The organism is Neorhizobium huautlense (genome assembly GCF_002968575.1).
In the GTDB taxonomy this organism is placed as follows: domain Bacteria; phylum Pseudomonadota; class Alphaproteobacteria; order Rhizobiales; family Rhizobiaceae; genus Neorhizobium; species Neorhizobium huautlense.
Map to the genome: position 1 here is coordinate 115,343 of NZ_PVBM01000009.1, position 57,035 is coordinate 172,377.

The 57,035-nt window shown below is 60.7% G+C and carries 51 protein-coding genes (2 of these 51 running past the window's edge); 14 read left to right on the plus strand and 37 right to left on the minus strand.

Annotated elements, in window-relative coordinates; all coding sequences use genetic code 11:
* The 4 genes from C5L12_RS12470 to C5L12_RS12485 form a co-directional block, all read right to left on the minus strand.
* Positions 1-1,592, minus strand: the 5' portion of a protein-coding gene (locus C5L12_RS12470; protein WP_105372366.1) for a PAS-domain containing protein. Its footprint begins 601 nt before the window's first position; the window shows 1,592 of its 2,193 coding nt (coding positions 1-1,592); the start codon lies at positions 1,590-1,592; its stop codon lies off the left edge, out of view.
* Positions 1,589-2,740, minus strand: a complete 1,152-nt coding sequence (locus tag C5L12_RS12475; protein WP_245422877.1) for an FIST N-terminal domain-containing protein — start codon at positions 2,738-2,740, stop codon at positions 1,589-1,591. The genes C5L12_RS12470 and C5L12_RS12475 overlap by 4 nt, the downstream gene beginning before the upstream one ends.
* Before the next feature lie 95 nt (positions 2,741-2,835).
* Positions 2,836-3,522 carry a response regulator gene (locus C5L12_RS12480; protein ID WP_245422878.1) on the minus strand — a complete coding sequence of 229 codons (687 nt, stop codon included), beginning with the start codon at positions 3,520-3,522 and terminating at the stop codon, positions 2,836-2,838.
* Between the two features lie 111 nt (positions 3,523-3,633).
* A complete protein-coding gene (locus tag C5L12_RS12485; protein WP_105372369.1) occupies positions 3,634-5,400 on the minus strand; it encodes a PQQ-dependent methanol/ethanol family dehydrogenase in 1,767 nt (588 codons plus the stop codon).
* A gap of 190 nt (positions 5,401-5,590) precedes the next feature.
* On the opposite strand from C5L12_RS12485, the gene C5L12_RS12490 reads away from it, so the two are divergent.
* Positions 5,591-6,565, plus strand: a complete 975-nt coding sequence (locus C5L12_RS12490; RefSeq protein WP_105372370.1) for an ABC transporter substrate-binding protein — start codon at positions 5,591-5,593, stop codon at positions 6,563-6,565.
* Entirely contained in the window at positions 6,537-7,217 is a 681-nt protein-coding gene (locus C5L12_RS12495; protein ID WP_105372371.1) for an ABC transporter ATP-binding protein, read from the plus strand. The genes C5L12_RS12490 and C5L12_RS12495 overlap by 29 nt, the downstream gene beginning before the upstream one ends.
* A 75-nt stretch (positions 7,218-7,292) precedes the next feature.
* On the opposite strand, the gene C5L12_RS12500 is transcribed toward C5L12_RS12495, so the two are convergent.
* Genes C5L12_RS12500 through C5L12_RS12520 form a run of 5 tightly spaced genes read right to left on the minus strand, consistent with a single transcriptional unit; the run spans position 7,293 to position 11,481 of the window.
* Positions 7,293-8,135 carry an ABC transporter permease gene (locus tag C5L12_RS12500; protein ID WP_105372372.1) on the minus strand — a complete coding sequence of 281 codons (843 nt, stop codon included), beginning with the start codon at positions 8,133-8,135 and terminating at the stop codon, positions 7,293-7,295.
* Positions 8,132-8,845 carry an ABC transporter ATP-binding protein gene (locus tag C5L12_RS12505; RefSeq protein ID WP_105372373.1) on the minus strand — a complete coding sequence of 238 codons (714 nt, stop codon included), beginning with the start codon at positions 8,843-8,845 and terminating at the stop codon, positions 8,132-8,134. The genes C5L12_RS12500 and C5L12_RS12505 overlap by 4 nt, the downstream gene beginning before the upstream one ends.
* Before the next feature lie 7 nt (positions 8,846-8,852).
* Complete coding sequence (locus tag C5L12_RS12510) at positions 8,853-9,311, minus strand: cupredoxin domain-containing protein (RefSeq protein ID WP_105372434.1); 459 nt, start codon at positions 9,309-9,311, stop codon at positions 8,853-8,855.
* An 18-nt stretch (positions 9,312-9,329) separates the two neighbouring features.
* A complete protein-coding gene (locus C5L12_RS12515) occupies positions 9,330-10,295 on the minus strand; it encodes a YVTN family beta-propeller repeat protein (protein WP_105372374.1) in 966 nt (321 codons plus the stop codon).
* A gap of 1 nt (position 10,296) precedes the next feature.
* Positions 10,297-11,481: an ABC transporter substrate-binding protein gene (locus C5L12_RS12520; protein WP_105372375.1), complete on the minus strand. Its 1,185-nt coding sequence runs from the start codon at positions 11,479-11,481 to the stop codon at positions 10,297-10,299.
* Positions 11,482-11,630: 149 nt separating this feature from the next.
* On the opposite strand from C5L12_RS12520, the gene pedF reads away from it, so the two are divergent.
* On the plus strand, positions 11,631-12,317 hold the full coding sequence (pedF, locus tag C5L12_RS12525) for a cytochrome c-550 PedF (RefSeq protein WP_105372376.1): 687 nt from the start codon (positions 11,631-11,633) through the stop codon (positions 12,315-12,317).
* A 5-nt stretch (positions 12,318-12,322) separates the two neighbouring features.
* On the plus strand, positions 12,323-13,219 hold the full coding sequence (locus C5L12_RS12530; RefSeq protein ID WP_205839338.1) for a transporter substrate-binding domain-containing protein: 897 nt from the start codon (positions 12,323-12,325) through the stop codon (positions 13,217-13,219).
* A 2-nt stretch (positions 13,220-13,221) separates the two neighbouring features.
* Here C5L12_RS12530 and C5L12_RS12535 read toward each other — a convergent pair whose 3' ends face one another.
* Together C5L12_RS12535 and C5L12_RS12540 are read right to left on the minus strand one after the other, a co-directional pair.
* A complete protein-coding gene (locus C5L12_RS12535; RefSeq protein ID WP_105372377.1) occupies positions 13,222-14,097 on the minus strand; it encodes an FAD:protein FMN transferase in 876 nt (291 codons plus the stop codon).
* A complete protein-coding gene (locus tag C5L12_RS12540; protein ID WP_105372378.1) occupies positions 14,094-16,184 on the minus strand; it encodes a 4Fe-4S binding protein in 2,091 nt (696 codons plus the stop codon). Before C5L12_RS12540 ends, C5L12_RS12535 begins: the two co-directional genes overlap by 4 nt.
* A gap of 111 nt (positions 16,185-16,295) precedes the next feature.
* Here C5L12_RS12540 and C5L12_RS12545 point away from each other — a divergent pair, with 111 nt between their 5' ends.
* Complete coding sequence (locus C5L12_RS12545; RefSeq protein WP_105372379.1) at positions 16,296-17,063, plus strand: ABC transporter permease; 768 nt, start codon at positions 16,296-16,298, stop codon at positions 17,061-17,063.
* A gap of 30 nt (positions 17,064-17,093) precedes the next feature.
* Here the strand turns inward: C5L12_RS12545 and C5L12_RS12550 are convergent, their stop codons facing one another.
* From C5L12_RS12550 to C5L12_RS12565, 4 genes are all read right to left on the minus strand, one after another.
* Positions 17,094-18,587 carry a HAMP domain-containing sensor histidine kinase gene (locus C5L12_RS12550; protein ID WP_105372380.1) on the minus strand — a complete coding sequence of 498 codons (1,494 nt, stop codon included), beginning with the start codon at positions 18,585-18,587 and terminating at the stop codon, positions 17,094-17,096.
* On the minus strand, positions 18,584-19,306 hold the full coding sequence (locus tag C5L12_RS12555) for a response regulator (protein WP_105372436.1): 723 nt from the start codon (positions 19,304-19,306) through the stop codon (positions 18,584-18,586). The genes C5L12_RS12550 and C5L12_RS12555 overlap by 4 nt, the downstream gene beginning before the upstream one ends.
* Before the next feature lie 210 nt (positions 19,307-19,516).
* Entirely contained in the window at positions 19,517-19,786 is a 270-nt protein-coding gene (locus tag C5L12_RS12560; protein ID WP_105372381.1) for a hypothetical protein, read from the minus strand.
* A 78-nt stretch (positions 19,787-19,864) separates the two neighbouring features.
* Positions 19,865-20,095, minus strand: coding sequence for a hypothetical protein (locus tag C5L12_RS12565; RefSeq protein ID WP_105372382.1), 231 nt, complete (start codon positions 20,093-20,095; stop codon positions 19,865-19,867).
* 347 nt (positions 20,096-20,442) lie between these two features.
* Between C5L12_RS12565 and C5L12_RS12570 the strand changes: the two genes are divergently transcribed.
* Complete coding sequence (locus C5L12_RS12570; RefSeq protein ID WP_245422885.1) at positions 20,443-20,679, plus strand: DUF6074 family protein; 237 nt, start codon at positions 20,443-20,445, stop codon at positions 20,677-20,679.
* A 59-nt stretch (positions 20,680-20,738) separates the two neighbouring features.
* On the opposite strand, the gene C5L12_RS12575 is transcribed toward C5L12_RS12570, so the two are convergent.
* On the minus strand, positions 20,739-21,365 hold the full coding sequence (locus C5L12_RS12575) for a TetR/AcrR family transcriptional regulator (protein WP_105372384.1): 627 nt from the start codon (positions 21,363-21,365) through the stop codon (positions 20,739-20,741).
* Between the two features lie 143 nt (positions 21,366-21,508).
* Here C5L12_RS12575 and C5L12_RS12580 point away from each other — a divergent pair, with 143 nt between their 5' ends.
* Positions 21,509-23,545 carry an NADH:flavin oxidoreductase gene (locus C5L12_RS12580; RefSeq protein ID WP_105372385.1) on the plus strand — a complete coding sequence of 679 codons (2,037 nt, stop codon included), beginning with the start codon at positions 21,509-21,511 and terminating at the stop codon, positions 23,543-23,545.
* Between the two features lie 104 nt (positions 23,546-23,649).
* On the opposite strand, the gene C5L12_RS12585 is transcribed toward C5L12_RS12580, so the two are convergent.
* The 14 genes from C5L12_RS12585 to C5L12_RS12650 all read right to left on the minus strand — a co-directional run bounded on the left by C5L12_RS12585 (position 23,650) and on the right by C5L12_RS12650 (position 40,152).
* Positions 23,650-24,408 (minus strand): iron ABC transporter ATP-binding protein, encoded by a 759-nt coding sequence (locus C5L12_RS12585; protein ID WP_105372386.1) that lies wholly within the window; start codon positions 24,406-24,408, stop codon positions 23,650-23,652.
* Positions 24,405-25,346, minus strand: a complete 942-nt coding sequence (locus tag C5L12_RS12590) for an iron chelate uptake ABC transporter family permease subunit (protein WP_105372387.1) — start codon at positions 25,344-25,346, stop codon at positions 24,405-24,407. Before C5L12_RS12590 ends, C5L12_RS12585 begins: the two co-directional genes overlap by 4 nt.
* Positions 25,339-26,316: an ABC transporter permease gene (locus C5L12_RS12595; protein WP_105372388.1), complete on the minus strand. Its 978-nt coding sequence runs from the start codon at positions 26,314-26,316 to the stop codon at positions 25,339-25,341. The genes C5L12_RS12590 and C5L12_RS12595 overlap by 8 nt, the downstream gene beginning before the upstream one ends.
* The gene (locus tag C5L12_RS12600; protein WP_105372389.1) at positions 26,313-27,212 is read right to left on the minus strand and encodes a siderophore ABC transporter substrate-binding protein; all 900 of its coding nucleotides are present in this window, start codon (positions 27,210-27,212) and stop codon (positions 26,313-26,315) included. The genes C5L12_RS12595 and C5L12_RS12600 overlap by 4 nt, the downstream gene beginning before the upstream one ends.
* A 32-nt stretch (positions 27,213-27,244) precedes the next feature.
* Positions 27,245-27,541: a DUF2218 domain-containing protein gene (locus tag C5L12_RS12605; protein ID WP_105372390.1), complete on the minus strand. Its 297-nt coding sequence runs from the start codon at positions 27,539-27,541 to the stop codon at positions 27,245-27,247.
* Positions 27,542-27,645: 104 nt separating this feature from the next.
* A complete protein-coding gene (locus C5L12_RS12610) occupies positions 27,646-29,916 on the minus strand; it encodes a TonB-dependent receptor (RefSeq protein WP_105372391.1) in 2,271 nt (756 codons plus the stop codon).
* A 186-nt stretch (positions 29,917-30,102) separates the two neighbouring features.
* Positions 30,103-31,074 (minus strand): FecR family protein, encoded by a 972-nt coding sequence (locus tag C5L12_RS12615; protein WP_245422879.1) that lies wholly within the window; start codon positions 31,072-31,074, stop codon positions 30,103-30,105.
* A gap of 97 nt (positions 31,075-31,171) precedes the next feature.
* Positions 31,172-31,687, minus strand: a complete 516-nt coding sequence (locus C5L12_RS12620; RefSeq protein WP_105372393.1) for a sigma-70 family RNA polymerase sigma factor — start codon at positions 31,685-31,687, stop codon at positions 31,172-31,174.
* Positions 31,688-31,871: 184 nt separating this feature from the next.
* Positions 31,872-32,741: a sugar phosphate isomerase/epimerase family protein gene (locus tag C5L12_RS12625; RefSeq protein ID WP_105372394.1), complete on the minus strand. Its 870-nt coding sequence runs from the start codon at positions 32,739-32,741 to the stop codon at positions 31,872-31,874.
* Positions 32,738-34,039: a DUF6005 family protein gene (locus C5L12_RS12630; protein WP_105372395.1), complete on the minus strand. Its 1,302-nt coding sequence runs from the start codon at positions 34,037-34,039 to the stop codon at positions 32,738-32,740. The genes C5L12_RS12625 and C5L12_RS12630 overlap by 4 nt, the downstream gene beginning before the upstream one ends.
* Complete coding sequence (locus C5L12_RS28410) at positions 34,036-35,316, minus strand: AMP-binding protein (protein ID WP_170109088.1); 1,281 nt, start codon at positions 35,314-35,316, stop codon at positions 34,036-34,038. The genes C5L12_RS12630 and C5L12_RS28410 overlap by 4 nt, the downstream gene beginning before the upstream one ends.
* On the minus strand, positions 35,313-37,049 hold the full coding sequence (locus tag C5L12_RS28415) for an IucA/IucC family protein (protein WP_170109089.1): 1,737 nt from the start codon (positions 37,047-37,049) through the stop codon (positions 35,313-35,315). Before C5L12_RS28415 ends, C5L12_RS28410 begins: the two co-directional genes overlap by 4 nt.
* Positions 37,033-38,817, minus strand: coding sequence for an IucA/IucC family protein (locus C5L12_RS12640; RefSeq protein ID WP_105372396.1), 1,785 nt, complete (start codon positions 38,815-38,817; stop codon positions 37,033-37,035). The genes C5L12_RS28415 and C5L12_RS12640 overlap by 17 nt, the downstream gene beginning before the upstream one ends.
* A 435-nt stretch (positions 38,818-39,252) precedes the next feature.
* A complete protein-coding gene (locus C5L12_RS12650; RefSeq protein WP_105372398.1) occupies positions 39,253-40,152 on the minus strand; it encodes a LysR family transcriptional regulator in 900 nt (299 codons plus the stop codon).
* A gap of 114 nt (positions 40,153-40,266) precedes the next feature.
* Between C5L12_RS12650 and C5L12_RS12655 the strand changes: the two genes are divergently transcribed.
* Genes C5L12_RS12655 through C5L12_RS12670 form a run of 4 tightly spaced genes read left to right on the plus strand, consistent with a single transcriptional unit; the run spans position 40,267 to position 43,996 of the window.
* Complete coding sequence (locus tag C5L12_RS12655) at positions 40,267-41,349, plus strand: 4-oxalomesaconate tautomerase (protein ID WP_105372399.1); 1,083 nt, start codon at positions 40,267-40,269, stop codon at positions 41,347-41,349.
* Positions 41,350-41,394: 45 nt separating this feature from the next.
* Positions 41,395-42,396 (plus strand): ABC transporter substrate-binding protein, encoded by a 1,002-nt coding sequence (locus C5L12_RS12660; protein WP_105372400.1) that lies wholly within the window; start codon positions 41,395-41,397, stop codon positions 42,394-42,396.
* 12 nt (positions 42,397-42,408) lie between these two features.
* Entirely contained in the window at positions 42,409-43,239 is an 831-nt protein-coding gene (locus tag C5L12_RS12665) for an ABC transporter ATP-binding protein (protein ID WP_105372401.1), read from the plus strand.
* Positions 43,223-43,996, plus strand: a complete 774-nt coding sequence (locus C5L12_RS12670; RefSeq protein ID WP_105372402.1) for an ABC transporter permease — start codon at positions 43,223-43,225, stop codon at positions 43,994-43,996. Before C5L12_RS12665 ends, C5L12_RS12670 begins: the two co-directional genes overlap by 17 nt.
* A gap of 122 nt (positions 43,997-44,118) precedes the next feature.
* On the opposite strand, the gene melA (C5L12_RS12675) is transcribed toward C5L12_RS12670, so the two are convergent.
* The 6 genes from melA (C5L12_RS12675) to melA (C5L12_RS12700) all read right to left on the minus strand — a co-directional run bounded on the left by melA (C5L12_RS12675) (position 44,119) and on the right by melA (C5L12_RS12700) (position 53,116).
* Positions 44,119-45,489 (minus strand): alpha-glucosidase/alpha-galactosidase, encoded by a 1,371-nt coding sequence (gene melA, locus C5L12_RS12675; RefSeq protein ID WP_105372403.1) that lies wholly within the window; start codon positions 45,487-45,489, stop codon positions 44,119-44,121.
* A gap of 22 nt (positions 45,490-45,511) precedes the next feature.
* Positions 45,512-47,179, minus strand: coding sequence for an ABC transporter ATP-binding protein (locus C5L12_RS12680; RefSeq protein ID WP_105372404.1), 1,668 nt, complete (start codon positions 47,177-47,179; stop codon positions 45,512-45,514).
* 10 nt (positions 47,180-47,189) lie between these two features.
* Positions 47,190-48,323 (minus strand): ABC transporter permease, encoded by a 1,134-nt coding sequence (locus tag C5L12_RS12685; RefSeq protein ID WP_105372405.1) that lies wholly within the window; start codon positions 48,321-48,323, stop codon positions 47,190-47,192.
* A 1-nt stretch (position 48,324) separates the two neighbouring features.
* Positions 48,325-49,332: an ABC transporter permease gene (locus tag C5L12_RS12690; RefSeq protein ID WP_105372406.1), complete on the minus strand. Its 1,008-nt coding sequence runs from the start codon at positions 49,330-49,332 to the stop codon at positions 48,325-48,327.
* Between the two features lie 105 nt (positions 49,333-49,437).
* Entirely contained in the window at positions 49,438-51,525 is a 2,088-nt protein-coding gene (locus C5L12_RS12695; RefSeq protein WP_105372437.1) for an ABC transporter substrate-binding protein, read from the minus strand.
* Positions 51,526-51,649: 124 nt separating this feature from the next.
* Positions 51,650-53,116, minus strand: a complete 1,467-nt coding sequence (gene melA / locus C5L12_RS12700) for an alpha-glucosidase/alpha-galactosidase (protein WP_105372407.1) — start codon at positions 53,114-53,116, stop codon at positions 51,650-51,652.
* 245 nt (positions 53,117-53,361) lie between these two features.
* Between melA (C5L12_RS12700) and C5L12_RS12705 the strand changes: the two genes are divergently transcribed.
* A complete protein-coding gene (locus C5L12_RS12705) occupies positions 53,362-54,204 on the plus strand; it encodes an AraC family transcriptional regulator (RefSeq protein ID WP_245422880.1) in 843 nt (280 codons plus the stop codon).
* Positions 54,205-54,236: 32 nt separating this feature from the next.
* Here the strand turns inward: C5L12_RS12705 and C5L12_RS12710 are convergent, their stop codons facing one another.
* Positions 54,237-55,148 carry a helix-turn-helix domain-containing protein gene (locus C5L12_RS12710; protein ID WP_105372409.1) on the minus strand — a complete coding sequence of 304 codons (912 nt, stop codon included), beginning with the start codon at positions 55,146-55,148 and terminating at the stop codon, positions 54,237-54,239.
* An 85-nt stretch (positions 55,149-55,233) separates the two neighbouring features.
* Between C5L12_RS12710 and C5L12_RS12715 the strand changes: the two genes are divergently transcribed.
* Both C5L12_RS12715 and C5L12_RS12720 read left to right on the plus strand, forming a co-directional pair.
* Entirely contained in the window at positions 55,234-56,508 is a 1,275-nt protein-coding gene (locus C5L12_RS12715) for an ABC transporter substrate-binding protein (RefSeq protein WP_105372410.1), read from the plus strand.
* 64 nt (positions 56,509-56,572) lie between these two features.
* Positions 56,573-57,035, plus strand: partial view of a carbohydrate ABC transporter permease gene (locus tag C5L12_RS12720; RefSeq protein ID WP_105372411.1) — the 5' portion only. 398 nt of this gene lie beyond the right edge of the window; the window shows 463 of its 861 coding nt (coding positions 1-463); it begins with the start codon at positions 56,573-56,575; its stop codon lies beyond the right edge, outside the window.

The window sequence follows — 57,035 nt, forward strand, 5'->3', positions numbered from 1 at the left end:
TGCTGATCCGCAGCGATGCCAGGTCCGGTATCGTGGACTTCGATGCGCACATGACCTTTCGTCCGGCGAGGCCCGACGAGAACGCGACCGCTGCTCGTATAGCGGATGGCATTGCTGATCAGGTTCTGCAGGATGCGGCGCAGATAGGTCGGGTCGCTCGATACGGTCAGACTGCAGGGCAGGATGTCAAGTCTCAGCCCCTTTCGGGCGGCAATGGGAGCAAATTCGTCGGTAAGCTGTTTCAGCAGGACCGAAAGAGGAACCGGCCCGACGTCCACTGCAGCGCCGCCGGCCTCAAGTCGTGAGATGTCGAGCAAGGCTCCGAGTATCCCTTCCACGCTGACAAGCGCATTGTGCGCTTTTTCCAGGGTGCCGCGCATCGGCGTCGCTTCCGCATCGTCCCGTGCCGCCGCGACGAACAGTTTTGCGGCGGAAAGCGGCTGCAGCAGATCGTGGCTCGCCGCCGCGACAAAGCGGACACGGGCCGAATTGGCCCGCTCGGCCTCGGCGAGCGCCGCCGCCAAGTCTCCAGTGCGGGACGCCACGCGCGCTTCGAGCGTGGCATTGGCGCGGATCATGGCCTGTATCGCGTGACGCTCGCGCGTGACATCGGCGAACGACATGACAAATCCTCGCCCGGGCATCTCCTGCGCAAACACATCCAGTATGATTCCCGAGGAATGCTGGAGTTCGAAGGAAAGCGGCCCGCGCGGCAGCGTGCCATCAACCCAGCGAGCCAGGATGTCGGCGGGAAAGCCGTCGCCGAGGGTCGCGGTACGGGCGATGCGGTCAGCCAGCAATTTGAAGGGCGTTCCCCGCCGCAACAGCCGCAGGGGAATGTCTAGAAGCTGGGCGAACCGGCTGTTCCATCCAGCTAATCGGCGGTTGGCGTCGAAGATGCCCACGCCCTGGTTGATGTGCTCCAGCGTGGCGCGGATCATGCGCGCCTGATCGTCCAGCAGCTTGCCGCGTTCGGAACGTTCCATGCGAATGATGTCGGTGATGTCGGTCTGAAGGACGACCGTGCCGCCGTCCGCAGTGCGCTGTTCGCTGACTTGGAGCCAGCGGTCGCCGCTCAAGCCGACGTTGAAAACCTGCCGGGCCCGGTGCAACCGCATGCGTTCTGCCGCCCATGCATTCGGTGTTACGCCCTCGGGAAGAGCCAGGAGGGCTGAACGGCTGACGGCCTGGACATAATCGGCAAAGGCTATTCCGGGAGCGAGTTTCAGGCGCACGTCGCCAAGATCGCGGCAGAAGCGCGAGTTGCAAAGAACGAGCACCTCGGCGGAATCGAAAAGGGCAAAGCCTTCTTCGATCGCCTCGATCGCCTGCGAGAGATCGCGTCTTGCCCGCTCGGTGGCGCTGTTGGCGTCGTTGAGCTGCTTCAGCGTCGCTTCCAGGTCGCGCGTGCGTTGGCGGACCCGCTCCTCGAGTATGGCCGCACGGCGAAACTGCTCGAAGGCGGCTCCCCTGTCTCCGGAGCTCTGCTCGACATGGCGCATCAGGGCGTCCGCGATGTCGAGCATCTTTTCGAGATTGCGCGCCTCGCCATCTGCGGGATCGAGCAGACCATCGGAGATGCGTTTGTTCATGGGGCGCTTTCCGAGACGACCCTGCCGGGCGGATAGAAGGCGAGCCCGGTCATCGTGTGGTTGATATGCATGGGGCCGATCTGCTCGCCATAGGTCGAGAAGCCAATGACGCCATGTTCCCGCAACAGCGCTGAAACCTGCCCCGTCATTTGCTTTTCCTGAGCTTCGACACGCCGCAGAACGCAATCGAAAGCGAGAACGGCGACCGGATCGCCCGGTTTCTTGAGAGCTTGCAGTTCGCTTGCCAGGTGACCGACGAGATCCTGTGGCTCTGCGATCGTCAGAACCATGCCTTCATCGATTGCGGAAAAAAACAGAAGTTCTCCCGAGGGCAGGACGCGCTGAATCGCGCGGACATGGTGGCGTTCACCCATGCAGACGGTAAGGGGGTGGATTGCGAAGGTGAGTGTATTGACGCTCTCCGGCTGCATACCGATGAGGCGGGCATATTCGCGCACGGCGGGCTCGGCATTGATACGCCGCACGATACGGGCGGCCGGATCCGCCTCAGTCACCACCATCCGGCGTTCCGTCGGCTTGATATGATCCATCTTGAAAGCGCGCAGCGGACAGGCGCCACGCATGACGGATATCACGGCGGCGTTTGCAAGAAGCCGTTTGCCGTCGAAGACGAAGGTCTCGCGGAAGCACGCGCCATCGCCCGCCGATCCGCCAATCAGCGGCATTGCCCCTGTGCCCGCAGCAAGCGCCGAGGCCAGTTCGTCCTCTCGGGTCGAGAGGCCGTCGACCAGAAGCAAGGCGAATTCTTCCGGAAAGTGCCCGTGGTCACGAGCAAGCGTTTGGCGAAGATGAAGCAGCGCATCGGAAAGCTCGCTCGCCACAAGCTTCGAGAGATCCGGGACGAGCAGCGTCTCGGCGGCAAAATAGCGAGAATGGAACCCGACCGCCACGATGCTCGCCTCATCATAGCCCGCACCGGAAATCTCTCCGGCCGTAGTGCAGCCGGCGATCCGTGCGCCTGGCCAGGCTTGTGCCGCATCGGAAACGATGGCTGGCACATCGGCCTCGGGCGAGACGAAGATCAGGACGAGTGAAAACGGGCCAGGGCCAAGGCTTTCCGCCAGGCGCTCGACCGGACAGGTGTCGTGCGCTGAAACGAGCGCACGCGCGACGAACTGCTCATCCACGGGCGATGGCCTCCTCCGCCTTTCCCCCGTCATCAAGTTTAAAGCATCCGCCGAGACTATGCGCCAGCGCGAAGTTCAGCTTGGCCAGACTGTTTTCAGACGTCGCTTACCATCGTGCTGAAACTCGCCTCCTGCGCGAAGAGTACGGCTTGCATGCGCGTCTGTACGCCGAGCTTTCGCATGATGGCGGTGATATGCGCCTTCACCGTGGTTTCGGCGATGGAAAGCTCATAGGCGATGTGCTTGTTCATCCGGCCGGCGCAGACGAGCTGCAGGATACGCGCCTGCTGGCGCGTCAGCAGTGCCAGCCGCTTCACCGCTTCTTCGGACGGCGTCGGCGCCGAGGCTTCGAGTGCCATTCGGCTCGCGTGGATTTCACCTCGCGCGATGACGGCGAAGGCCTCGCGGAACTCTTCGCGCGAGGCATGCTTCGGTACGAAGGCGTTCACGCCGGCTTTCAGCGCGGCCCGCACCACCCGGATCTCATCGAGCGACGAGACCACGACGATCGGCGTTTCCGACACGGCGCGGCGAAGGCGCACCACCCCATCGAGCCCGTTGACATCGGGCAGGTTGAGGTCGAGCACCACGACGTCAGGCAAGGGCCCTGTTTCCAATCGGGTGAGCGCCGCCTCCAAAGTGCCGACGGCCTCGACGTCGGGAATGCCGACCGGGCCTGTCAGGGTCATCGCCAGCGCATCGCAGAACAGCGGGTGATCGTCGACGATCAGCGCCGATTTCAGCGTGCGCACGGGTTTCTCGAGTACTGGAACTGGCATCATGCGAAATTCCCGAAAGGGCTGGCGATAGCTTAACATGGATTTGGTCCGTCTTCATCGGCCTTGTCCGGCCCGGGTGAAAAGGATGAAGCCGGGCGTTTCCGCCCGGCTCCTTCAGTTCAGCGATGCGAGCTGTTTGGGCAGACGGAAGGTCCAGATCATGCCACCCTGATTGAGGTAGTTGACCTTCTTGGCCACTTCGCCGCCCCAGAGCGGCACAGCTCCGCCCCAGCCCGAAATCACCGAGACATATTGCTCGCCGTCCTGTTCCCAGGTGACCGGCTGTCCGACGATCCCGGAACCGGTCTGGAATTTCCAGAGCTCCTCGCCGGTCTGGTTGTCGAGAGCGATGAAATCGCCTTCAGGCGTTCCGAAGAAAACGAGACCGCCGGCGGTAGCCATCGCTCCACCCCAGAGCGGAGCGCCGTTTTTATACTCCCACTTGATCTCGCCGGTGTTGGGATCGATCGCCTTCAGGCTGCCGATATGGTCTTCGAAGAGCGGCTTGATGGTAAAGCCGGCACCGAGGTAGGCGGCACCCTTCTTGTAGCTGATCGGCTCGTTCCAGATGTCCATGCCCCATTCGTTCGAGGGAACATAGAACAGGCCGGTCTTCGGGCTGTAGGCCATCGGCATCCAGTTTTTGCCGCCGAGGAACGAGGGAACGGCGAAGACCTGCTGGCCCTTCGAGCCATTGGCCGCCGCTGCGGCATCGCCTGGGCGGTTGTCCTCGTTGTAGATCGGACGGCCCGTTTTATCGATACCCTTCGCCCAGGTGATGTTCTTCACGAAAGGATGGGCGGAGACGAATTTGCCGTCTTCACGGTTCAGCACATAGAAGAAACCGTTGCGGTCGGCCGTCGCAAAGCGCTTTTTGCCGTCCTTGTCGACGAAAGGCACAACCTCATTGACGCCGTCGAAGTCCCAGCCCTCACGCGGCGTGGTCTGGAAGTGCCACTTGATCTCGCCGTTCTGCGGATCGATCCCGAGACGGGAGGCGGCATAAAGGTTGTCGCCCTTGTTGCCCTCCACGGGTTTGCCGGCGTTGCGAAGATGGCTGTTCCACGGAGCGGGGTTGCCGGCGCCGAAGACGAGCGTTTTCGTGTCTTCGTCATAGGAGCCGCCGAGCCAGGTCGCCCCGCCCCCGGTCTTCCACAAGTCGCCAGGCCAGGTCGCATTGAGCGTCCCGGTCATCGTGCTTTCCTTGCCCTTGAAGGTTCCCATGTGGCCTTCGATCACCGGCCGGGTCCAGACAAGTTCGCCGGTCTCCGCATTGCGCGCCTGTACTTCGCCGACAACGCCGAATTCGCCGCCGGAATTGCCCGTGACGACGAGGCCGTTCACGATCAGCGGCGCGGCGGTATAGCTGTAACCTTCCTTGTAGTCTGCAATCTTCTTGTTCCAGACGACATCGCCGGTCTTGCGGTTCAATGCCACGAGACGAGCATCGAGCGTGCCGAAATAGATGTTGTCGCCGAAGATCGCCGCGCCGCGGTTGACTACGTCGCAACAGGGCAGAATGCCTTCCGGAAGGCGCGCATCATATTGCCAGACTTCCTTGCCGGTCTTGATGTTGATGGCATAGAGGCGGCTGTAGGAGCCAGTGATGTACATGATGCCGTCGTAGACGATCGGCTGGCTTTCCTGGCCGCGCTGCTTTTCGCCGCCGAGCGAGAATGCCCAGGCCGGCACCAGGTTCTTGACGTTCTTGGTGTTCAGCGTTTCCATCGGCGAAAAGCGCTGCAAGCCGCGCCCCATGCCATTGGTCAAGACGTCGCCGACGGTTTCGGCGTCCTTTGCAAGATCCTCTTCTGTTACGCCGGCCTGCACGGCACTTGCGCAGGCGATGGCCGCAACCGCGGCCAGAACGAAACTCCTCATGACATCCTCCCTCCATGCCCACAAAGGATGCGGGCTCCACAGCGCGGATCATCTGCCTACTCGCCAAAGCGATGAATTGGACCTTGGTCGTAATGTCGGTGTTCCCGGCCCCAATCGCCCCCCCCAATAGGTCGTATATCGAGGGGAATGGGCGGAGGCTACCATTCGCCTAGTCAAGGGGAGGAGAGCCATGACATTCCTGAAATCACTTGCCGGCGCCGCAGTCGCCGCGCTTCTTTCCAGCATGCCGGCATTTGCCGAAACGCCCGTGGTGAGGGCGGCACTTCAGCTTTCGGGCACCGTGAACTGGGAAGCCGCCACCATCCGTCACTACGGTTTCGACAAGGCGAACGGGTTCTCGATGGAAGTCACCGATATCGCCGGCGCCCCCGCGGCCCAGATCGCGCTCATCGGCGGCGAGGTGGACATGATTGTTTCCGACTGGCTCTGGGTGGCGCGCGAGCGGGCCGCCGGCCGCGATTTTGTCTTCATTCCCTATTCGCGCGCCGTTGGCGGGCTGATGGTGCCGGCTGACAGCCAGGCCAAGAGCCTTGCCGACCTGAAAGGGCAGAAGATTGGCGTCGCCGGCGGCCCGGTCGACAAAAGCTGGCTCATCCTGCGCGCCTATGCGCAGAAAGTGGAGCACTTCGACCTTGCCGGCACCACCGAGCAGGTCTTCGGTGCTCCGCCGCTCGTCTACAAGGCGGCGCTCGACGGCGAGGTGCAGGGCGCCCTGAACTTCTGGAATTTCGGCGCCCGGATGCAGGCGGCGGGCATGCGCACGCTGCTTGGGGTAAATGAGGCCGCCGTGGCTCTCGGCCTCGATCCCGAAACGCCGCTCGTCGGTTATGTGGTGCGTGGCGAGGTCCTGAAGGCTCATCCCAAACTCGGCGAGGCGATTGCGGCCGCCTCACGCCAGGCAAAAGAGAAGCTTGCTACCGATCCGGCGGCATGGGACCGCATCCGGCCAATGATGCGGGCGGAGACCGATGCGGAGTTCGAGGCCCTGAAAGCCGGATTTCTGGCGGGTACGCCGAAGCAGGGCGCGGTCGACGAACGGGCTGCGGCGCGGATGCTGGCGCTGATGACCGAACTTGGTGGCACCGATCTGGTCGGTGATCTGAAAGAGCTGCCCGATGGCGTCTTCCACCATCCCGGCAGCTGAGCCCGTCCTCAGGCTCGATCTTCAAGGCGGCGGGCCGGGCGGTGTGCTCGGCCCGATCACGCTTTCGCTGGTGCCGGGGGAAACGGTGGCGCTGACGGGACCGTCCGGCATCGGCAAGACATCGTTGCTGCGTATTATCGCCGGCCTCGACCGTGGCTTTACCGGACGTCGTCGGGTGACGGCGCGGCTGGCCATGGTCTTTCAGGAGCCTGTCCTTCTGCCATGGCGTACGGCCATTGAAAATCTCAAGGTCGTCGCCCGGATTTCCCATGAGGAAGCCGGGCGCTGGCTGGAGGATGTGGGGTTGGCGGGACTGGGAGATCGCTTCCCGGGCATGCTTTCCCTCGGGCAGCAGCGGCGGTTGTCGCTGGCGCGAGCCTTTGCCTGCGCACCGGACCTGCTGCTGATGGACGAACCCTTTGTCAGCCTCGATCCGTCGCTTGCCTCGGAGATGATGGGCCTGCTCGAACGTCTGATCGCCGACCGTCCCTGTGCAACGCTTCTGGTCACCCATGTGCGCGCGGAGGTCGAGCGGCTTGCCGGACGCATTCTCCGGATGGAGGGTCGCCCGGCACGGATCGTCGAGGAGAATCAGAAGGCCGGGGCGTGTTTTCGGCTGTCGGCGGCCAGCGGGACGATGTCGAGATCGTAGTCGCCGCCCCGCAATGTCGGGCGGCGACGAGGCGCAGACACTTCTCCTCCAAGGCGGTGTCGAGCGCTCAGCGCGTCATGCCTTTCGCGCGGTCATCCCGCGTGCAGGATCGTAGCCCCAGACGGCGACAAGGCCAAATACGACGAAGGCGGCGAGCGTGACGGCAAGCGCCGTTGCATTGCCCTTGGCATAGAGGGCAAAGCGGATGAGTTCGACGGCATGGGTGAAGGGGTTGAGCGCGCAGAGGTCTCTCAGCCGGGGAGAAGCCTCGGCCATCTTCCATAGCGGGTAAAGGGCGGACGAGAGGAAGAACATCGGGAAGATGACGAAGTTCATCACGCCGGCGAAGTTCTCCAACTGTCGGATGAAGGAGGAGAGCAGCAGACCGAGCGCGCCAAGCATCATCGTGGCGGCTGCCATCGCCGGGGCTGCCAACAGATAGCCGAGCCAGGGAAAGCGGATGCCGTAGAGTGCCGCGATCGCCAGGAAAGCATAGGCCTGCAGCACGGCGATCAGGCTGCCGGCCAAAAGCCGGCAGCCAAGCAGCCACCAGCGGGGCAAAGGTGCCGTCAGCAACAGCCGCATCGATCCCATCTCCCGGTCATAGACGAGGCTGAGGGACGACTGCATGCCGCTGAACAACAAGATCATCCCGACCAGTCCCGGCACGATATAGATCTCGTAGGTTATGTAGGTCTGGTAGGGCGGCGTGATCGACAGCCCGAGCGCGGCCCGAAAGCCGGCAGCGAAGACGAAGAGCCAGACGAGTGGCCTCACGAGCGACGCGATCAGCCGCCCCCGCTGACTAAGGAACCGCAGCGTCTCCCGGTGAACGATCGCCCGCAATGCAATGAAGGGATGCGGCTTGAGGAAGCCGACGGTTTCAGACCCCGCCACAGGAAACGCCTCGACCGTCATGCCTGATCTCCTGTAAGCGCGAGGAAGCGTTGGTTCAGATCGTCGCCGCCGATGTCGCCAGCCTCGCCGTCCGCCAGCACTCGGCCGCGATGGAGGATGACGAGGCGGTCCTGAGCTCGTACCTCATCCACGAGATGGGTTGACCAGAGCACCGTCAGCCCCTCTGCCGCAAGATCGTGCACGTGCTGCGTGATGGCGGCGCGCGAGGCTGCATCGAGCCCGACCGTCGGCTCATCGAGCAGCAGCACCTTCGGTCGGTGAACGAGTGCACGGGCGATCTCCATGCGCCGGCGATGACCTCCATTGAGTTTCGCGGCTTTCTCTCCCGCACGCTCCGCCATGCCGAGCCTATCGAGTGCCGCCATGGCTCGGGTTTCCGCCTCCCGCCCGGAAAGTCCGTGAAGGGCCGCGAAATAGAGCAGATTGCGCTTGACGCTCAGGTCAAGATCAAGCGTCGAGGCCTGGAACACGACCCCCATACGAGCGAGTGCCGCGCTTGGCTCGCGATTCATGTCATGACCGGCGATGACGATGCGGCCTGCTCGTGGCGCAAAAAGCCGCGTGAGCACGCCGAACAGCGTCGATTTTCCCGCTCCATTCGGCCCAAGCAGAGCACAGAAGCGGCCAGGTTCAACGGAAAAGGACAAGCCATCAAGCGCGCGCCGGGCGCCCCAGTCGTGGCTGATGTCTTCCACTGTCAAGCCGCTCATGTCCTGCTCATTCAATGGTGATCGAGACCTGTTGCGTATCGCCCTTGCTGCCGGGCACCTTGAGATGGTAGCTGCCCGGTTTGATGGCGACAAAACTGATTTCCGCCTCGCCTCCCTCGTCGAATTCAATGGAATCGACTCCGAGCGGCCGGATCTCGATGCCCTCGATGACGATCTCGTTGATCCAGATGGCGCGGAAGAAGCCGGCTCCCTCGAGCGCCAGCTCCTGGCTGCCGTCCGCCTTGATTTCCAGCGTGTAATATCTGCCGGACTTCAGCCTCAGGGGACCCTTGGCAACCGGCTGGCCTGCCGAGAGCGTAAGCTTCGGCAGCGCTTCGCGATTGGATTTTGAAAGGATGCCGGCAAGACCCATGCCTGCCTTGCCCTTGTTGTCGTCATCGTCGTCCGCCAGCGCTGCGAAGGGCATGGCGGCAAGCGCCAGGGCTGCCAGAATTGCGTTCTTCATCATGTCCTCTCTCGATCGTTATGGCCGGGCAGCCGCGCCCCAGGGGAAGCGCCCAACCTTGATGGATTTCACAGGCTCCAGCGACGCGATGTCGATGATGGTCACATCGCCGGAGACACCGTTGGTGGAGAAAAGCTGCTTGTGGTCGGGCGAGAAAGCGAGATGCCAAACCCGGCGCCCGACAAGGACATAGGTCCTTACCTTGAACGTATCGGCATCGATCACTGCCACGTGATTGGCGGGGCCCAGCGCCACGAAGGCGGTTTTGCCGTCCGGGGTGAATTCGAAACCCACGGGCTGGACAAGGTCGGCTTTGATGCCCGTAATCTCAAAGCGGATCTTGGCCTTCTCGGCCTGTGTTGCGACGTCAAAGACGGTGATCGTGCCGCCGATTTCCGACGAGACCCACAGTTCTGCTCCACCCTTGGCGAACTCGGCATGACGCGGACGGGCATCGACAAGCGTGTTGGCAAAGATCTTCTTGGTTTCGGTGTCGATCCAATGCGCCATATTGGTCGTTTCCGATGTGGTGATGACGATCTTGCCGTCCGGCGAAACGGCCATGCCCTCCGGCTCGATGCCAACATTGACCTGGGCCACCACCTGCCTGGTCTCGACGTCGACGACCGTCGTCACCGCGTCATCCTCATTGGCGATCCACAGATGCCTGTCGTCGGGCGCGAGTACAAATTGCTCCGGGTCCTCGCCGGAGGGCAGATCGTGCAGGATCTTTCCGGTGGCGGGATCCATCACCTGAACCGTATCGCTGTCGGATGCACAGATATAGACGCGGCTGCGGTCGGAATTGAAGGTGATTCCACGTGGCCTTTCGCCGGTTGGGATGGTGCGTACGACTTCCAGGCGCACCGTATCGATGACGGAAATGGTATCGTCCTTTTCGTTCGTTACCCAGATCTCCCCCGCGCCCGCCTGAAGAGGCATGGCGACCAGCAGAGGTGCAATCAGCAGAGCCGGAAATCTCATCTCATCCCTCAAAGGCGGTGCAGGCGCTTTCGGGCCGGTCGAGGCCCAGCGTGTCCATTTCGTTGGTCTGGTGCAGGTAGCCGTCGAGCGGTGCGAGTTCGACCAGCGCCCGGGCATTAACGACGGCCATCGGCTGGCGGAGTTGGCCGTCCCAGTCGCGATAACTGAGGCTGCGGCCCTTGAAGCCGTCGAGGGCGAATTTGGCCGACAGGATGAACTCGCGCAGAACGACCGGATCGCCGGAATTGGTCCGGGTGACAGCCTCGCCGATGGTGCGAACCGCCGCCCAGGCGGCATAGTCGCGCGAGCCCATTTCACGGCCCGCTGCCTTTTCGAAGCGGTTCTGGAGTTGCACTGCGGCCCATTGCTCAAGCACCGGCGCCCATCCTTCGCCACGCAGGCCCTCCGAACCGGCGACCGGACGTGGCAGCCATGTGTTGTCCTGCACGTAGCGCCCGAAATCATCGGCCTCGTCGGCAATCAACAGGACGTCGTGATCGGGAAAGTCCTGGGTGAACAGCGGAATCTCGCGACCTGCGGCGCGCCGCAAGTCGGTGTTGAAGGTCCAGTCTTTCTCGACAAGGATGTCGATGCCGAATTTCTGCGCCGAGGTGCGCAAAGTGTCGGCAAAGGTCCGGTCCTCGGGTTTCGGACCGACGATCAGCACCGTGCGGACCCAGCGCCGCGCTTTCAGCGCCTGCATCAGCGCATCGGTGCGCATCGCGTCTTCCGCCATGGTGTGAAACACGTTCATGCGGCAATCCACGTGGCGAAGCCGCTTTGCGCCGGAGGAAACGTTGAAGAGAAGGGCACCTTTGGCTTCGGCCAGGTCGGCCACCGCCAGAATGCCTTCCGGCGGCGCGTCGAGAAACAGGATTTTCGACGAGGTAAGCGCCTTGCGGGCCGCCGCGAGGAAATCGCCGCCGGGCTCGACCGAGACGAGTGCGAGGCTGTAGTCGTGACCCATGAAGCGGCCGGTCGTTTTCGTGTCGGCCAGCGCGACCTCCGCCCCTGCAATGCCTCGGTCTTTCGGAATGGGATCGAGATTGGAAAGGACCGGCGGCGGCTGGATTTCCTGCCTCATGTAAATCATGGGTACTGCGATTTCGGCCGTGGCAGAGGAAGCCCAGCAGAAGATCGCGGCCGCGAGCCACAAACCTTTCCGATCCCTGAAGCTTTCCGCCATCTCGCATCCTCCCTGCATCAGAATGGCGGCATGCGGGGATGCCCGAAATACGACCTTGGTGTCATGGGATGTCGCGACCTAGGTCGCATATCGCGCCGCACCCGCGCTGCCTTACAAAATGCCGAGTTGGAAATGCGAGGGAGGACCGCATGACGGCCAATAGCATTCGCGGCGGGATCGCCGCTTTCATCCTCATGGCGACGACCGGTCTGGTCATCGCCCACGGCGATGTCGCGCCGCAGCCGGTCAACACGGACGCGTTGCCGGAGGTGGGCGAGGAGTGGCTGACCGAAAACCCCTATCGCGAGGCAAAAGCCGGCCACGAGGTGTGGCTGAAGGCGGTCGAGATCGGGGCATCCGGCTTCAACCAGAATTGTGCACGCTGTCATGGACTCGGCGCGGTTTCTGGCGGCCTTGCGCCCGATCTGCGCCTCCTCGAAGCAGAGGAATACGGTGACGAATGGTTCATCGAGCGCTTCCGTCACGGCTACACCCAGGATGGCACGACCAAGATGCCGGCCTTTGGCGATATCCTTGGCCAGAAGGCGGCCTGGGCCATCCGCACCTATGTGGAGACCCGCCCAGAGGATGGGGCGTTGGATCCCCATGCAAAGCGCCTCCACGAAATCCGTGACGAGCTTGGCAGTGGCAAGGTCGCCGATACCGCGGCGCTCAAGAAGGAACTAGAGACGATCGCCACCGACGTGAAGACGGCCTCCGGAGCGCCGGTCGCCGACAGTGTCACCTACGAGGCGGCGCGTATCCTCTCCGACAAGCCTGAAAGCTGGAAGAAGGCCGCGGAGGTGCTGACGGTCGGCCTTTCGGCCACCCAGTAGCCGCCATGATGCGCTGCGCCTTTTTGGCCCTGGCAATCGGCGTCGCCCTTCCGGGCGGCGCCCTTGCCCGCTGCGAGGGCTATGTGCCTCAGGCCAAGCCGCAGAACACATTCGCACAGGATGTCGGCCGCGAATTCGACCGGATCATAGAAGAGGGCTGGATCGAGTTCGCAGTCTATGCGGACTATGCGCCCTGGTCCTACGAGGAGAAGGGGAAGGCGGCCGGCGTGGACGTCGATGTCGGACGGTTGATCGCAAAGGCCTTAGGGGTGGAAGCAAAATTCCGTCTCGTTACGGCAGGGGAAAATCTTGAAGCCGACCTGATGAATTATGTCTGGAAGGGTGCAGCCATCGGCGGTCGCGTCAGCGATGTCATGCTGCATGTGCCTTATGACAGCGAGCTTGTCTGCCGCATCGAGCAGGTGACCTTTACCGGACAATATGCGACCGAAAACATAGCAATCGCCTATCGAGGCACCGATTACGAGGAGAAGGCGCCGACCCCGCCCTTCTTCCGGTTCGATCCGGTTGCCGTCGAAAACGACTCGATCGCCGATTTTTATCTCACGTCGCTGATTGGCCCCGCAGGCAAGATCAACCGATATCGGTCTACCGCGGCCGCCATGGATGGACTCGCTGCAGGAGATACCAAGGCGGCGATGGGACCGCGCGCCGAACTGGAGGCGGGGCTTACCCGTCATCCGGATGGCGAGCTGAAGGTGCATTCGCCCCCACTCGTGGGTTTTGCGCGAGGGAACTGGACGATAGGCATCGGCGTGAACTTCCAGCACAAGGATCTCGCCTACGCAGTCGATGATGCTATCGATAAGGCACTCGCTGACGGGCAGATCAGCCGCATCTTTAGCCAATATGGCCTGACCTTCACACCGCCGCAGCGTTAGCGTCAGAAGGTGGAGACGTCGCCGGCGGCATCCACCGCCGTCACGCGCATCAACCCGCCGATCCGGCCAAGCGTTGTGCGGATTTCATCGGCGGTCATCAGGCAGAAGGCCGTCGAGAAACCGTCTGCCATCGCGGCATCTTCCGTTTCCACCGAGATCGTCGACCAGCAGGGCCGCTCGCCATGGGGACCGAAGATATGAAAGACATTGCCGAGCCTCATGGCGGCTGGACTTGAGGTTGCGATGGCGGTGCCTGTGAGCCGGCGTATGGCGACCTGGCCCAAAACGGGATCCTCGATGGAGACGCTGAACGGTCCGCCGAGAGCGGCAAACTCTCCCATCTCCACAAGGGCCTGTGCGTAACCTGCCTTCCCCAGGAGATGACGCACCCGGTCGGCGGCGTAACCCTGGGCGATGCCGTTGAATGTCACTGCCTGCCCTTTGCCCAACCGAATGGACGGATCGAAGCGCACCCGTTCCCAGCCTATCGTGGCACGCGCCTGCGCGATGTCCCGGCCCTCGGCGAGAGCGCGCCAGAGCGGCTGGACCGTCGGGTCGAACCGTCCGCCCGTTGCCTGGTGGACGTGATCGGCAAGACGGAGAAGATCGAAAAGTGCCTGGGGCGCGCTATCGAGATGGCCGATGGCGTTCAATCGGCTGAGGGCAGAATCCGGCTTGAACAGGCTTGCTGCCGCCTCGACCTCGGCAATCGTCGTGCCGATCATGTCTGCGACATGCCGGGAAAGACCGCGAGGGCCGCGCAGATCCACGCGCACCGTACCGCCGAGCATGTCTGCCTGCCAAGTCGTCACCTCTGCGCGCGCAGGGCCGGGGAAGGCAACGGCTGCGGCGATGAACAGGAAGCGGCGGCGGTTCATGCCGGGATCCCCACCCTGGTCACCGGATTGGCCGCGCGCTTTCGATGCGCCAGCACCCGCGGCACGCATTGCGTCGCATCGTCATGGATGGTCACGCAATCGAGGCATTGAAAACATTCGGAATAGGCAACGCGTCCGGTCTTTCGGATCGCGCCGTATGGGCAGCGCACGTGGCAGAGTTGGCAAGGAGAACCGCATTCCAGGCGGCGGGGTATCCAGTTCCGCGTGCGAAGCAGCCCGCCGAGAGCCATGATCGCGCCAAGGGGGCAGATATAGCGACAGAAACCCTTGAAGGTCACTGCGGCGAGAAATAGCCAGAAAGCGGCATAGGCGACATAGTACCATTCGCGGTGGAAAAAGGTTGTGACCGCCGTCTTGAAGGGCTCGATCTCCGCTGCGGTTTCGGCCTTTTCGGGCGCGAAGAAGGTGACCGCGACCAGACCTGCCAGCGAGAGCCATGGACCGGCCTTTAATCGTCTGTCCCAGATCGGCGAGGGGTTCCATTGCGGCAACCGAAGCAAGCGACCGGCATGATGGGCGAATTCCTGCATTGCGCCGAACGGACAGAGCCAGCCGCAGAAGAGGCCGCGTCCCCATAGCACAAATCCAAGAATGGCAGCGCCCCAGACCATGAGCGAAAAGGGATCGTAGAGCAGAACCGCCAGGTTACCGCCGCCGCTTATCGCCCGGAGAGCGGCGAGCGGCGTGACGATCGACAATTGGCCTTGGCCCCACCAGCCGACGAACCCCACAACAACTGCCAGAAGAGCAAGCCGCGCCGGACGCAGCACCGTCGGTGCGGCGAGTTGGTGCATGCCGGGGCCGACTGCGCCGAACACGCCCGCAAGCAGAATGCCAAGCGCCGCGAGGTCCCATTCCCGGTCTACGATTGCCGCCTGCCAGGGTGGTCGCACGCTGGATGTTTCCGGCCGGACGAAAAAGGCGGGATCAGCCTTGAGAGTGATCGGGAACTGGGCCGAACCCATCTCCGGCTTCAGCATGCCATGGGCGCGCACGGCTTGGGCGGAGAGTATCCAGTCCCGCGTCGGGTCGAAGCCGAGGCGGCGGTCGATCCTCAGGATCATGGTCGTGCCCTGTGGCACGCCCGGCCTGGTTTCGACCGTCATGTCGGCGTCACGTAGGGCAACAGGCAGACCATCCTGGGCAGCCGCAAGCCGGTCGGGCGCCGTGTTGCGCACGAAATCCGCCGAAACGAGGCCATGGCGGCCGGCGTCGATGACCAACACGGGCTCGTCGTCCGGGCTCACGCGCAGCAGGCGTTGAAGATCGGCAAAACTTTCCCTGGTCAAAACGGCCCGGGCAATTGCGGGAGGGCCGATATCCACCACCCAAAGATCAAGGAAGAGCCCCTCCGGATCAGTGGCTGCCTCCGGGTCATCATCCGCCCATTTCGTGCCCGCGAAGGCCTCATCGAGCTTGGCATTCGTCACCTTGAGATGTCGAGCCAAGCCTCGTTCGACGAGCGTCGTCCATTCGAGTTTCTCATCGACCGACGGATCGGGATGCACGGGCGGGCCACTTGTCACGCCCTGCATCTTCTCCCGCGCGACCGCGAGCGTTGCGGCCAGGATCGTTTCATGGGCGATGCGGACGGAAGCCGTGGCTTTGGTTACCCCATCGAGATAGACGAGACTGGAGCCGCCCCCGGCCTCGCCATAGGGTGTGCCGACGACGAGCGCCTCCCGGATCGAGTGCCCGCGATATTGTTCGAGAAAAGCGCGCAACGGTGCTTCCCCAAGGCCGGATACGAAGATTGGCTCGTTGTGGGCGATGAGCCGCACATCGAGGAACCGGCCCTCCCTGTCGATCAGCACCAGCATGTTGATCGGAGCTCCGGAAAACCCGGGAAGGGGAGCGAGCGGACCGGTCTCGAAGGCATAGCCTGCCTGCGCTCCGCCGGAATTCAGCAGTGTCCAGACGCCGTTTTCATTCAGCTGCTCGCCAAGCGCGTAAGGCGGTACGATCAGGTTTGCGAGCGCCTCACGGCTGAGCGGCGCACCGGCCGCGCGGCCGGAGAAAAGCATGCAGAAAACAAAAAAGCTCAGTAGGGCCAGGCGTCTTCCCATGCGCAATCCTCCCAGCCAGATTTCTATGCAGCGCGCGAGAGGTCGCCATACGACCAAGGTCGCGGATCGGACATGCGGTTCGGCCGCTATAGTTGGTTCGGGAGAATTCAGATGTCGCAGAAGAGCCTCGAAGACCGGTTGCAAGGGGGCGTGTTCCTTCTTTCCCTCAGCCTGTTCGGGCTATTCTGGGCCGTCCTCGCCGCCTTGAAAGCGGACCCGACCGTCCTTCCCGGGCCGGTCGACGTCGCGCAGGTATTTTGGTCGGAGGCCGCGGCCGGTCGATTGCCGAGAGAACTGTTCGCGACACTTCTGCGCGTCATCGTCTCATTCGGACTTGCCATGGCGGCGGGTTGCCTGCTCGGTTTCCTGCTCGGGCGCCACCGGATTCTCAACCGCTGGGCTGATCCTTGGGTGACGATCTTCATGAACCTGCCGGCGCTGGTGTTGATCGTGCTCTGTTACCTTTGGATCGGGCTCAACGAGCTTGCGGCGATCGTCGCGGTGACGCTCAACAAGACGGCGATGGTCATGGTCACCATCCGCCAAGGCGTACGGTCCTTCGATCCGGCGCTCGATGATCTGGCATTGGTGGCCCGGCTTTCGCGCGGGGAGCGTCTTCGGCACCTGGTCCTGCCGCAACTGGCACCCTGGCTGGCAGTGGCCGCACGCAACGGCATTGCTATCATCTGGAAGATCGTGCTCGTCGTCGAATTTCTTGGCCGGTCCAATGGGGTCGGTTTCCGTATCCACCTGTATTTCCAGCAGTTCCAGACCGCCCACGTACTCGTCTACTCACTTTCGTTCGTCGCTGTCATGCTGGTCGCCGAGCACGGAATCATCCAGCGCTGGGAGGCACGGGCGGCGAGCTGGAAACGTTGAACTTCGTTGACCATTGCCGGCCATGGCAACCTATAATGTCCATTGTGCCGCCATCGCATCCTGTCGATGTCGGATGTTTGCACGGTCCATTTTCGGTAGGTGCACGCATACCATCAGGCCCGGATTGTTGGACGACAGTTCTATATCCCCTCCGTGGTGCCGCACGATCGCCCGGGCGATCGACATTCCGAGGCCGATACCGCCGGTTTCCCGATTGCGTGACTTCTCCATCCGGAAGAAGGGCGAAAACACTTTGTCCCGCATTTCCTCCGGAATGCCAGGACCATGATCCTTGACGAGAATGTCGAAGCCGGTCGCAGTTTCGACGATCGATACGCTCGCACTGCCACCATACCTGACTGCATTCTCCACGAGATTGCGTATGGCGCGGCGCAATGCCCCGGGACGGCAGCGATAGTGGGTCTTCTTGCTTTCCGTGAATTCGACTTTGTGGCCCAGATCGCCCAGGTCGTGACAAAGGCTTTCAACCAGCGCACACAGATCGACCGTACGGGTTTCCTCAGTGGATGCCTCGCCCTTGGCAAAGGCTATGGTCGCTTCCGTCATCGCCTGAATTTCATCGATCGTATCGAGCATTCGATGCTGGACGTCGGGATCCGACACGAATTCAGCCCGCAGCCGCAGTGAAGTCAAAGGCGTTCGCAAATCGTGACCGATCGCCGCAAGCATCCTGACCCTGTCCTCGACATAGCGGTGCAGCCGCTGCTGCATTCGATTGAAGGACACTGCTGTCAAGCGGATGTCGTCGGGCCCGCTTTCGGGAATAGGCGAAATGTTCTCGCCGCGCCCCAAAGCGTCGGCAGCTATGGCAAGCTGACGCATGGGACGAGTGATGCGGGCCGTTGCAAGGATCACGATCACGCAGAGGATCACGACGCTTAATGCGAAGGAATAGAGCGACGGCGAGCGCCACCAGGGTGTTCCGGCTGTCTTGAAATAGGCTGTATTGAGCCAAAGCCCGCTCTTGAGCTGGACGGCCATCCCCATTCCCGAGCCGCTGCCGTTCGACGTCACGAGATCGGTGTATCTGGCGGGCTGATCCAAGGGCCAGAGCGTGCCGCCAGCCTGTATCCATTCAGGCATCCCGGCGGTGGAGCTGATTTTGGTCTCTACGCTTCGTGCCGCTTCCAATTGTCCCGAAGCGGAGCCAAGGCCCCATTCAGGAGGCAGGGCCACAGCGTTGCGGATCGGGCGGACGAGGTGCGAGGTCGCGCCGCGCCGCCAGGCAACAAGATCTGTCGGGGGACCAGTTGTCAGCCAAAAACGAGTGGTGGATGTCTCGCTGGCTTGCAGTACCTCTTCGCGAAGTTCGGCAGGAATGACCTCCATGAGTCGGGTAATCGAACCCGTCCGTGTGAAAAACTCGCTTTTGGAGGCCGCCTTCAGCGCCTTGCCCTGCTCATCCCACGAGATGAGAAACGAAAGCACTTGCGAGACGACGAGCGCTAAAAGAATAAAGCCTATGAATTGTCTGGCCAGACTTCGTTTCCACCATGAGATCATGACTTCACCACGCTTGCCGAAAGGCTGTAGCCGCCGCCCCAATGGGTTTTGATGATGGCCGGATTTTTGGGATCTGCTTCGACTTTCTTGCGCAGGCGGCTGACCTGATTATCGATGCTGCGGTCGAAGGGGTCGGCGGTTCTTCCGGAGGTAAGATCAAGGAGTTGGTCCCGGCTGAGGACCATTCCGGGATGATCGAGAAACGCTTTGAGCAACCGGAATTCGACCGTGCTCAAGGCTACACCTATACCATCGCTGTCGGTAAGTTCTTGCCGGGCGAAGTCCAAGGTCCACTGATCAAAACGAATAGTGCTTCCCTTGATCGGCTCACTCTGTCGCGCTGCCGTCCCCTGGACGCGACGCAGGACAGCACGGGCCCGTGCAAGCAGTTCGCGAGGATTGAAGGGTTTGACAAGATAATCGTCCGCACCGATTTCTAGACCGACGATGCGATCGGTGTCTTCCGACATCGCGGTGAGGAAAATGATGGGGGTTGCCATGGATGCGCGAAGCTGTCGGCATATGCTGATGCCATCCTCGCCGGGCATCATGATATCGAGCACGATGAGGTCTATGGTCTCGCGCGCCAAGATCTCACGCAGCGTCTCACCGCTTTCGGCCAGACTAACCCTGTAGCCATGTCTTGTCAGGTACTGGCCAACCAGATCCCGGATGTCATGATGGTCATCCACGACGGCGATATGCGGCGAAGTCTCCATTGCAATTCCCACGAGATTCAATTCGATCGACCCCGCCATCATATTTGTCCGGAAAAGGACGGCCCATTTACATAACCACGAGCACGGCTTTTCCTCACCAAAACCGCCGTCCCACCAGCCCTCTGCGTGGGGTGGCGCAGAGTGACTGCTGGGACGCTTCGGCCGGTAACCTCACAACAGCGTGCGGGGTTGAGGCCATGTCATTCGGTTCTAGCGCGAGAGGCCTCCTTGGTCGCCGCTACTGTCGCTGCTGTCGCCGATTTTCCGGTCGTCGCGGGTGGTGTTCCATGCGAATGAGCCGGCGTCCGACTTCGGAAAGTAGAAGGTCTTGCTGTGATCGCCAAGAGAATTGCGTCCCGGCGAGACAGCCTCTACCGGCGACGGACGCTGAACGCCCTCGTAATAATCACCTTCGGCAAGGGCCGGGGTGGCTAGAGCTGCGGATACAAGCAAGAAAGTGATGCTGGTGGTCTTGATCATTGGTATAAATCCTTGTGCTTTGATTGCGCCTGAGTTTGCGACCGTGCGGCAATCGGGGTCTTGAATGAGCTGCGGGGGTTAGTTGGGCCGAAACGCACCTTCGTAATAGTCACCGCTGTCGAAGATGCGGCGGTCGTCGCGGCTGGTGCGAGCGCCGAAAGGCGTTTGCTCGGAGCTGCGATAGCTGTCGCTTTCGACGCTGATGCTATTCGTCTGGGTCCGGTCCAGCCGGTTTTTGCCGTCTTCTGCGAGAGTTGCGCTGGCGAAAGATAGACCTGCGGTAAGTGCGATGATGAGATGCCTGAACATGTGTTTCCTTTCTCATTAGGCCGTACCTCTGGGGTACGAGAAAGGAATAACCCTCATTTGTCGCACAGCTATGCCGCGGTGCACCAAAATTGTATCAAAGTGTCACGGAGCCGTTTTACGGCTCCCACCGGTTCGTTGGCATGAATGGGACACCGCCTCGGGCTTACGGTACTTCTCCACAATGGCCGATCCAAGAAGAACTCGTCGACCTTTCCGGCTTTCTGGATCGCCGCGACATTTACGATCGTCTGACCGATGGGCAGGTTCACTTTTTGTGAAGGACTGGCGGCCAGTCTTCTGCCACACCAAGCGATTCGTTTGGCAATGACGGAGACGGCATGACCCTGATGCAATTCCCCGCCGACCGGCGGGCGGCCGAAGTGAGACGTTGCGCGCAAGCCCTTCGGACACTCCATGGCCAAGAAGCAAACCTTTTCTGGCGATCGGAAATGGCTCTTTTTTCCGCGGAACTCTCAGCGCAAGGCGCATCTGTGGAAGAAACCTCCCATCAGGCGAGCCTCTTCATGAATGCGGTGCAGCTGGAACTGCAGAAGGAATACGCTGCCGCCGCATCGGGATCATGAACGACGATTGCATCTCCCGCTTTGATCGGTCGTCTTGACGTCCCCTTAGGGCGTGGGGGCTATTGTCTATAGCCATGCCGGGCGAAAAAGCGGTCGAGTTCCCGCTGCTGGGGCGCCTGGCCGGTATAGATCGCGACGTATCCGGGGATGCGTTTCATGCGCAGGGTGATGTCCTCCCTGGATTGCATGGAGATATATCCGATCTGTACCAGATAGGTCGTTCTCGCGCGAACATCCGCGGACCCCTCGTCGCAACCGAACCGCATGAACATTCGGCCCAGCGCCTCCATTCTCACCTGGTCGGCCTGCTGCACGTCAGCCAGGATCTCGGGCGATTGAAGCGCCCAGCTGCGAACGGCAAATTCGAATTGGGAATCGAAAAGCTCCTTGTTCAGCCAGCAGTCGAAGACGTTCAGCATCGCTTCGGCGAGTGTCTCCGCATAGGCCTCGGATTGCTTCACAAGGTTGCCGGTGTTCTTCTCTCGCCAGCGCGAGATCAGCGCGGACAGCAGCTCTTCGCGATCTTTGAAGAACCAATAGAAGCTCGTCCGGGAAAGATTGAGCCGTTTTGCAAGCGGCAGGATCTTCACCGAATCCACACCGGACTCGAGCAGAGAAACGTAGGCAGCTTCGAGCCACCCCTCGTAGGAGCCCCGCCAGCCGCCGTCACTTGTCGCTTGATCCATAAATCCTCCTAACCAATCCAAGCGAGAGCTACAAGCAGAATGTACATATCTGACCAGGCAAAAGACACAACTGTTTTCATCGTTGACATATATGTACATTCCCACCTAACTTTGTGCGAACATCCCTAGGCCGGAGCCCGCGCATGTCGAACGATCCACTCCTTCAGCCCTATAGGCTGAAGCATCTGGCCCTGCGCAACCGTATTATCGTAACGTCGCACGAGCCGGCCTATCCAGAGGACGGCATGCCGAAGGAGCGCTATAGGGCCTATACGGTCGAGCGGGCAAAGGGCGGCGTGGCGTTGACCATGACGGCGGGTTCCGCCGCTGTATCGAAGGATAGTCCCCCGGTCTTCAACAATCTGCTCGCCTACAAGGACGAAATCGTACCGTGGATCCGGCAGATGACCGATGCCGTGCACGAGGAGGGGGCAGCGATCATGATCCAGCTCACCCATCTCGGCCGCCGCACGCGCTGGGACAAGGGCGATTGGCTCCCCGTCGTCGCGCCCTCCCATCATCGCGAGGCTGCGCACCGCGCCTTCCCGAAGAAGCTCGAAGATTGGGATATCGAGCGTATCGTCAAGGACTTCGCCGATGCGGCCGAGCGCATGAAGGCAGGCGGGATGGACGGCGTCGAGCTGGAGGCCTATGGCCACCTGATCGATCAGTTCGTTTCCCCGCTCACAAATGAGCTTGAGGCACCTTATGGTGGATCCCTTGAAAACCGGATGCGTTTCTGTCTCGAAGTCTTCAAGGCGATGCGAGAGAGGGTAGGCGATGATTTCATTCTCGGTGTCCGCTACACCGCCGACGAATGTCTTCCCGGCGGCACCGGACAAGATGACGGCATCGAGATTTCGAGACGCCTGAAGGACAGCGGGCTGATCGACTACCTGAACGTCATCCGCGGCCATATCGATACGGATCCCGGCTTGACGGACGTTATCCCGATCCAGGGAATGGCGAACTCTCCGCACCTCGATTTCGCCGGCGAGATCCGCGCGGCCACGAACTTCCCGACCTTTCATGCCGCGAAGATCCCCGACGTCGCCACAGCCCGCCATGCCATTGCGGCGGGCAAGGTCGACATGGTTGGCATGACGCGTGCGCACATGACCGACCCGCACATCGTGCGAAAGATCATCGAGAAGCGGGAAGATGACATCCGTCCCTGCGTTGGCGCGAATTACTGTCTCGACCGCATCTATCAGGGTGGCATGGCCTTCTGCATCCATAATGCCGCGACAGGTCGCGAGGAGACCATGCCGCACACCATTCCAAAAGCCGCCCTGCGCAAGAAGGTGGTGATCGTAGGGGCAGGGCCGGCTGGCCTGGAGGCCGCACGCGTTTCGGCTGAACGTGGCCATCACGTCGTGGTTTTCGAGGCGGCGAACGATCCTGGCGGCCAGATCCGGTTGACGGCGCAAAGCGAGCGTCGGCGGGAAATGATCAGCATCATCGACTGGCGGATGAGCCAATGCGAAAAGCTTGGCGTCACCTTCCATTTCAACACCTGGGCGGAAGCGGACACGGTTGCGGCGGAAAATCCCGACGTTGTCATCATCGCAACCGGCGGACTGCCGCATACCGAGGTGCTTTCGAAGGGCAACGAACTCGTGGTTTCTTCCTGGGATATCATTTCGGGCGACGTGAAGCCCGGCACCAACGTGCTCGTTTTCGACGACGCGGGTGACCATGCAGGGCTGCAGGCCGCAGAATTTATCGCCAAGGCGGGCGGCAAGGTCGAGATCATGACGCCGGACCGTTCCTTCGCTCCGGAGGTCATGGCGATGAACCTTGTGCCTTATATGCGGTCGCTTCAAAAGCTCGATGTGACGTTCACCATCACCTACCGGTTGGAAGCGGCGGAGGGGAGTGGCAACCAGATCGTCGCCCATGTCGGCAGCGACTATGGCGGGGTAGCCAGGCAGCGAATAGTCGATCAGATTGTCGTCAATCACGGGACCATCCCGCTGGATGATCTATACTTCGAGCTGAAGCCCGGTTCGAAAAACCTCGGCGAGGTCTCCTATGACGAGCTGCTTTCCGGCGCACCGCAAACGATCGAACGCAACGCGGCTGGCTCCTATCAGCTTTTCCGCATCGGTGATGCGGTGGCGGCCCGCAATACGCATGCTGCCATATATGATGCGCTGCGGCTGGCAAAGGACATCTGAGAGTAGCCGGAGCGAGTGAAGATCTGAAAAGTGACTCCCGATTAGCATCAGTATCTTGAACGCGTCCCAGGCCGGTGGAATTATCAGGCTTCGGGAATGGCTGCTTAACGAAGATGCACCACGATCGGAATGCCGTCGATCGTTTCCACCCGCATCCCGAATCCAAAGATGGCATGCAGCGTTTCCGGGGTGAGCAGTTCTGAGGGCGGGCCATCGGCAATGATGCGGCCGGATTTCATCGCCACGATGCGGTCCGCATAGACCCCCGCTTGATTGATATCGTGCAACACGATGACGACGGTCTTGCCCTTGCCGTCGGCGATCTTGCGCAGCGACCGCATCAGCTCCCGGGCAAAATACATGTCGAGATTGTTGAGCGGTTCGTCGAGGAGCAAATAGTCCGTGCCTTGCGCAAAAGCCATGGCGACGAGGGCCCGTTGACGCTGTCCGCCGGAGAGCGTCTCGATGAACCGGCCCGCAAGGTCGGTCAGGTCGAATTGCTGCAGCGACTGATCGATGATCCTCTGGTCCTCCTCCGTCAATCGGCCGCGTCCATGCGGGAAACGGCCGAAGCCGACGAGTTCGCGGACGCGTAGCCGGCTTGTCACGATCGAGTCCTGACGCAGGATCGCGATGATCTTCGCGAGATCCCGGTTCGGTGTCGTGTCGACCGGATAGCCTTCGATGCTGATCTTTCCTGTCTGCAGCGGTTGAAGCCGCGCGATAAGCGAGAGGAGCGAGGACTTGCCCGCCCCATTTGGACCGATCAGCGCGGTGATGCCGCCTTTCGGGATATCAAGCGAAATATCGTGCAGGATCGGCGTGGAACCGTGCTTCAGCGAGACTTTTTCCACCCGGATCATCGGCGGCTCCCGAGGAAGAGGAGAATGAGGAAGGCGAGGCCGCCAGCAAATTCGATAACGACGCCGAGCGTGGAGCTGTTGCCGAGCCCGTGCTGGAACAATGTCTGGCCGCCGACGAGGATGATCACGGCGGTGAAGGCCGCTGCAGGCAACAGCATGCTGTGGCGCCGGGTATCGACAACCCGCTCCGCGATGGCGACGACCAGGAGACCAAAGAAGGCGATCGGCCCGACCAGTGCGGTTGATACGGCTACCAGCGACGAGACGAGCAGTAGAAGGCCGGCGACCGTTCTCGCCCAGGCGACCCCAAGTCCGGTCGCGCTGTCGGCGCCGAGCGCCACGATGTCCAGGAGATGCCGCGCCCGCCAGGCGATCACCGCGGCCACGGCGGTCAGAATTGTTGCAAAGATCAGCACGTCGGTGCGGACATCGTTGAAGTTGGCGAAGCTCGCGCTCTGTGCCACGGCGAAGTCATTGGGATCGACAAGGCGGGCCAACAGCGATTGAAGGCTGCGGAAAAGGACGCCGAAGATGACGCCTGCAAGCAGCATCAGCCCCATATCCGTACGGCGCCTTAGCATCGGCAGCAGGAGGCCGATCGCCAGGCCCATCAGCAGCATCACTTCGCCGCCGAATTTCAGTTGGGGATCGAGCGCCGAATAACCGAGACCGCCGAGCAGAAAGACGAGCAGCATCTGCCCGAACAGATAGAGCGCGTCGAGCCCCATGATCGAGGGTGTCAGGATGCGGTTGTTGGTCACCGTCTGGAAAATCACCGTCGACAGGGCGATGGATAGGCTGACTTGCAGCAGGGCCGCGAGTTTCGTGGCGCGAAGGGAGAGCACGAAGCCGATATTGCCGCCCAGTCCGATTGTCATATAGGCGGCGATGCAGACAATCGCTGCCGCGCCGAGACAAAGGAGCCGACGGTCAGGCATGGGCCGGCCGCCGAAAGAGAAGCCAGAGAAAAACCACGCCGCCGACGCAGCCCATCACCGTGCCGACGGGGATTTCATAGGGGTAGCGGATCAGCCGGCCAAGGATGTCACAGCCGAGCACCAGGATCGCGCCGCTCATGGCGACGACGGGCAGCGTACCGCGCAGGTTGTCGCCCATCAGCCGGGATACGATATTTGGTACGACGAGGCCGACGAAGGGGATCATTCCGACGATCACGGTGCTAAGGGCCGAGATGACGGAGACGATGACGAGACCGAGTTGCAGCATGCGGGAATAATCGATGCCAAGCCCGATACTGGCGTCGCGGCCCATCGCCATGATCGTCAATCGGTCGGCGATCATCCATGCGACCACCAGCATGGCCGCGGCGGCCCACAATAGTTCATACCGCCCGCGTAGCACCCCGGAGAAATCTCCGTTGGTCCAGACTGAGAGATACTGGAGCAGGTCGGCCTGCCAGGCGACGAAGGTAACCGCTGCCCCGATGACGCCGCCATAGACGATGCCGAACAGGGGAACCAGAAAGGGTTGGGTCGGCGGCAGCCGATGCGCCGTCATCAGGAAGACCGACGTACCGACAAGCGCGGTCGTGGTCGCGACGATGCTTTTTATGAAGAGGTTTGCCGAAGGCCACAGTAGCGTGACGAGAAGCACGCCAAGTTCGGCGCTCTGTGCAGTACCGGCCGTCGAGGGCTCGACGTAACTGTTGCGGGCGAGCGTCTGCATGATGAGGCCGCCGATCGCCAGACCGGATCCGGTAAGCAGAGCCGCCAGCGTTCGCGGCAGGCGGCTGATCAGCAGCAGTTCCAGCGCCTCGGCGTCGGAAAGCACCCGCCGAAAGGGCATGTCGATGACGCCGACGAACAGGCTCAACATGACGAGAACCGCAAGTACGAAACCCGCGGCCAATCCGATAGGTGACGGCTTCTGGCGAGCGGCTGTATTCATCTGGCGGCGGCAAAGGCCTCCGCGATGGTTGCCAGCACGCGCTGCATCGACTGGATCCCGCCGGCGGCGATGTAGAATTCTGCGGCCGGCAGATAGACGACCTGTCCCTTCTTCCATGCGGCCGTCTGTGCGACCAGTTCGTTGTCGAGCGTCGCTTTGGCGCCCTGTTCGCCGGAACCTATCGCCGCGGCGCGATCCAGAACCAGCAGCCAATCGGGATTGGCCTTGGCGATGAATTCGAAGGATATCGCTTCGCCATGGTCCGCTGCCTTTACGTCGGGAACGGCCGGCGGCAGGTTGAGCGCGGCATGCACCCAGCCGAAGCGCGAGCCGGGACCATAGGCCGTCACCTTCGGTCCGTTGGTCATGATGATCAGCCCCTTGCCCTTGCCGGCGACAGCTGCCTTTGCGGTCCTGATCCGGTCGTCCAGCTCGCCTGCAGCCTTGTCGGCTTCGGCTTGCTTGCCGAAAAGAGCGCCATAGGTGGCAAGCCGCTCCTTGGCCTCGGCCACCAGATCGTCCCCAACCATTGTCATATCGATGGTCTGGGCCACTTTGGCGGCGGTATCCGCTTTTGTCGAGGATCGCCCGCCGACGATGATGAGGTCCGGCGAAAGCACGCTCAGCGCCTCGAGATCCGGTTCGAAGAGGTCCCCAACGACTGCTGCACCCTGTTTGAGAGGCTCCAATTGCGAAAGATAGAGCTTTTCCGGAACGCCGGCCGGCTTGATCCCGATCCGGTCAAGCGTGTCGATGGCGGCGATATCGAAGACTGCGACCGTGGCCGGGGTCTTCGCGATGGTAACAGGTCCTCTGGCGGTGTTGATATCGGCCGCATGCGCCGACAGCGCAGAAAAAGCAAAAGCGGCCGCCGCCGCGATCATCCCGAGATTCATCGCCTCACCATGTACCCGTCGTTCCTGGCGTCTCAGCCGTTATCCTGAACCTGCCATTGCAACGCTTCCAGGTTTTCCCGGAATGCAAAGCGAACCAGATGCCTCTCGATCACCGATTCCGTTTCCGAGAGCTGCTCGTCGTCCGCCGCGATCGCCACGATCTTCAGCCTGTCGGGATCGGCGTCCAACACAGCGGTTCCGCAGGAAAAGCGGCATTCGCCACGGGTTTCGGAATAGGTGGTCTCGATCTTGTGCGCGAAATGTTTGCAGAGCTGAACGAGATATTTCGCGCCGTGTTCTGTCTGCCATTCTGCGATTGCCTGTACCAACGGTCGCTCCTTAATATGAGTATTATCTTCCACTTATCGCGAAGCGCATATGGCGGCAACCGGAAAGGCCGCCGCTACACGTCGACGTGAACGGGGTCACCCGCTTAGAATGTCGCCTTCGCAGTCAGCAGGAAGCTGCGTCCCGGCTCGTAGAGCGGCGTGACATTGCCGAATTCCTGCCCATAAGTGGCGCGGTTCGAGTAATTCTCATCGAAGACGTTTCTGAGTTCAGCGCGGAACGAGAAGTTCTCCCATTGCTCCGGCTTCCATTCCGCAAACAGGTTTACGACTTTGTATTCGTCGTAGGTCTTGTACTGGGGAGCATATTCGAGGTCGCCACCGATCGTAAGATTCCAGTCTCTAAAGGTGTGCTGCGCCGTAAGAGTGAAAATGTCGCCCACCGGCGTGGCGAGATAGTTACCTAGATCGGAATCTGCGTCCTTTCCATCGACCTTCACATCGATATGGGCATATTTGACTTTTACGGCGCTATCTGCCCATTCGTACCCGGCTCCGATTTCGACCCCTTCTGAAACCATGTCGCGCGCGCGATTGGCTGCAAGAGCACCTGGGAAAGGTGCCGGCACCGCGCCGGAATACGCATAGAGAGGCACGCGGGCGTTGTCGATTTCCGTTCGAAAGAGGCTGACTTCCGCGCTGAACCCTCCGTTATGGGCCTCGAGGCCAATCATGAAATTGTCGGCCGTAACCGGTTCAGGACCATCTGCGCCGTAGTCCCATGCGGGATTGATGACGAAGTTTTCCGTCAAAGGAATACCTGCCCACACGTGAGAATAACCTGCCTTGGCGGTCAGGAAGTCGGTCAGATCGTATTCACCCGAAATGTTGGCACTGAGGCCGCCATTGTCGAACTCCGCGCCGGTCACACCGGTGAACCATTGATGATCTGCGCGAGCACCGAATGAAAGGCGTGTTCGATCCCAAGGTTCAAGCCGCGCCTGCGCATAGATACCCACATTTGTCGCCTTCTCGCGTCCGGAGTCGGAAAAGCGAAGAACTGTGCTTTCGGCATCGAGTTCTGCGCGATCGGAGTAGAAGTCGATGCCGGCGACAACGTTGCCGATATCGAACGCAAACTTGTTCTGGAACTTTCCGTTGAAGCTCGACGTCTCGCCGATCGATGGATAAGTGACCGGAATGGACGGAGGCGGGCAACCGCGCGGGCAGGCATATGCCGTCGTGTCCACCTCGGTCTTGCTGTAGGACAGCATAAAGGTCGGATCCCACCAGCCGTCAGGTTGGGTCGTGGTATAGGTCAGGACCGTATTTTGCCGATCCATCTTGAAGTCGCGAACACGAGGCTCCCATGGACGGCCGGTATCGACAAAGCCTGCGTTGGGGCGGAACGGACGCGGTGCGTCGTCAACGACCCGATCGTGGCTCAATTCGAAGCGGTGGCCGTCCTCGGTTTCATAGGCGATCTTGCCAAGGCCGCTCAGGATATCAGTCTTCGTGCCGCCGACTTCATGTCCGTTTCCACCGACGAAATCATCACCCTTACCGAAGGTGAAATAGCCCAGGAACTCAAAGCCTTCGTGTTTGCCATAGGCGGAAAGGCCCGTCGTGACGGTGTCGCTGTTGAAATTGTAGGTGGAGGTGACGAAGCCGCCGAGCGATTGGTCAGGCGCCAAAAGGTCGATTGCATCCTTGGTTTCGTAATTGATCGAGCCGGCAAGCGCGCCGGGGCCTGCATCGGCCGGCGCTATTCCGGCATCGACATCGACGGCTTTCAGGATCGAGGGGTCAATCAGATTGGTGGCATTGTGGTGGAAGACCTTGTTGTTCTGGCGCGCGCCGTCGATGCTGACCGCAAGATTGGTTTCCTCAACACCATGGACATAGACCTTCTGGGACATGGGCAGCGAACTGCCCACCTGCACGCCGGGCTCTTCACGGAATACATCGGCAATGTCGGTCGGATTGATCCGCTCCAGCTGCTCCGGACCGATGACCGTTTCGCTCACGTCGCCTTCCGCACCGGGCTGTCCTTGCAGAACGATTGGCCGGAGCGTGGTTGCGCCTTCGACCGGGAGGTCGCCGCCAGAAGACGCCTGAGCGCCGATCACGGCCGTACCGTTGGCGATCCGATAGTTGACCCCGGTACCGGCCAGCATGCGGGCGAGCGCCTGATCCGGAGTGAGGTTGCCGCTGACCGCCTGGGCATTGATGCCGCGCGAGGTCGAGGCGGCGAGCGTAACCTGCAGCCCTGATTGGCGGCCGAAAGCATTGACAGCCGAGGCCAGCGGCTGGGCCGGGATATCGAAACTGCGCGTCGCCGTCTGTGCCCGGACAGGGCTGACGATGATCAAGCTTGCGGCAATCGCTGCGGTGGCGACCGTTGCCAACAAGCGCACTGCGAAGGCCCTGTTCCTGCCCCTGGTCTCCGCTCGACGCAAAACCCTACTTGCCGGAAAGCCCATCCGCCCCGTCTCCTATTATAAACTATTCGCCAAGCCCCCCGGCCAGCGTTTCAGGGTAAAGACGACTGCAGACGGCAGTTTTTTCACCGCTTGCGAAAATTTTTATGAAAGTTGAACGCCCTAGAAGAGGGCAAGCACGCGCAGGTAGGGCGAAATACGGTGCATCTTGCCACCGAACGGCTGGACGAGCGCTTCGAGCGCCCGGTCCGGGTCCGAAAGATCGTAGAGTCCTGTCACGCGGCGATCGGCGAGCTCTGCGCTTGGAATGCTGATCCACGCAGGATGGTACCGCTGCAATTCCTCGACCACCGACGCGATGCTCACGTCGTTAACGAACAGGCGGCCGTTTCGCCAGGCCGCCATGTCCTCGGGTGCAATCCGGCTGCGCAATATCCGGCCTTCTCGATGACCGACCGTGACGGAATCGCCGGGCGACAGCTCGAACGGATGTGCGGCTCCTTTGACCGTGAGACCGACCACGCCTCGCATAAGCTCGACGGTCGTATCTCCCTGTTTCATGTTGACGTCGAATGCCGTGCCCAGCACCGCGACATTGACGCCTGCGGCATCGACTGTGAAAGGCCGCGCCGGATCGTGCTTGACGTCGAAAAAGGCCTCGCCTGCGAGCAACGTCACGCTACGTGTGCCTTTGGTGAAGGCCGTATCGATCGCACTCCTCGGGCCGAGTTGGACCACCGTGCCGTCCTCCAGCGTGATCTTGCGCAGCTCGGCTGTGCCTGTCGTGAAATCCGCCCGGTAGTGAAGGAGAAGCGGGGGGCCGGCGAAAGCCAGCACAAGACAGGCCGCCAGTGCGAGCGCCGCTCTGGTCCCCCAAGCACTTCGCCGGCGGGGGAGAGGCACTGTCGTTCGGCTCGTCGGCTGCGAGCGCCTTTCGTCGGCAGGCTTGGTCGCGCCCATCAGCGACCAGGTCTTGCACGCTTTCATCCAAGCATTGCGATGCGCCGGAGACCGGTCGAGCCAGGCATCGAAATCGCGCTGGTCAGCGGGTGAACGAGACGGCTCGCGCAGGCGCAGGAACCAGTCCATGGCTTCTTCCAGAAGGCTCTCGTCTGTCTCGTCGTGCCGCGTCAAGTCGTACCTGCTTCGGATATCTCGCTGTTTGTACCCGAAATTTCTTTCCTTTCGTAGGAACGATCGATCGGTCCGGATTTTTCGCGCAATGTGGGTTTCAGATAGTTTTTCTGTCGAGCGCCGTGGCGATCTTCATCATGGCTGTGCGCACATGCCGGTGTGCGGTCGCCACCGAGATGCCGAGATGTTGTGCTATACCATCAAGCGTATAGCCGCCGAAGCGATACATCTCCACCGCAGTGCGAATCTCGCTCGGCAGCGAGTTGAGCACCTCGGCGGCAATGCGAACTTCGTCGCAGAACATGACCGTCTGTTCCGGTGTTTCGACAGGCTGCGGCACTGTCCAGAACGGCGCCTCGTTGGCTTGCCCCCGATATTCGATCTTGCGGCGTTTCAAGACGTCGAAGGAAAGATTGCGAACGATTCGATAGAGATAGGCAATCGTCTGCCGCGCCGTTTCACCCGTCATCTTACCGGGCGCCAATCGCAGATAAGCCTCCTGGACAATATCCTCTGCTGCCTCGCGTGAGCCGAGAATGCGCGTTGCATAGTCGACCAGCGCGGAGCGATGGGTTAGGTAAAGACTATGTCGATCGTCAATTTTCAGCGTCATTGATCGGCTTGTCAGGTGCCCCGTAGAAGACCGGACGCAGCTTCGGATGTATCTGAGCCTGCGCCGCGAGCACGCTGTATCGCGCTCGCGGCCCCATCTAGCATCAAAAACATGATAACAATAGTCATATTATGTAACGTCCTGAGATCGCCAAAGCGGCGCGCTTCTGGGTAGCACGACGGGATCAGAGATTCAGAAGGCTTGGCTCAAGACGATGGTGGTTTGAGGCGCTCTTGGGTTGCCTGCTTGCCAGTTGCCGTACCTTCGTCAAGTCGTCGCGCAGCATTTCCAGGCAGTCGTCTCCGAACCATTCCAACGAGGCTTCGGCACCTGGATCCCCTATAAGATCGGAGAGAAAGCGAGAATAGTCGAGAGCGCCTTCGAACAGCGACGTCATCCCGCGGCGATCGCCGCCTGGCGCGTAGACGTTGGCAGGCTCGAAAACACCGAGATCCTTGCGATGACGGACGTTTTTCAGATGGTAGTGGCGTATGGCGGCGCCCATCCGCTGGCGTATGGCAACCGGATCGTCTCCGCCCTCCCAGACATGCAGCGCGTCAAAGTTGATGGCAAAGAACGGATGGTCCACCTCATAGATCAGTTGCAACGTCGAGGCAGCGGTATCCGCGAGCGTATTCGGGTGGGTTTCCGCAAGCAGATAAATCCCGTAATTTGCCGTGATGTCGCAAACGTCGCGCAGCCGGTCCGCAATCAGGCTTCGTTCTTCGGGGCAAGCCAAGTTGCTTGCCGTGCTGCCCGCAAAGGTCCTTATCTTCGAAGTTCCCCAATTTCGGGCCAATTGGCAAAGTTCGTTCGTCTTTTGCCGCACCGAGCGCGCATCCGCATCGAGCGGCAGGTAGTCGCTGATCATCGGCACGGATAGGCCGTAGTCCTCAAGCCAAGCGCCATTCCGCTCGGGATGAGCGGCAAGATTGCGGGCATGCACGCCCCAAAGTTCGATGCCCTGGAAGCCGGCTGATCGCGCCCAGGCGGCCATTTCACCGATCGACATCAGGTGATGGCGGAAGCTGATGCTGCAGATGGACAGTTTCATGCCATTGCCCTCTTCAGGTCAGGGGCAGTTTCTGCTTCCTGCTGACCGCACCACTTTGCAAAGACCTCCCCCAGACGATCTTTCAGCTTGCGTTCCAGCCGGTCAGCCTCGGCAATCCGCTCGAAGATAGCGTCGGACTGGGCTCGGTCCTCCGTCTGAGCAAGCTTCATGCAGGCATAGTGCAGGCTCTTAAGAGCCTGGACGAGCGCCTCGATCTCCTCGCACCAGGTTTCGAATTCGGCGGCGGGAAGCTTCAGGGCGCGCCAGAAAAAGGCGAAGCCGTGCTCATAGGCGTATTTGCGGATGGTAATCACCGGCAATTCCCGAACCGCCAAGGCCAGTTCGGCAAGCCTCAGTCCGTCGCGGCCCTCAAGATGCGCCGTGACGATGGCGCGAACCGCATCGGCGAGCGGGTTGCGGTGGGCGACGAAGCAAGCCTCGAAATAGGCCTTCAAGTCGTCTGGCTCCGGCTGCCGAGCGAGAGCATTGTCGAAAACGTATCCGCCGCCTACGGTCGGCTGCATGATCGCGTGGATCACCTTCTCCCGCTCGATCTCGCCTTCCCAACGATAGTCAGGATCGTGCACGAACCATTTTTCCGGATCCGCGGTCTTCTGCAGCATCAGGTAGTGAGGGAAGGGGTTCTGGTTGAACTTGTTCTCGCGTTCCGGAAGATGGAACATGTCGAGCATCACCATGACCGAGCCGGTGTCAGGACGGGTTTCGACGAGTTCGATGAGGGTCGCGAGATTTTCAAGCTTGGATACCCCCGGATCGTACCATTCACGGATCGGAACCCGGTAAAGTTGGGTGAACCAGTCGCGGAAGAAATCCTGGGTGATTTCCGGCGAATGGTAGAGAAGCTCGAAGTGATCGCTGACCGTGAACTTTGCGTCACAGACGCCAAAGTAAAACGGCCTGTGATCGAGGCCGTTGCGCTTCAGCCCGTCGCAGACGCAACTGACGAAGCAATGAACCTTGATGTCATAATAGGCCTCGCCATGGACGCCTTCATCCGTGGATCCACCGGTCATCGGAAATGACGGAATGGCGGTTTTCGGCGTATAGAGCGCGACAAGATCGGCCACCGTGGCGAGTTCCTGTCGGGCGATTGCCTCTTCCGGCATGGCAAGCCCGTATTCCAGCTCGAGATTGAGGAAGATCTGCAGGATCAGCACGGAATCCAGATAGAGATCCTCGTTGAGGCGCGCTTCCGGCGCAAAGCTCCGCATATGCGGATGAGCCATGTGCTCGGACAGCACCGTACGGAAGGCCTCCAGAATTTCGTCGCGCGTCATGAGGCAACTCCTCTTTCAGGTGCGGTGAACTCGCCAGCGGCATGGCGGGCCGCGACGTCGCGGCGGCTGATCTTGCCATTCGCCTGACGGGGGATTTCGCCGACCTGAATCATCTCTATCGGCAATTGGTGAGTTGCGAGATGGCGGCTGCACCATTCGCGGATATCCTGCGGCGGGACGGGCTGGCTGGCGCTGTAGAGGAGCGTCACCCGTTCTCCGGCGAAACGGTCGGTTTTGCGGAAGGCGACGGCGTCCGTGACATCAGGCATCGCCATCACCGCGTCCTCCACGTCACCGGGATAGACGTTAAGGCCAGACACGTTGATCATGTCGTCCATGCGCGACATGAAAACCAGCATGCCGTTTTTGCGCCGATAACCGAGGTCGCGGGTGTGGATCGCCGCGCCGCCGTCGCTTTGAACAACGATCTCTCCGGCGTCTTCGGCGCTTGTCCCCGTGGAGATTTCAAGGTGCGGCAGGACGAAGCCCATGTCTGCGGCGCCGTGCATGTCCGGGTTGATCGCGATGCATCCGGATTCCGAGCAGCCGTATTGCTGGAAGAGATGCTCGCTCCTCGCGCGGATCTGCGTGAACCATGGGTCGGGCAGCAGCGTACCGGATGTCATGGCGGCATAAAGTCTTTCCCCCTCCGGCAGCAGCCGGGAGAGCGTATGAAGGATCGCCGGCGACGAATAGAGCAGCGGCCGATCGATTTCACGCAACACCTTGAGGAGATGTTTCGGGTTTCCCGTCTCCACCACGACGGGAACCTGCCCGCGTTTGAGGGCAACAAGGATACCGCAGATCAAGCCATACGAATGGGTCGTCGGGCAGGCGATCACCGGCGTCATGCCTTCCGGCTCACGGAAGGTTGAAACATAGCTTTCAACCTCCCGGTCGATGTCGTTCCAGCTCCTGGCTATGCATTTTGCAGCCCCTGTCGTGCCGGAGCTCATATGCAGCAGCCGGCCGGGTCCTGGAGCTTCTTCCTGCGCCTCCAGCACTTCCGCCGTCAGGCTGTTATAAAAAAGCCGATCGCATTTTGCGGTCATCGCGAGCTTGCGCGCGGCCGGATAAGGCGTGCCGGGATGGATCGGCAGCACACTGGCTTCCGCCTTGCGGATGGCGAAGAAAAAGGAGAGCCATTCGGCCGTGTTGCCGAAGCAGACGGCATAGCGACCGGCTTTTCCCCCATTAAGGCCGACCTGCCTGCCGATCCGATCTCCTGCTTCCTCGAAATAGGTACGGTCGTAGAGCCGTCCATCGATCTGGATCATGGCTTTCTCCTTCGTTCGGTTATTCCCGCGGCCAGGGCATTCGGAATTTCGTGGTGATATTCCGGCTTTTGCGCCAGAAGCTTTCGGATAATCAGGGATTCGGTTCTAATGAACGGGCGGTCATTTCCGAGTTCAGCCAGGCGGTCCTGGACCGGCCAATCCTCCGCGTAAGCTGCCAGCAGCTTTTCGACCCTTTCCCAGAAGCGAAACTCCGGCAGGCCGTAGCAGACGTCGAGGAGATGCGAGATTTCGCTGAGGTTGAACACGAAAAGCGTATCCATGACGAGTTCTCGCAGCGAATCGAGATTGTCCGTCCAGTAATATTGGTCCGGTTCGGCGTCCCGATAGGCCGGGCTCAATGACGGGAAGTCCGGCGCCTTGTCCGGCTCCCGCAGGAAGCTTGAGGAAAATTCGACGCTTTCATGAAAATCACGCAGGATGAGCCGCACCGGCCAACCGTCGCGATGCACCAGCAGCATGTTCTGGCCATGCGCCTCCACCGCTATGCCGTGCACGACGAGCAGATGCCATACGGGCAGGATGGCGACCTCCTGGAGCCTGTTCATCCAGGGCATCAGGCCGAACCGCGTGATCCACTCGTCAGCGAACGGCCTGCCGTCGCCTTCGATCATCATCAAGGCGTTGAAGGGGACGATGGCTTCACCAGGCTGCAAGGTCGCTTCAGCATTCTGCCGCCAGATTGCGCCGATCTGGCCGGCGAGCGGCCCACTGGCATCGGCAATGAGGCCGGCATATTCCTGCAGGACGGTAAGCGGGTATCGTTCCTGAAACGCCGGGTCACCGGCGACGATCTCGGCGATCCAACTTGACAGTACAGGCGCGGTGCAGACGGAATGCGGTTCGAGCGTGCGGCGCGAGGAGGTGTTGACGATGTTGAGCGGCAGCTTGATGCTCGCCGCTCCCGGCCGGTCGATATTGATGAGTGAGCGAACCGATTGGGTTGCCATATACCGATCGCCGATTGCACCGAGATAATGGGCCTCGCCAGCGGCGATCCAACCCGCAGCTATGGCTTCACCGAGATCCTTCCATTGCCATGGATGCAGCGGCACGATGCCGAAATCTTCGGCGGGCAAAGGTAACGCCCGCCGTTTTGCCTCGACATCCGCCCATGTCTCTTCACCGAGCTCCCGGCGCCAGAAGTCCTCTTCACGTTCCGGAAGCGCAAGGCGGAGATGTTTTCGGGCAATCAGCAGCCAGACAAGTTGAAAAGGTTGCCCCGCTTCCGGACTGTAGGCCGCGTGGTCCGCGAGCGAAAACCCCAGGCGCGCACGGAAGCACGGGTGGTAGGGATGCCCTTCGTCCAACGCGCCTTCCAACACCGCAAAGGACATTCCGCGCCGATCCTTCGGAGGAATATGGTCATGGTTCCAATCGGAGAAGATGACCGTCTGTTCCAGTTCTCTGAACAGTCTGCCGCGCGTGACGCCTGTCCCTGGCAGTTCCGGAACGATTGCGGAAAGCGAGGCGGGTTCCCAGTGATGGCCGGAGCCCAGCACCTCGACGGAACCCGGCGCGATGCGAAGACGTCCGAACGCCCCGATCTTGCCGCGGCAGCGGAATTTTTTTCCGCCAAGCGACCAGTCGAATTGCATTTCACCATTGCTGATGCTGGTGCGCGCTTCCACAAGGCCTTCGAAGAGCAGCGCAGCGACCAGCTGGCGCATGACCCGGTCGCGGGCCTGGCCCGGTTCTTCAAGAGGCAATGGCATGGTCAACCCTCGATGCGGCGAGCGCGGCTGGAACCCTCAGCGGGTTCGGGATGGGGCGATAGAGAGAGGTGCCGCCGCTGGATTGCAGTTCGTCCACGTCGAACAGCCTGGTCGTCAGATTGCCCTTGGAGGTGATGGTCGGAAGGTCGAGAACGTGCCTTACAAATTCCCTGCCGACACCGCGCATGGTTCGTGCGCACTCTTCGAGATGCGCGCGCAGCATGCAAAGAAGAGTGCCCTCGTCGCAGAGACCGTCATGCCCCATGCGGCTGATGACGGAAAACACCTGGTTGACGATTAGGTAATAGGCGAAGCGGTCGCGGATTTCACCATCGGCGAAATAGAGAGAGGCGATTGTCTCCGTTTCCGCGACAAGGCCTGCAAGCTGGCCGCGATGACGCTCCGAGAGATAGAAGCCCTGATTGTCGCGGTAATAGCTGACCGAAGGGTAGCCTGACGAAATATCCAGAAGGCTGTTCTGCTGGTGGGCTTCGAGCGCCACACCGTGATCATCATAGAGCCGGATCAGCGGCTCGACGGCGCAGGCGAGGTAGCGATTGAACCATGCGAGCGCAATGTCGGAGACCCCGCTGGCGCCCCGGACCGCCAGTTCGCGGATGATCCGCTCCAATCGCGAAAGCCTGCCGGGGAGGGGATCGGCGGTTAGCGCGGCTACGGTGACGACGCCCAGTCCCTTCTTGCCCCGGAAGGGGTTTTCGCGAAGGATGACCTCAAAGCCACTTTCCTCGCGATCCGGCAGGTCGAGCGTGATATAGGCGGAATCGTGGATGACGCGGAAGTCGGTGACCCGTTCTGCAAGGCGGATGCGCTGCATGAGCCGCGCCATGGCGACACCGGCATCGAGCTCCTGGCGGCGGTTGATGCGGACGGAATTGGTAATCCGCACGGGAAGCGAGAATTTCACCATCCAGTCGGCGCCGTCGCTGTAGACGGTCCGTACCGAGGAAGTCGCCGTGAAAGGGAGCCCCAGAGGACCTATGGACCGCAGCTTGCCGCTCTGTTCCAGCGCCTGGATATCGGGTTGGAGGAGCAGCGCTTCCGCCTGAAGCGGATGCATGGGGATGAGGCATTCATCAGCGCCAATATGAAGGCTTTCGCTCGACGGCCCGAGCAGGCCTCGCACTATTGCGTCGGTCTGAAGCACACCTGCGGAAGCCTGGCGCACAAGATCTGCCTTGGCGGCGAAATAGTGGAGCCGAAAGTGCCCGCGCAGTTCCGGCGCATAACTCTCCTGCTGCCAATAAGTCATGCCCTGCCGGCTCTTTGGCGTCGGGTGCTGCCAGTGGCCGAACACGAGCGACTGTTCGGCGTTTATGAAATGATCCTCTTCTCGATATCCCCGTTCTGCTCTCTCGATATAGTTGTGCATCTGCTGATAGCTGTCCAAAACCCGCGCCAGTAGCTCCACTTCGAACGTACGCAGCTCATCGCGCTCGCCCCCGTCGATCCGGCGGTAGGCTCCGTGAATGAGAGCCGTGAGAGCTGGCAGAGGTTCGATCTGACGCCAGGAGGTTTCGGAAACCGTCCGCGACCAAAGCCTGCCGAAATATTGAGGCCCGCAGATCGACGCCGACACGATCTCCGCGCGCAACAGCATGTGCTGACGCGGCAGCGACCATTCCACGCCGTCGACCGTTCCGGTGGCCGTGCGATGCACGACCGGCGTGCCGGGGTTCACTTCGCGAAGATAGCAGTTCGCGAAACTCTGGAATGTCGCCGTTTCCGCCGCTTGCCTTGACGATTGCATGCTTCTCCATTCCCGTTGCGCGAGATAGCGATTACGCCAACGGCGCTCCGTTTTGGCTTTGCCCAACTGACAGCCGGCGACCTGCCGTCCTTCAGTCGGGCTCGTGCCGACAGTGATCCGGTTGCCGGGTTTTGGCGCTGTTGGCTTCCGGTCGAAGAATGGAGACTTCGAACTGCTTCTGAGCGGATGGGGCCGGGCCGGAGAAGGAGCGGGGCAGAATTGGCCTGCCCTGCAATGCATGAAGATGAGATTTCATGGCGCGACCTCGTTCTCGATCATCCCGGTTCCGGCGCATGCGCGGCATGCGTTCCAGACCCAAAGACGATCGGCGAACCGGTTTTTTTCATCGGCTTTGCTTTTTTCGCGGCTTGCGGAAAAAGAGGCTATGGTCGCAAGACGCTTCTGGTTTTGCGGCTGTCGCGTTTTTCGCGCTTTTTAAACAGTGCCCCATACACCTATCAGCATCTTGAGAAATCGCTCTGCCGCCGGCGACAAGGTGCCGCCGCGACGGCGAACCACGCCGATCGTGCGGGATATCTCGGGATTGCGGATGGGCCGGGTGATCAGGAACGGATGGTCTTCTCGCGGGGTTGCCATTTGTGGCAGCACCGAAATCCCGAGGCCCGCCTCCACCAATCCGAGGGAGGTGGACAGATGGGTCACCTCGTAGAACCAGCGAAGCTTGATGTTTGATTTTGCCAGTGCCGCGTCGAGCAGCGTTCTGTTGCCGCTCGATCGATGAACCGTGATCAGATGATAGGGTTCCAGATCCGCCCACCCGACCGTAGGCTTGGCCGCGAGGGGATGATCCCTGCGCGCTGCCAGTACGAAAGGGTCTTCCACAAGCCGCTCGAAGGTCAGATCGGGATCCGACGTGCCCATGAGGTTAATGCCGAACTCCACTTCCCCGCGTGCCACGGCTTGAAGACCGTCGGTCGCCGGCAGATCGAGGATACGAAAGCGAATGTTCGGATACTCTTCGTTGAACTGTCGGATGACGGTCGGCAGGAAGTAGAATGCTGCCGTGGGAAGGCATGCGATCGTCACCAGCCCGCCTCGATTGGGTCCGACGTCACGGACCGCAAACAGAGAACCGTCGAACTCCTCCAGCATGCGCCGGACGAGCGGCACGAGCTCCGTACCGAGAGCTGTGGCGGACACATGCCTGGTTGTCCGTTCCAGGAGAGGTGCTCCGATAACCTGCTCCAGTTTTTGAATGCGGCGGCTCAACGCCGGCTGTGACAGATGCAGAGCGTCGGCCGCGCGATGAAAGCTCTCCAACTCCACGACGCTCAGGAAGGCTCGAAGATCAAGTATCTCGCAATTAATGCTCATCCTGCATCAATCCTCCGATTCTTCGCATTTCACAAATAAACGCCTCTTCCGATAATTGGATCAAAGAGCGCCGATTGATACGGCGATGACATAATTCCAATGGAAGCACAAGCGATGAACGATCTGCTCGCGATCCCTTGCGTACTGATGAGAGGCGGCACCTCAAAGGGGCCATTCTTCCTGGCCCGCGATCTTCCCGCCGATACTCGTGAGCGCGACCGAATCCTGCTCTCCGTGATGGGTTCGGGTCACCCGCTGCAGATCGATGGCATTGGCGGCGGTAACCCCGTCACGAGCAAGGTGGCGATCGTCGGGCCATCGAGTATTCCAAGCGCCGATGTCGACTATCTCTTTGCGCAGGTGCGTGTCGATCAACAGATCGTCGACACCTCGCCGAATTGCGGCAATATGCTGGCTGCGGTCGGCCCGTTCGCAATCGAAGCCGGACTTGTCCCCGTTCGTGGAGAAACGACGCTCGTCCGGATCCATAACGTAAACACCGGCAAGCTGATCGACGCCGAGGTTCCTACTCCAAACGGCAGCGTCTCCTATCTCGGTGATGCTGCGATCGACGGCGTGCCCGGTCGTGCTGCGCCGATCGCATTGACGTTCATGGACGCGGCCGGGGCTCGCACCGGACAGCTCTTTCCCACCGGCAGGCCAGTGGACCTGATCGACGGTGTGGCTGTCACCTGCATCGACTGCGCAATGCCGATGATGTTGATCGAAGCAGTCTCCGTCGGCGCGACCGGCTTCGAGACAGCGGCTGAACTCAATGCTGACAGGGAATTGCTGGCACGGCTGGAAATGCTGCGCATAGCAGCCGGCGAACGGATGGGCCTTGGCGACGTGCGCAATCAGGTGACGCCGAAGCCCGTCCTCATATCGAGGCCGAACTCCGGAGGAAAAATCAACGTGCGCTATTTCATGCCGCATCAATGTCACCCGTCGCTCGCGACCACAGGGGCGGTGGGAATCGCGACCGCGTGCATCAAAGAGGGCACCGTTGCCTCGCTCCTCGTCGGTACGCAGAAGCCGCCGCTGGTGCTCTCGATCGAGCACCCGAGCGGCCACCTGGACGTCAAGCTTTATGAACGAGACGGCAAAGTCGTTGCCGGGATTCTTCGAACAGCCAGGCGGCTGTTCGACGGACAAGTCTTCGCAAAACCTGTCACGCAACTGGGTTGTGCGGCATAATAACCGTGGCCGCCAGGAGGGCGCCACCATCAGGAGGAGAATATCATGCGCAAATTCATGCTCGCCCTCGCGGCAACCGTCGCTTTTGCCGGTTCCGCCTTTGCGGACCCCGTCCGCATCAGTGTCGGCTCTTACAACCTCAACAATCTGCCTTTTCCGGTCGCCCAGGGGCTCGGCCTTTACGAAAAGGAAGGCCTGGAGGTGACCGTCGAGAACTTCGCATCGGGCGGATCGAAGACGCTTCAGGCGCTTGTGGCCGGCTCGACGGATATCGCAGTCGGCTTTTACGACCATACCATCCAGATGCAGTCCCAGAACAAGGCAGTTGTCGCTTTCGTCCAACTGGCCCGCAACTCCGGGCTCGTGCTGGCGGGCGGCAAGGACAGCAAATTTGATCCGGCAAGACCGGAAACGATCAAGGGAGCGAAAATCGGAATCACCTCGCCAGGCTCGTCTTCAGACTTCTTCGTTCGTTATTACCTGCAGCGCAACGGCTTGTCCGCAAATGACGTGTCGCTGATCGGTGTCGGCTCCGGCTCTGCAGCGGTGGCGGCGCTCGAACAAGGCAAGGTCGACCTGCTCGTCAATTACGATCCGGCAGCAACCTTCATCGAAGCCAAAGGCGTCGGCAAGATCCTGATCGACGGGCGCAGCGACGAAGGTGCCAAGGCGATCTATGGCGGGATTTATCCGACTTCGGTCCTCTATGCCACACAGAGCTATATCGAAGACAATCCGGAAACCGTCCAGAAGGTCACGAATGCGACGGTCAAGGCGCTCGAGTGGATGAATAGCCACTCTGCCGAAGAGATCGTCGATAAGCTGCCGAAGGAGTTCATCTCCGGCGATCGTGACACCTACATCAAGGCGGTCGAGAATGCGAAGGCGATCTTTTCGAAGGACGGGCGCATGGACGAGGAAGACATCAAGACTCCGCTCGCCGTCCTGAAGAGCTTCAACGAAAAAGTCGCCGCGGCTGAAATCGACCTTACGAAAACCTACACGAACGAGTTCGTCGGCAAGGTCGGCAACGTCGCCGCCAACTGACAGGAGGAGAAGATGGCATTGGCCGTACTAAAACCCACCCCCCCGACGGAGAGTCCGCATCAGGCAAAGCCGATGGTCTCAATCGACGCGGTCACCATGTCCTTCGGATCCTATGTGGCCGTGCAGGATGTGAACCTGAGCGTTGCCGATGGCGAGTTTCTCGCCATCGTGGGACCGACCGGCTGTGGCAAAAGCACGATTCTCAACGCAATCGCCGGGCTGCTGAAACCCTCCCGCGGTACCGTCGCGATCGACGGTCAGCCGGTACGCGGGGTTCAGAACGATATCGGCTATCTGTTCCAGCAGGATGCCCTGCTTCCCTGGAAGACCGCGCTGGAGAATGTCGAACTCGGTCCGATGTTTAAAGGTGTGGGCACTGCGGAGCGACGCGAACAGTCGATGAAATGGTTGGCGAAAGTCGGACTGAAGGGCTTCGAGCACCGCTATCCGCATCAGTTGTCAGGCGGGCAGCGCAAGCGCGTACAGATGGCGCAGGCGCTGATCACCGGCCCCAAGGTCATCCTGATGGACGAGCCCTTCTCGGCGCTCGACATCCATACCCGGCATCTGATGCAGAACGAGTTGTTGCGGCTCTGGCAGGAAGAGCGCCGCGCCGTGGTGATGATCACGCACGACCTTGAGGAGGCAATCGCGCTCGGAGATCGGGTCGTGGTGCTTGCCGCCGGACCGCGCTCGCACGTGATCGACAGCTTCCCCGTCGATCTCGAACGTCCGCGCGATGTCGCTGAAATCAAGCTCGATCCGCGCTTCATGGATCTTTACCGCAACATCTGGTCGTCGCTGCGCGGCGAAGTGGAGAAAAGCTATGAACGCCATGACTGAACGTCTCATTCAGGTCGCGCTGCTGGTAACAATTCTTGGCGGCTGGCAACTCGGTGTCACCATCGGGGTCATCGATGTCTTCTTCTTCCCGGCTCCGGTCGACATCTTCAACCAGGTGGTATCCTGGATAATGGACGCCAGCTTTTATAGCCATGTGGCCATCACCTTGACGGAAACCGTGCTCGGTTACCTGGTCGGAACGGCACTTGGCGTGGCAGCAGGCGTCTGGCTCGGCCTCAGCCGTTCAGCCGCGCGCATTCTGGACCCTTTCATCAAGGGCCTGAACGCGATCCCACGCGTCGTGCTTGCGCCGATCTTCGTCCTCTGGCTCGGCCTCGGTCTCTGGTCCAAGGTGGCGCTCGCCGTGACGCTGGTGTTCTTCGTCACCTTCTTCAACGCCATGCAGGGCGTCCGTGAAGTGAACCCGGTGGTGCTGTCGAACGCCCGCATTCTGGGAGCCAAGCGGTCGGATCTGCTTCGTCACGTTTATTTCCCCGCAGCGGCAAGCTGGATCCTGTCTTCGCTGCGCACGTCGGTCGGCTTTGCCGTCGTCGGAGCAATCATTGGGGAATATCTCGGCTCCTCCGCCGGGCTTGGCTATCTGATCGCTCAGGCGGAAGGCAATTTCGATGCGGTCGGCGTCTTTGCCGGCATCCTGATCCTCGCGATCTTTGTGCTGATTATCGACAGCATGCTGGACATCGCCGAAAAGCATCTCATCAAATGGCGACCGAGCGCTTCCGAACGGCCTGCGTGACGATCGCAGCAACCGATGAACCACTTCACATGCACTCTCCCTGTGACAGGGGAGAGTGCATGTGTTCTGCGCGCTAACTGGAGGTATCGACTTTCCGGCCTCGACGTGGCGTGGTTTCCGGCTCAGGCAACCCGAGCCTTCCGGGTGGAGCGCGCCCAATCCGGTAGCCAGGTGTCATGAGCATCCAGCAGATCGTCGACGAGTGACCAGATCTGGTCGAGATCCAATTCGGCTGCGGTGTGAGGATCCATCATCGCGGCGTGATAGATGTGTTCGCGGTTTTCGGTCATCAGCGCCTGCACAGTCAGTTCCTGCACGTTGATGTTGGTCCGCATCAGCGCGGTGAGCTGCGGCGGCAGATCGCCGATGAAAGTCGGCTGAATACCGGAAGCGTCGACAAGGCAGGGTACCTCTGCCGCGCAATTTTCCGGCAGCGAGGTGATGCAGCCGTTGTTCCGCAGATTGCCGTAGATCACCGAGGGTTCGCCCGTCCAGACCGAGTTGATGATGGAGGAGGCATATTCCTTCGATGACTCCACTTCGATCTTGTCGGCGCTGCGATAGGCTTCCGCTTGTCCCTTCCAGCGCTCGATCTGCTCGATGCAGCGCTTGGGGTATTCATCAAGAGGGATGCCGAACTTTTCGATTAGGTCTTCGCGGCCCTCTTTGATGAAATAGGGCGTGTATTCGGCGAAATGTTCAGAACTTTCGGTGACGAAATAGCCAAGCCGCTTCAGCATCTCATAGCGCACCTTGTTCGGGCAGCGCGGGTTCCAGCCGGGTTTCGGCGCTCGGCCTTCGCGATAGGCACGATGAAGGTCCGGGTAGAGGTTCCTGTAGGAGCCGTCCTTCTGGCGGTGCTCGAAGGTCAGGAAAAAGGCCATGTGGTTGATGCCGGCCGAACGGTAGCGGATCTCCTCGTAGGGAATGTCGAGGTCATGCGCCAGTTCCATCGCGGTTCCCTGAACCGAGTGGCAGAGGCCGACCTGTTTTATGTCGGGATATTTCTCCGCGATCGCCCAGGTATTGATCGCCATCGGGTTCACATATTGCAGCATGATCGCACTCGGGCAGACAGCGCGCATGTCCTCGCAGATCTTCCACAGATGAGGCACGGTGCGAAGCCCGCGCATGATGCCGCCGACCCCGAGCGTGTCGGCGATCGTCTGCCGCAGGCCGTATTTCTTCGGCACCTCGAAATCCGTGACGGTGCAGGGCTCATAGCCGCCGATCTGGAAGGCGACAACCACGAAATCCGCGTTCGCCAGCGCCTTTTTCTGATCGGAATAGGTCTCTGCCTTTGCCTGGGCGCCAAGCGTGGAGATCAATTTGTTGACGACGACGGCGCTTTCCTCCAGCCGTTGCGGGTTGATGTCCATCAGCGCGATGGTTGCGCACGACAGCGCGGGACGCTGCAGAACGTCACCGACGATATTTTTCATGAAGACGGTCGATCCGGCTCCGATGAAGGCGATCTTGGGATGAGCTGCCATGTAAACCTCCGGCATTCGGCAGTTAGGCGACATCGAAAGCGGCTTTGACCAGCCGTTCGGTGTATGCGGTCTTGGGATGGGTGAGAACCTCGTCGACGGGACCTTCTTCCACGATCTTGCCGTGCTGCATGACGATCACCCGGTGGCAGAGGGCGCGCACGACCTTCAGATCGTGTGAGATGAAGAGATAGCTCAAGCCGCGCTCGTCCTGCAGCTTGCGCAGCAGCTCGATGATCTGCGCCTGAACGGAGAGATCGAGCGCCGAGGTCGGCTCGTCGAGCAGGATGAATTCGGGCTCGAGTGCGATGGCGCGGGCAATCGCGACACGCTGGCGCTGGCCGCCTGAAAATTCGTGCGGGAAGCGCGAGAGGATATTGCCCGGCATGCCGGCTGCGGAAAGCGCGGCCCGCACGCGCTCGAGGCGCTCGGCCTTGGTGACGCCAAGCCCGTTGACGACCAGGCCCTCCTCGATGATCTGGCCGATCGTCATGCGTGGATTGAGCGAAGCAAAGGGGTCCTGAAAGACGATCTGCATGCGCGAGCGCAACGGGCGCATGCCGGCCCGCGAGAGCTGGTGGATCGGCTGCCCGTCGAAGGTGATCTCGCCTGCTTGCGGCGTGTTGAGCCGCACCAGTGCCTGTCCGAAAGTGGTCTTGCCTGAACCGGATTCTCCGACGAGGCCGAGCGTTTCGTGCCGGCACAGCGCCAGGTTCAGGCTGTCGACGGCCACCAGCTCACGCAGGTCGGGCTTCAAAAAGCCGCCGTGACGCAGCATGAAGGACACCCGCACGCCCTTCGCGTTCAAAATCACGTCAGAGCCTTCCGGAAGCGGATTGGCGCGGCCTCGGGGCTCGGATGCGAGCAGATGCTTCGTGTAGGGGTGCTGCGGATTGGCGAAGAGCTGTTCCTTGGTATTGTGCTCGCGGATTTCGCCATGCTGCATCACATAGATGTAGTCGGCGAACTTGCGCACCACTGTCAGGTCATGGGTGATGAGGATCACCGCCATCCGCAGCTTTTCCTGAAGATCGCGAATGAGATTGAGGATCTGCGCCTGCACCGTCACGTCGAGCGCGGTCGTCGGTTCGTCCGCAATCAGCACATCCGGTTCATTGGCAAGCGCCATTGCGATCATCACGCGCTGGCGTTGGCCGCCGGAAAGCTGATGCGGATATTGTTTCAGCCGCGCCTCGGGATCGGGAATCTGGACCTGTTTCAAAAGCTCCAGCGCACGCGCTTCGGCCTGCCTTCGGTTCGTCTTTTGGTGGACGCGGATCGCCTCGACCAGCTGGCTTCCGATCGAATAGATCGGGTTGAGCGAGCTCATCGGCTCCTGAAAGATCATGGAGATGCGGTTACCCCGCAGTTTGCGGCGGGCTCGTTCCGGAAGCTTCAAGATATTGCTGCCGTCGTAGTCGATGCTCGATTTCGGCAGAACGACGGCCCGTTTGGACAACAGTCCCATCACGGTGCGCGCCGTCACCGATTTTCCCGAGCCGGATTCGCCGACGATGGCAATCGTCTCTCCGCGATAGAGCTGGAAGGAGATGTCCTTTACCGCCTGCACGGTACCATGCTCCACCTTGAAGCTGACCCCGATATTGCGGGCATCCATGATCGGCTTGTCGGAGCGTTGAGCGTGATCGTACCGAAGCGGCGGGGCGAGGGAATTCACAAGCGAAAGAGCCATTGTCATCACCTCAATAGGGGTCGACTGCGTCGCGCAGTCCGTCGCCCAGCGCGTTGAACGCGAAGACGGTTACCAGCACGAAGAAGACGGGCGCCAGGATCCACGGATAGGTCCCGATGACGGAATAGTTCGCGGTATCCTGCAGCATAAGGCCCCAGGAAATCAGCGGCGGCTTCACCGCAAAGCCGAGGAAACCGAGGAAGGATTCCAGCAGCACCACGCTCGGGATGTGCAGGGTGACCGCGACGATCACGTGGCTCATCACGTTCGGCAGGATGTGCTGGAAGATGATCCGCCGGTCGGTTGCGCCGACGGCGATCGCCGCCCGCACATAGTCCACGCGCGCCAGCGCCATGGTCTTGCCGCGGACCTCGCGCGACATTTGCGCCCAGCCCAATGCCGACATCACCATGATCACGAAGCCCAGAAAGACGTTGGTGGGGGCGGTGATCGGAATGAGCGAGGTTAGGGCCAGATAGAGGGGCAGTTGCGGGAAGGCGAGTACCAGCTCGACAAACCGCTGCACCCAGACGTCGAAGGTCCCGCCGAAATAGCCGGATACCAGGCCTACCGTGGTGCCGATAACGGTCACGATGCCAACGACGACGAGCGCGATCATCAAGGAAATGCGCGAGCCGACGATCGCCCGCGATAACACGTCGCGGCCGAACTTGTCGGTACCGAGGAAGTGCACCGGTTGCCCGTCGACCGTGCCGAAGAAATGCCGGTCGAGAGGTATGAGGCCGAAGAGCCTGTATTCGGCACCCTTTACGAAGAAGCCGAGCAGGCGCGGATTCTCGTAGTCCGGTCCGAGGACGGGTTGGAAGGTGACCGGGTCCAGCTCGTCCGATTCAGCCAGCGCGTAGACCCGCGGCGGAAAGGCGAGGTTACCGTCCTTGTCATGGAAACTGATCATCTGTGGCGGCGCAAAGCCCACATGGGTGGCTTTGGGGTCCATCGGCGCAAAGAAATCCGCAAAGACGGCCATCACGATCAGCAAGGCCACGAGGACGAGACCCATCAAGCCTGTCCAGGAGCGCCTCAGCCGGCGCCAGACAAGGGCCATGTAGCTCTCGTTGCCGTCCGGCCCGTGCTTCACTGTTTCCTCTTGCGTCGATGTCGGTGCGGTATCGAAAGCGAGCATATCAGGCCCCCGCGAACTGGCGGACACGCGGGTCCAGCATGACGAGCAGCAGGTCGGCGATAATATTGCCGACGATGAGCGTCGCCGACAGCACCATCATGAACGTTGCCGTGACATAGACATCTCCGATCGCCATCGAGCCCACGATGGCGGGACCGACAGTCGGCAGGGCAAAGATGATGGCCGTCTCGATCTCGCCGGTGAGCATGTAGGGGAGGGCAACCCCCTGATACATGACGAGCGGATGCAGTGCGTTCGGGACGGCATGCTTCATGATGACCGCACCGCCGGACAAGCCCTTCGCGCGCGCCGTTTCCACGTATTGAGCATTCAGCGTGTCGAGCAGATTGCCTCGCATGACCCGCATATTGTAGGCAAGCCCGCCGAAGGTGGCGATCGCCACGACCGGCCAAACATGGCTGACGAGATCGACGAATTTCGCCCAGGACCACGGCGCTCCGCCATATTGGGGTGAAAAGAAGCTGCCGATCTCCGATACTTCGAACTGGAAGACGAGCAGGTAAACGATGATCAGCGCCATCAGGAAGCGGGGCACCGTCATGCCGAGGAAGGAAATGCCGGAGAGCAGATTGTCGATCCAGCTATACTGTCGCGTCGCCGCCCAGATTCCAAAGCCGATACCGAGCAGCGAGGCGAGGAGGTGGCAGACAAGCGCCAGCGCCAGTGTGCGTGGCAGACGTTCTCCGACAACATCCGCGACGGGCCTGTTGTAATACATGCTGTGACCGAAATCGCCCTCGGTGACGATGCCCTTGATCCAGTTCAGGTATTGCATGATCAGTGGTTTATCGAGTCCGTGCTCGGCGCGATATGCCTGAGCCTGGGCCTCGGCCTGGGCAAAGGAGGCGCCGCTCTGATTGATGAGCTGCGAACGAATGTAGTCGGCATAGTCACCGGGTGGCGCCTGGATGATCGCGAAGGTCACCACGCTCAGGATGACGAGGACGGGGATCGCCGAGCCTATACGCACGAGCAGGAATCGTAGCATCGGACGGTTCGCTTCTCCTGATGGCCGCGGCCGGCCTGTTGTCGGGATCTTCCCGGTCGCGCGCCACGACGCGCGACCGGTTGCTTCACTGGGAGGGGGACTCGGTTAATTCATCGGGCCTTTGTCGCCGGGTTTTCCAGGCAATTGCTCGGGGAAAAGCTCGTATTTGCCCTGTTTGTCCGCCGTGACCCAGAGCCGTTCGCGGATGACGGAATCTTCGGCCCAGTTGAACATGAAGATCGGCGTGCCCTGCGGGACATTCGAGAAACGCTTGTTAATGATCAGCGCGCCCGGATATTCGGTAAGGCCGATTGTATCGACATGCTCCGTCGCCGTTTTCTGATATTGCTTCATCAGGTTGACGCGCTCATCGCTGTTCTGGCTGGTCTGGAATTTGCTGACGATTTCGATGAGCTGCTTCTCGTAAGGCATGAGATCGAGCGTGCCGTCCTTGCCTGCACGGTGATGCCAGCTCGTGCGCGGGCCGACAGGGGCAAGCTGCTCGGTATTCTGCACGACCGAAGCGAGTTCCGGCGTGCTTCTCTGGATTGCCCAGTCGAAGCGCCCGCTATAATGGGCATCGTCGCGCTTGGGTCCGTCGAGCGCGTTGAGGATGACCTTGATGCCCAGCCTTTCCATCTGGCCGACGACACCTTCCGCCAGGCTCTTGTCGGTCGCGTAGCCGTTGTTGACCAGAAGAACGATCTCGACATTCCTGCCACCGGCCGTGCCGGACGGAAAATTCACGATGCCGTCGCCATTGGTATCCTTGAGTCCGACCTTGGCGAGCAGTGCCTTGGCGCCCTCAAGATCGTAGGGATAATAGACAGTCGAGTTGCGGTCGTAAAAACTCGTGCCGGAAGAAATGCCGCCCGGATAGATGGCAGTAAACGGACCTTTGACGAGGGAATCGCCGATCGCCTTGCGGTCGACCGCCATGGTGATCGCCTTGCGGAAGTCCTCGTTGCGATTGAGCTCGCGAATTGCCTGGCCGCGCTCGTCGGGATCCCCCCAGCCGTTGCCCGAGAGGTTCATGCGCATGTTATAGCCGATCAGCCGGGGTCCGAAGGCAAGGCGGGCAGGCGCGGTCTTTTCGGCAGCGCGTTTCAGCGAAGCCACGAAGTTTTCGGGCTGTTCAAGATTTGAAATATCGGCGGAGCCGGCGACTGCCTGCACATCCCGATCCGCCCATGTCGAAAGCTTGTAGTGCAGCTCATTGAGATAGGGCAGCTGGTTCCCCTTTTCGTCGACCTTCCAGTAGTAGGGGTTGCGCCGCATCACGATGATGTCGTCCGGCCGGTATTCGACCGGCACCCAGCCACCCATCACCGGCATGTTCAGGAATTCCGGCGGGAAGGCGTTCTTGAACTGGTCGTATGTGTTTTTCGAATATTTCGGATGCTGCGGTTTGAGAAGATGCGACGGCCCCGGGCAGAAGTTGGGATAGGCCATGGTGTAAAGATATTGCTTCGGGAAGGCCTCCTTGAAGGTCCACTCCACGGTATATGCGTCAATTTTCTTGAGGGTCGTTCCCTCGCCGAAGGCTTCCGGGGAGGCGCCGCCGCCGAGCGGCGAGACGTTCGGGTCGATGACCTCGTCTTCCCAATAGAACATGATGTCGTCCGCGTCGAAGGGATCGCCGTCGGACCATTTGGCGCCTTCCACCAGATGCATGGTGAGCTTATGGCCGTCGGAGGACCATTCCCAGCCTTTGGCGAGATTGGGCAGCGGCTCGGTATCCTTCGCCTCGACCTGGAACAAGGGCGCCGTGCGCGTCAGGCATTCCGATAGACCGATGTCGATGCCGCCCCATCCCTGGGTCTGACCGGCGCCGTAGTTCCAGCCTTCCGGCCGGCCGCCGATGACATGGCGCAATGTGTCGCCATAGATACCCGCGCCGTCCGGCATGTTCTCCGTCTTGAAGACCAGCGGCTCCTTCGGCAGACGATCCTTGACCGGAGGCAGCTTTCCGGCGGAGACGAACTTCTTCGTTACCCAATCCGGTTCGTGATATTCGGACAGCGCCTTGAACTCCACGATGGAGTCGCGCGATACGTATTTAATCTTGCCTTCCGCCGGAAATTGCGGCGGAACCGGCGGCGTTGTCGGTTCGGACGCATGGGCGCTCATCGCCCCGACCGAGACACCGAGTGCCAGTCCGGCAAGCATGCCGGCAGTTTTGAAATTGCTCATCGCCTCTCCCTCCTGTTCAGAGCGCCGCAGCGTCTCCGTTTCTCCTCGAACGATCGCAAAGCCAATTCCGGGCGACAACCTTCCTCCCGAAGATCCGGTCCTGTCCGGCTTTGCCGAAGCATTTTCACACAACCTGTTTCAGCGTCTCCTTTTCCGCGCGCAGTTCATCGATGGAGCGCACGTTGCGGCGTGCCGCACCCGCCCAATCGCGAGTCCTCACCGTGCTGCGGGCGAGCCGCTCCTTTGCCGCCGGGACGGCATCGGCATATTGCGGCAGCCAGCGGGCCTGCGTCACGACCATCTCATCGACCATCTGCCAGACTTCCTCTGGCGTGCAGACCGCACCGACCAGCGGATCATGCAGGACAGCGAGTTTCAGGAGATCGATATCGCCGCTGATGGCCGCATGAACCGACATGCGCTGGACGTTGATGGACGAAATGCAGGTCGCCGCACAGGCTTCCGGCAGGGTGATGCCGGCAACCATGTTGATGCCGAAGCGATCGACAAAACCCGGCGACTCGATGATCGCGTCAGCGGGCAGGTTGGTGATCACACCACTGTTCTTGACGTTGAAGTGACCGCGATAGACCCGGCCCGTTTCCAAAGCCTCGAGAATGTGGCTGGCATGCTCATTCGAACGTTTGGCCGGATCGAGCGGTTTTTCGGCGGAAGCGAGAAACTGCGGGAATTCGGTCTCGAACCAGTGTCGGGTTTCGGTCGAGTGGCGCAGATAGCCCCCCGTCTCGCCATGGATCCAGTCGGACATGTCGATCCACCTGGCAATCTCGTCCGGGCGTTTGCGGTACCAGGGCAGGTATTCCGAGAGGTGGCCGTTGCTTTCGGTGGAATAGACCCCGAAGCGTTTCAGTACGTCTATGCGCAGCTTCTCCTGCTGGGAAAAGACCGGATGTGCCTCGAAGGCAGCGACCAGCTCATCCTTGCCTATTCTACGGCCGTTGAGGCGCAGATCGACAAACCATGTCTGATGGTTGATGCCGGAGCAGATGTAGTCGAGCTCGCTCAGAGATTTGGCTCCAAGCACCTCGGCAATCTGCTCGGCGCCATGCTGCACGCCGTGGCATAGACCGATCGTCTCGACCCTCCCATATTCGATGGCAGCCCAGGTGTTCATCGCCATGGGGTTCGCATAGTTCAGGAACTTGGCACCAGGGGCGGCGACTTCGCGGATATCCTTGCAGAAGTCGAGAATGACCGGAATATTGCGCTGGCCATAGAGGATGCCTCCCGCGCAGATCGTATCGCCGACGCACTGGTCGACGCCGTATTTGAGAGGGATGCGGATATCTTCCGCGTAGGCTTCCAGTCCTCCGACGCGCACGCAGCTGATGACGTAGCGGGCACCCTCCAGCGCGCGGCGGCGATCAGTTGTCGCGGTAACCCTCGTTGGCAGCCGATTGGACTCGACGATCCGGTCGAGGATCGCCTTGATCATCTCCAGATTATGTTCGCTGATATCGGTCAGGGCGAATTCCACGTCCTGGAATTCCGGCACGCAGAGAATGTCGGTGAACAGCTTCTTGGTGAAGCCGACACTGCCTGCTCCGATGATAGCGATTTTGAAACTCATGTCCTTCACCCTGGTCTGAGAAATGCTAGATTGGAGTGGCGCAGAGGTGGATAGACGGCATGCTCACGCATGCGGTCCGGAAATGCCTGGTTTCGTGCATTTAGTCCTCCCGGCTTGACGCCCGGCCGCGGTTTCTCCCTCCGAATTGGGCAGGATTATGCGCAATTCGGAAGGGGCCACCAGAGAAGTATTATGCTTTCGAGGGTAAATTTGTGCTGCAGGATTTGATCGCTCACGGACAGTCGATGAGAACGGTTTCCTTCCCGCGGGGCCGCCAGCGGCTGCACGCCATGCCGACCAGTGCCGGTTATGAAGTGCGCCAGAACGAGGTCTATGACTGGGACGGCAGAAAGCGTGGCCAGATCCCTTTCACGGTCCTGCAACACACGATCAGCGGCTCCGGCCGGCTGCGCTATCAGAACCGGAACTATCGGCTGCAAGCCGGCGACACCTTCCTCCTGCTCGTGCCGCACAACCATCGCTACTGGCTCGAGAAGAACGAGCGCTGGGAATATTTCTGGATCTCGATGCATGGCGAAGAGACGCTGCGGATCCACAAGATGGTCCTGGCACTCGCCGGCCCCGTGCTCAAGCTGCAGCCCTCGACGATCGATCACCTAGCCGACTGCAGCTTGCGGCTGGTCAAGGGCGCCACCACGCCAGGCGTGGCGTCCGCCATTGCCTATGAAGCGGCAATGGCGCTTTACGACGATGTCTTCGGCTCACCGGCCTTTGCCGCGGAGCAAAGTGCGATGCAGCCCGTCATCGACCATATCAATGCCAATCTGGATAAGCCGCTTCCTGTCGGCGAACTGGCTGAAATCGTCGGGCTCAGCCGCGCGCATTTTTCTCGAAGCTTTGCCGAGAGCGAAGGGGTTCCACCCGCAGAATACGTGCTGCAGCAACGGCTGCAGCGTGCAGCGAAACTTCTGACCAAAGGCGACTTCCTGCCCGTCAAGGAAGTGTCGATCATGTGCGGTTTCGATGACCCGAATTATTTCGCCAAGGTATTTCGCCGCGTCTACGGAATTACCCCCACCGAGTTCCGGACCACCGGCATGTATGCCAGCATCGGCAAGATGAAATAGGGTGGGGTCTCTGCCGGACACGGCATTTCCGCTTAGGACATTGCGTGGGCGGCAAAGCGGCTATCCCGCCGGAAATCGGAGGGCGACATGCCCGAAATATGCCGGAAGGACTTGTTGAACGCGCTGATCGAACCGAAGCCGCTGTCCATGGCGACCTGCAGCACATTGGCTCCGTCCTGCATCAGGAGCGCCTGGGCACGGGAGAGCCGCAGGAGGTTGACGTATTTGCTGAGCGTCATTCCGGTTGAACGCCGGAAAATATTCATCGCGTATTTCGGATGAAGGTCGGCGGCGCGGGCGATGTCGATCGTGTCGATATCCTGCATGAAATTGGCGGCGATGAAGTCGCACATGCGGGCGACGCTTTTGGCCGACTGCGCATAGGGCTGGTCCGGGCCGGCGGTGTCAGCGCCAGAGGGAACCTCCGGTATCAGACAATAGGAATCGAGAACGATGCGCTCGATCCGAAGCAGCAATTCGTCCACGGCATGCTGGCGTTTGAAGGAATTGCCCGACGTCACATATTCGAACCAGCGCGCAAAGTTCTCCTTGTCTGCCGCATCTGTGGCCGATGTCAGCAAAGTGGCGCCGTGCATGAGCTTGCTGGAGAGGTCGCCAGGCAGCCGCAGGCGAAAGAAATGCACCAGCGGGAGATGCGCGCCGGCATAAAGAGAATCGTCCGAGGATTCGTCCATCCGGTGCGGTTGGCCACCCCAGAAGAGGCACATCTGGCCGGCGCTGAGCCGGATATCATGCTCGCCCATACGATAGCGAACCGCGCCGCGGATCACGTAATTCACCTCCACCTGCGCGTGCCAGTGCGGCATCAGCATGATCGGCGGGTGGTTGAAAAACATCTGCAAGGCAGTCGGCAGGCCTTCTATGCTGCTTGCACCCGGGTGGTAGATCGCTTTGCTGACTACCTTACTTTCCGCCAAATCCATGTTCCCTTTTTCGGAGACAGATGTTTCGCAGGCGATAATTTAGGCACGTTCCGAAGGGACAGCAATTGGAAAAGGGAGGTTTTCAATGCGCTTCAAACTCGCGGGCCCGACGGCCGCGGTCGTACTGCTTGCATCGAGCACGGCATTCGCAGAGTCCGGCCAAATCACCATCTGGAGCTGGAACGTCGCAGCCTCGTCTCTCAAAGCGACGCTCGAAGGATTCAACAAGAAGTATCCCGACATCAAGGTGACGGTGGAGGATCTCGGCAACGACCAGGTCTACGATAAGACGCTCGCAGCCTGCGCGGCGGGAGGCGAAGGCCTGCCGGATATCGTCTCGGTCGAAAATTTTGAAGCGGAAGTCTTCTGGAACCGCTTCCCTGATTGTTTCGCCGACCTCAGTGAGGTTGGCTATACGCCGGAAATCCAGGCACTCTTCCCCGAATTCAAGCGAACGGAGCTTGAACTGAATGGCGTTCCTTACGCCGTGCCGTGGGATTCCGGACCGGTTGCCCTCTTCTATCGCCGCGATTTTTATGAAAAGGCCGGCGTCGATCCCGCGACGGTCAAGACCTGGGACGACTTCATTGTCGCAGGGAAGAAGGTCATGGCTGCCAATCCGGGAACCGTGATGGCACAAGCCGATTTCAACGGCGACAGCGAATGGTTCCGGATGATTTCCAACGAGCAGGGTTGCGGCTATTTCTCGACCGACGGCGAGACGATCACCATCAACCAGCCCGCTTGCGTCGCGACACTTGAGAAGATCAAGGAGATGAAGGATGCCGGCCTGATCACGGCCGCGATCTGGGATGAGAAAATCCAATCCAATACCGCGGGCAAGGCCGCGAGCCAGATGTATGGCGCGTGGTTCGAAGGGTCTATCCGCTCCAACTCTCCCGATCTGGCGGGCAAATGGGGCGTCTACCGGATGCCGAGCCTGACGGCCGACGGCCCTCGGGCAGCCAACCTCGGAGGTTCGTCCCTGGCCCTTAGCGCCGCCTCCGAGAACAAGGAAGCCGCCTGGAAGTTCATCGAATATGCCCTGACCACCAACGAGGGCCAGGTCACGATGCTGAAAGCGTTCGGCCTCGTTCCGTCGCTTCTGTCGGCGGTGCAGGATCCGTTCGTGAAGGAGCCGCAATCCTATTGGGGCGGCCAGGCTGTTTGGTCGGATATCCTCGTCACTCTGCCGCAAATCGTTCCAAGCCGAGGCACGGCCTTCCAGAGCGATGCGGATGCGATCTACCAGGCGACACAGACGAAGTACTTCGCCGGCGGTTACCCGGACGCGAAGGCTGCTCTTGATGACGCGGCGAAGCAGATTGCGACAGCCACCGGACTGCCCGTTGCGCAATGAGAATTATCGGGCGGCGTCAAGCCGCCCGATATTCCCGCTTGGCAATTCCTGACAGGAGAACGAGATGCTTTCGAGGAATAGGGCGGCCTATGCCTTCCTTGCCCCCTACCTTTTGATCTTCGTCACCTTTTGGCTCTGGCCGATCATAAACTCGCTGCTGATCTCGTTCCAGAACACGCGCGTCAATCCGTGGCGGTTCAGCCTGTCGGCAAACTGGGGGCGGCTGTTCGGCGATCCGGCCTTCTACAACGCGCTCTACAATACGCTGATCATCCTGGTGATCCAGGTGCCGGTGATGATCGCGCTCGCGACCGTCATGGCGGTCCTTCTCAATTCTCCGCTTCTGAAGGCACGGCCGCTCTACAGGTTCGCCTTCTTCGCTCCTGTCGTGGTCGGCGAGGTGGCCTATGCCGCAGTCTTCAGATTAATGTTCAGCGCCGATTTCGGCATCATCAACAAGCTGATCACCTCGGTCGGGCTGTCGCCCGTCTCCTGGTTCGACAATGCCAACGCGGCCATGGCGCTGG

Excerpts from the sequence above, each read along its gene's own strand:
- C5L12_RS12480 (WP_245422878.1), bottom strand. The coding sequence starts at position 3,522 with ATGATGCCAGTTCCAGTACTCGAGAAACCCGTGCGCACGCTGAAATCG.
- C5L12_RS12485 (WP_105372369.1), bottom strand. The coding sequence starts at position 5,400 with ATGAGGAGTTTCGTTCTGGCCGCGGTTGCGGCCATCGCCTGCGCAAGT.
- C5L12_RS12490 (WP_105372370.1), top strand. The coding sequence starts at position 5,591 with ATGACATTCCTGAAATCACTTGCCGGCGCCGCAGTCGCCGCGCTTCTT.
- C5L12_RS12495 (WP_105372371.1), top strand. The coding sequence starts at position 6,537 with ATGGCGTCTTCCACCATCCCGGCAGCTGAGCCCGTCCTCAGGCTCGAT.
- C5L12_RS12500 (WP_105372372.1), bottom strand. The coding sequence starts at position 8,135 with ATGACGGTCGAGGCGTTTCCTGTGGCGGGGTCTGAAACCGTCGGCTTC.
- C5L12_RS12505 (WP_105372373.1), bottom strand. The coding sequence starts at position 8,845 with ATGAGCGGCTTGACAGTGGAAGACATCAGCCACGACTGGGGCGCCCGG.
- C5L12_RS12510 (WP_105372434.1), bottom strand. The coding sequence starts at position 9,311 with ATGAAGAACGCAATTCTGGCAGCCCTGGCGCTTGCCGCCATGCCCTTC.
- C5L12_RS12515 (WP_105372374.1), bottom strand. The coding sequence starts at position 10,295 with ATGAGATTTCCGGCTCTGCTGATTGCACCTCTGCTGGTCGCCATGCCT.
- C5L12_RS12520 (WP_105372375.1), bottom strand. The coding sequence starts at position 11,481 with ATGGCGGAAAGCTTCAGGGATCGGAAAGGTTTGTGGCTCGCGGCCGCG.
- pedF (WP_105372376.1), top strand. The coding sequence starts at position 11,631 with ATGACGGCCAATAGCATTCGCGGCGGGATCGCCGCTTTCATCCTCATG.
- C5L12_RS12530 (WP_205839338.1), top strand. The coding sequence starts at position 12,323 with ATGATGCGCTGCGCCTTTTTGGCCCTGGCAATCGGCGTCGCCCTTCCG.
- C5L12_RS12535 (WP_105372377.1), bottom strand. The coding sequence starts at position 14,097 with ATGAACCGCCGCCGCTTCCTGTTCATCGCCGCAGCCGTTGCCTTCCCC.
- C5L12_RS12540 (WP_105372378.1), bottom strand. The coding sequence starts at position 16,184 with ATGGGAAGACGCCTGGCCCTACTGAGCTTTTTTGTTTTCTGCATGCTT.
- C5L12_RS12545 (WP_105372379.1), top strand. The coding sequence starts at position 16,296 with ATGTCGCAGAAGAGCCTCGAAGACCGGTTGCAAGGGGGCGTGTTCCTT.
- C5L12_RS12550 (WP_105372380.1), bottom strand. The coding sequence starts at position 18,587 with ATGATCTCATGGTGGAAACGAAGTCTGGCCAGACAATTCATAGGCTTT.
- C5L12_RS12555 (WP_105372436.1), bottom strand. The coding sequence starts at position 19,306 with ATGGAGACTTCGCCGCATATCGCCGTCGTGGATGACCATCATGACATC.
- C5L12_RS12560 (WP_105372381.1), bottom strand. The coding sequence starts at position 19,786 with ATGATCAAGACCACCAGCATCACTTTCTTGCTTGTATCCGCAGCTCTA.
- C5L12_RS12565 (WP_105372382.1), bottom strand. The coding sequence starts at position 20,095 with ATGTTCAGGCATCTCATCATCGCACTTACCGCAGGTCTATCTTTCGCC.
- C5L12_RS12570 (WP_245422885.1), top strand. The coding sequence starts at position 20,443 with ATGCAATTCCCCGCCGACCGGCGGGCGGCCGAAGTGAGACGTTGCGCG.
- C5L12_RS12575 (WP_105372384.1), bottom strand. The coding sequence starts at position 21,365 with ATGGATCAAGCGACAAGTGACGGCGGCTGGCGGGGCTCCTACGAGGGG.
- C5L12_RS12580 (WP_105372385.1), top strand. The coding sequence starts at position 21,509 with ATGTCGAACGATCCACTCCTTCAGCCCTATAGGCTGAAGCATCTGGCC.
- C5L12_RS12585 (WP_105372386.1), bottom strand. The coding sequence starts at position 24,408 with ATGATCCGGGTGGAAAAAGTCTCGCTGAAGCACGGTTCCACGCCGATC.
- C5L12_RS12590 (WP_105372387.1), bottom strand. The coding sequence starts at position 25,346 with ATGCCTGACCGTCGGCTCCTTTGTCTCGGCGCGGCAGCGATTGTCTGC.
- C5L12_RS12595 (WP_105372388.1), bottom strand. The coding sequence starts at position 26,316 with ATGAATACAGCCGCTCGCCAGAAGCCGTCACCTATCGGATTGGCCGCG.
- C5L12_RS12600 (WP_105372389.1), bottom strand. The coding sequence starts at position 27,212 with ATGAATCTCGGGATGATCGCGGCGGCGGCCGCTTTTGCTTTTTCTGCG.
- C5L12_RS12620 (WP_105372393.1), bottom strand. The coding sequence starts at position 31,687 with ATGACGCTGAAAATTGACGATCGACATAGTCTTTACCTAACCCATCGC.
- C5L12_RS12625 (WP_105372394.1), bottom strand. The coding sequence starts at position 32,741 with ATGAAACTGTCCATCTGCAGCATCAGCTTCCGCCATCACCTGATGTCG.
- C5L12_RS12630 (WP_105372395.1), bottom strand. The coding sequence starts at position 34,039 with ATGACGCGCGACGAAATTCTGGAGGCCTTCCGTACGGTGCTGTCCGAG.
- C5L12_RS28410 (WP_170109088.1), bottom strand. The coding sequence starts at position 35,316 with ATGATCCAGATCGATGGACGGCTCTACGACCGTACCTATTTCGAGGAA.
- C5L12_RS28415 (WP_170109089.1), bottom strand. The coding sequence starts at position 37,049 with ATGCCATTGCCTCTTGAAGAACCGGGCCAGGCCCGCGACCGGGTCATG.
- C5L12_RS12640 (WP_105372396.1), bottom strand. The coding sequence starts at position 38,817 with ATGCAATCGTCAAGGCAAGCGGCGGAAACGGCGACATTCCAGAGTTTC.
- C5L12_RS12650 (WP_105372398.1), bottom strand. The coding sequence starts at position 40,152 with ATGAGCATTAATTGCGAGATACTTGATCTTCGAGCCTTCCTGAGCGTC.
- C5L12_RS12655 (WP_105372399.1), top strand. The coding sequence starts at position 40,267 with ATGAACGATCTGCTCGCGATCCCTTGCGTACTGATGAGAGGCGGCACC.
- C5L12_RS12660 (WP_105372400.1), top strand. The coding sequence starts at position 41,395 with ATGCGCAAATTCATGCTCGCCCTCGCGGCAACCGTCGCTTTTGCCGGT.
- C5L12_RS12665 (WP_105372401.1), top strand. The coding sequence starts at position 42,409 with ATGGCATTGGCCGTACTAAAACCCACCCCCCCGACGGAGAGTCCGCAT.
- C5L12_RS12670 (WP_105372402.1), top strand. The coding sequence starts at position 43,223 with ATGAACGCCATGACTGAACGTCTCATTCAGGTCGCGCTGCTGGTAACA.
- melA (WP_105372403.1), bottom strand. The coding sequence starts at position 45,489 with ATGGCAGCTCATCCCAAGATCGCCTTCATCGGAGCCGGATCGACCGTC.
- C5L12_RS12680 (WP_105372404.1), bottom strand. The coding sequence starts at position 47,179 with ATGGCTCTTTCGCTTGTGAATTCCCTCGCCCCGCCGCTTCGGTACGAT.
- C5L12_RS12685 (WP_105372405.1), bottom strand. The coding sequence starts at position 48,323 with ATGCTCGCTTTCGATACCGCACCGACATCGACGCAAGAGGAAACAGTG.
- C5L12_RS12690 (WP_105372406.1), bottom strand. The coding sequence starts at position 49,332 with ATGCTACGATTCCTGCTCGTGCGTATAGGCTCGGCGATCCCCGTCCTC.
- C5L12_RS12695 (WP_105372437.1), bottom strand. The coding sequence starts at position 51,525 with ATGAGCAATTTCAAAACTGCCGGCATGCTTGCCGGACTGGCACTCGGT.
- melA (WP_105372407.1), bottom strand. The coding sequence starts at position 53,116 with ATGAGTTTCAAAATCGCTATCATCGGAGCAGGCAGTGTCGGCTTCACC.
- C5L12_RS12705 (WP_245422880.1), top strand. The coding sequence starts at position 53,362 with ATGAGAACGGTTTCCTTCCCGCGGGGCCGCCAGCGGCTGCACGCCATG.
- C5L12_RS12710 (WP_105372409.1), bottom strand. The coding sequence starts at position 55,148 with ATGGATTTGGCGGAAAGTAAGGTAGTCAGCAAAGCGATCTACCACCCG.
- C5L12_RS12715 (WP_105372410.1), top strand. The coding sequence starts at position 55,234 with ATGCGCTTCAAACTCGCGGGCCCGACGGCCGCGGTCGTACTGCTTGCA.